The sequence below is a fragment of the Paenibacillus sabuli genome, from assembly GCF_014705605.1.
In the GTDB taxonomy this organism is placed as follows: Bacteria; Bacillota; Bacilli; order Paenibacillales; family Paenibacillaceae; genus Paenibacillus_D; species Paenibacillus_D sabuli.
In genome coordinates this window covers 169,627-227,297 of record NZ_JACXIZ010000012.1, presented here as the reverse complement: position 1 = coordinate 227,297, position 57,671 = coordinate 169,627, and the positions used below count along the sequence as shown (strand labels likewise).

41 protein-coding genes (2 of these 41 only partly in view) are annotated in these 57,671 nt (G+C 61.6%); 30 read left to right on the top strand and 11 right to left on the bottom strand.

Features of this window, described 5'->3' with window-relative positions; all coding sequences use genetic code 11:
- The 12 genes from IDH44_RS06745 to IDH44_RS06690 form a co-directional block, all read left to right on the top strand.
- Positions 1-391: the end of a DUF6612 family protein gene (locus IDH44_RS06745; protein ID WP_190915952.1), read on the top strand. Its footprint begins 581 nt before the window's first position; 391 of the gene's 972 nt are visible here — the last part of the coding sequence; its start codon lies beyond the left edge, outside the window; its stop codon occupies positions 389-391.
- Between the two features lie 444 nt (positions 392-835).
- On the top strand, positions 836-2,989 hold the full coding sequence (locus tag IDH44_RS06740) for a helix-turn-helix domain-containing protein (RefSeq protein WP_190915950.1): 2,154 nt from the start codon (positions 836-838) through the stop codon (positions 2,987-2,989).
- 276 nt (positions 2,990-3,265) lie between these two features.
- Positions 3,266-4,183 (top strand): ABC transporter permease, encoded by a 918-nt coding sequence (locus tag IDH44_RS06735; RefSeq protein WP_190915948.1) that lies wholly within the window; start codon positions 3,266-3,268, stop codon positions 4,181-4,183.
- A 26-nt stretch (positions 4,184-4,209) separates the two neighbouring features.
- A complete protein-coding gene (locus IDH44_RS06730; RefSeq protein WP_190915946.1) occupies positions 4,210-5,088 on the top strand; it encodes a carbohydrate ABC transporter permease in 879 nt (292 codons plus the stop codon).
- Between the two features lie 99 nt (positions 5,089-5,187).
- On the top strand, positions 5,188-6,762 hold the full coding sequence (locus IDH44_RS06725) for an extracellular solute-binding protein (RefSeq protein ID WP_190915944.1): 1,575 nt from the start codon (positions 5,188-5,190) through the stop codon (positions 6,760-6,762).
- A 145-nt stretch (positions 6,763-6,907) separates the two neighbouring features.
- The gene (locus IDH44_RS06720; RefSeq protein ID WP_190915942.1) at positions 6,908-9,211 is read left to right on the top strand and encodes a polysaccharide lyase 8 family protein; all 2,304 of its coding nucleotides are present in this window, start codon (positions 6,908-6,910) and stop codon (positions 9,209-9,211) included.
- Between the two features lie 23 nt (positions 9,212-9,234).
- On the top strand, positions 9,235-12,318 hold the full coding sequence (locus IDH44_RS06715; protein WP_190915940.1) for a sugar-binding protein: 3,084 nt from the start codon (positions 9,235-9,237) through the stop codon (positions 12,316-12,318).
- A 476-nt stretch (positions 12,319-12,794) separates the two neighbouring features.
- Entirely contained in the window at positions 12,795-13,172 is a 378-nt protein-coding gene (locus tag IDH44_RS06710) for a hypothetical protein (RefSeq protein WP_190915937.1), read from the top strand.
- Positions 13,169-13,858, top strand: a complete 690-nt coding sequence (locus IDH44_RS06705) for a PspA/IM30 family protein (protein WP_190915935.1) — start codon at positions 13,169-13,171, stop codon at positions 13,856-13,858. The genes IDH44_RS06710 and IDH44_RS06705 overlap by 4 nt, the downstream gene beginning before the upstream one ends.
- A 42-nt stretch (positions 13,859-13,900) precedes the next feature.
- Entirely contained in the window at positions 13,901-14,932 is a 1,032-nt protein-coding gene (locus tag IDH44_RS06700) for a TFIIB-type zinc ribbon-containing protein (RefSeq protein ID WP_190915933.1), read from the top strand.
- Complete coding sequence (locus tag IDH44_RS06695) at positions 14,929-15,750, top strand: TPM domain-containing protein (protein WP_190915931.1); 822 nt, start codon at positions 14,929-14,931, stop codon at positions 15,748-15,750. Before IDH44_RS06700 ends, IDH44_RS06695 begins: the two co-directional genes overlap by 4 nt.
- A 35-nt stretch (positions 15,751-15,785) precedes the next feature.
- Positions 15,786-16,787, top strand: coding sequence for an SPFH domain-containing protein (locus IDH44_RS06690; RefSeq protein ID WP_190915929.1), 1,002 nt, complete (start codon positions 15,786-15,788; stop codon positions 16,785-16,787).
- A 134-nt stretch (positions 16,788-16,921) separates the two neighbouring features.
- Here the strand turns inward: IDH44_RS06690 and IDH44_RS06685 are convergent, their stop codons facing one another.
- The gene (locus IDH44_RS06685) at positions 16,922-18,124 is read right to left on the bottom strand and encodes an Rpn family recombination-promoting nuclease/putative transposase (RefSeq protein ID WP_190915927.1); all 1,203 of its coding nucleotides are present in this window, start codon (positions 18,122-18,124) and stop codon (positions 16,922-16,924) included.
- A 185-nt stretch (positions 18,125-18,309) separates the two neighbouring features.
- Here IDH44_RS06685 and IDH44_RS06680 point away from each other — a divergent pair, with 185 nt between their 5' ends.
- Entirely contained in the window at positions 18,310-18,786 is a 477-nt protein-coding gene (locus tag IDH44_RS06680; RefSeq protein WP_190915925.1) for an RNA polymerase sigma factor, read from the top strand.
- A 2-nt stretch (positions 18,787-18,788) separates the two neighbouring features.
- On the top strand, positions 18,789-19,496 hold the full coding sequence (locus tag IDH44_RS06675) for a hypothetical protein (protein WP_190915923.1): 708 nt from the start codon (positions 18,789-18,791) through the stop codon (positions 19,494-19,496).
- Between the two features lie 408 nt (positions 19,497-19,904).
- On the opposite strand, the gene IDH44_RS06670 is transcribed toward IDH44_RS06675, so the two are convergent.
- Positions 19,905-22,211 carry a carbohydrate-binding domain-containing protein gene (locus tag IDH44_RS06670; protein ID WP_190915921.1) on the bottom strand — a complete coding sequence of 769 codons (2,307 nt, stop codon included), beginning with the start codon at positions 22,209-22,211 and terminating at the stop codon, positions 19,905-19,907.
- Between the two features lie 225 nt (positions 22,212-22,436).
- On the opposite strand from IDH44_RS06670, the gene IDH44_RS06665 reads away from it, so the two are divergent.
- From IDH44_RS06665 to IDH44_RS06630, 8 genes are all read left to right on the top strand, one after another.
- Positions 22,437-23,180, top strand: a complete 744-nt coding sequence (locus IDH44_RS06665; RefSeq protein ID WP_223869425.1) for a hypothetical protein — start codon at positions 22,437-22,439, stop codon at positions 23,178-23,180.
- 7 nt (positions 23,181-23,187) lie between these two features.
- Entirely contained in the window at positions 23,188-24,879 is a 1,692-nt protein-coding gene (locus tag IDH44_RS06660; protein ID WP_190915919.1) for a VWA domain-containing protein, read from the top strand.
- A gap of 75 nt (positions 24,880-24,954) precedes the next feature.
- Positions 24,955-26,094: a toxic anion resistance protein gene (locus tag IDH44_RS06655; protein ID WP_190915917.1), complete on the top strand. Its 1,140-nt coding sequence runs from the start codon at positions 24,955-24,957 to the stop codon at positions 26,092-26,094.
- Between the two features lie 247 nt (positions 26,095-26,341).
- Positions 26,342-27,298 carry an ABC transporter permease gene (locus tag IDH44_RS06650; protein WP_190915915.1) on the top strand — a complete coding sequence of 319 codons (957 nt, stop codon included), beginning with the start codon at positions 26,342-26,344 and terminating at the stop codon, positions 27,296-27,298.
- A 15-nt stretch (positions 27,299-27,313) separates the two neighbouring features.
- On the top strand, positions 27,314-28,189 hold the full coding sequence (locus tag IDH44_RS06645; RefSeq protein ID WP_190915913.1) for a carbohydrate ABC transporter permease: 876 nt from the start codon (positions 27,314-27,316) through the stop codon (positions 28,187-28,189).
- Positions 28,190-28,262: 73 nt separating this feature from the next.
- Positions 28,263-29,828, top strand: a complete 1,566-nt coding sequence (locus IDH44_RS06640) for an extracellular solute-binding protein (RefSeq protein WP_190915912.1) — start codon at positions 28,263-28,265, stop codon at positions 29,826-29,828.
- A gap of 129 nt (positions 29,829-29,957) precedes the next feature.
- Entirely contained in the window at positions 29,958-31,595 is a 1,638-nt protein-coding gene (locus IDH44_RS06635) for a response regulator (protein ID WP_190915910.1), read from the top strand.
- The gene (locus IDH44_RS06630) at positions 31,588-33,453 is read left to right on the top strand and encodes a cache domain-containing sensor histidine kinase (RefSeq protein ID WP_190915908.1); all 1,866 of its coding nucleotides are present in this window, start codon (positions 31,588-31,590) and stop codon (positions 33,451-33,453) included. Before IDH44_RS06635 ends, IDH44_RS06630 begins: the two co-directional genes overlap by 8 nt.
- Before the next feature lie 39 nt (positions 33,454-33,492).
- Here IDH44_RS06630 and IDH44_RS06625 read toward each other — a convergent pair whose 3' ends face one another.
- From IDH44_RS06625 to IDH44_RS06615, 3 genes are all read right to left on the bottom strand, one after another.
- Positions 33,493-34,311: an IucA/IucC family C-terminal-domain containing protein gene (locus tag IDH44_RS06625; RefSeq protein ID WP_190915983.1), complete on the bottom strand. Its 819-nt coding sequence runs from the start codon at positions 34,309-34,311 to the stop codon at positions 33,493-33,495.
- 30 nt (positions 34,312-34,341) lie between these two features.
- The gene (locus IDH44_RS06620; protein ID WP_190915906.1) at positions 34,342-35,442 is read right to left on the bottom strand and encodes an ABC transporter substrate-binding protein; all 1,101 of its coding nucleotides are present in this window, start codon (positions 35,440-35,442) and stop codon (positions 34,342-34,344) included.
- A 187-nt stretch (positions 35,443-35,629) separates the two neighbouring features.
- Positions 35,630-37,564 carry an AraC family transcriptional regulator gene (locus tag IDH44_RS06615; protein ID WP_190915904.1) on the bottom strand — a complete coding sequence of 645 codons (1,935 nt, stop codon included), beginning with the start codon at positions 37,562-37,564 and terminating at the stop codon, positions 35,630-35,632.
- 1,171 nt (positions 37,565-38,735) lie between these two features.
- Between IDH44_RS06615 and IDH44_RS06610 the strand changes: the two genes are divergently transcribed.
- Positions 38,736-39,230, top strand: coding sequence for a restriction endonuclease (locus IDH44_RS06610; protein WP_223869424.1), 495 nt, complete (start codon positions 38,736-38,738; stop codon positions 39,228-39,230).
- A 223-nt stretch (positions 39,231-39,453) separates the two neighbouring features.
- On the opposite strand, the gene IDH44_RS06605 is transcribed toward IDH44_RS06610, so the two are convergent.
- Positions 39,454-40,728 carry an FAD-dependent oxidoreductase gene (locus IDH44_RS06605; RefSeq protein WP_263364365.1) on the bottom strand — a complete coding sequence of 425 codons (1,275 nt, stop codon included), beginning with the start codon at positions 40,726-40,728 and terminating at the stop codon, positions 39,454-39,456.
- A gap of 434 nt (positions 40,729-41,162) precedes the next feature.
- Here IDH44_RS06605 and IDH44_RS06600 point away from each other — a divergent pair, with 434 nt between their 5' ends.
- The 4 genes from IDH44_RS06600 (at position 41,163) to IDH44_RS06585 (ending at position 49,137) form a co-directional block, all read left to right on the top strand.
- Complete coding sequence (locus IDH44_RS06600) at positions 41,163-42,215, top strand: substrate-binding domain-containing protein (protein WP_190915902.1); 1,053 nt, start codon at positions 41,163-41,165, stop codon at positions 42,213-42,215.
- 139 nt (positions 42,216-42,354) lie between these two features.
- Entirely contained in the window at positions 42,355-43,476 is a 1,122-nt protein-coding gene (locus IDH44_RS06595; RefSeq protein WP_190915901.1) for a hypothetical protein, read from the top strand.
- Positions 43,477-43,674: 198 nt separating this feature from the next.
- Positions 43,675-46,845, top strand: a complete 3,171-nt coding sequence (locus IDH44_RS06590) for a beta-xylosidase family glycoside hydrolase (RefSeq protein ID WP_190915899.1) — start codon at positions 43,675-43,677, stop codon at positions 46,843-46,845.
- 684 nt (positions 46,846-47,529) lie between these two features.
- Positions 47,530-49,137: a response regulator transcription factor gene (locus IDH44_RS06585; protein WP_190915897.1), complete on the top strand. Its 1,608-nt coding sequence runs from the start codon at positions 47,530-47,532 to the stop codon at positions 49,135-49,137.
- A gap of 115 nt (positions 49,138-49,252) precedes the next feature.
- Here the strand turns inward: IDH44_RS06585 and IDH44_RS06580 are convergent, their stop codons facing one another.
- Positions 49,253-49,843, bottom strand: coding sequence for a GbsR/MarR family transcriptional regulator (locus IDH44_RS06580; RefSeq protein WP_190915895.1), 591 nt, complete (start codon positions 49,841-49,843; stop codon positions 49,253-49,255).
- Between the two features lie 385 nt (positions 49,844-50,228).
- On the opposite strand from IDH44_RS06580, the gene IDH44_RS06575 reads away from it, so the two are divergent.
- The 3 genes from IDH44_RS06575 (at position 50,229) to IDH44_RS06565 (ending at position 53,294) form a co-directional block, all read left to right on the top strand.
- Positions 50,229-51,431: a quaternary amine ABC transporter ATP-binding protein gene (locus IDH44_RS06575; RefSeq protein ID WP_190915893.1), complete on the top strand. Its 1,203-nt coding sequence runs from the start codon at positions 50,229-50,231 to the stop codon at positions 51,429-51,431.
- Positions 51,428-52,264, top strand: a complete 837-nt coding sequence (locus tag IDH44_RS06570) for an ABC transporter permease (protein WP_190915891.1) — start codon at positions 51,428-51,430, stop codon at positions 52,262-52,264. Before IDH44_RS06575 ends, IDH44_RS06570 begins: the two co-directional genes overlap by 4 nt.
- 61 nt (positions 52,265-52,325) lie before the next feature.
- Complete coding sequence (locus IDH44_RS06565; protein ID WP_190915889.1) at positions 52,326-53,294, top strand: glycine betaine ABC transporter substrate-binding protein; 969 nt, start codon at positions 52,326-52,328, stop codon at positions 53,292-53,294.
- A gap of 79 nt (positions 53,295-53,373) precedes the next feature.
- Here IDH44_RS06565 and IDH44_RS06560 read toward each other — a convergent pair whose 3' ends face one another.
- The 4 genes from IDH44_RS06560 to IDH44_RS06545 all read right to left on the bottom strand — a co-directional run.
- Positions 53,374-54,405: an NAD(P)/FAD-dependent oxidoreductase gene (locus tag IDH44_RS06560; RefSeq protein WP_190915977.1), complete on the bottom strand. Its 1,032-nt coding sequence runs from the start codon at positions 54,403-54,405 to the stop codon at positions 53,374-53,376.
- Positions 54,406-54,422: 17 nt separating this feature from the next.
- Complete coding sequence (locus IDH44_RS06555) at positions 54,423-55,508, bottom strand: ABC transporter substrate-binding protein (RefSeq protein ID WP_190915887.1); 1,086 nt, start codon at positions 55,506-55,508, stop codon at positions 54,423-54,425.
- A 98-nt stretch (positions 55,509-55,606) separates the two neighbouring features.
- Positions 55,607-57,382 (bottom strand): helix-turn-helix domain-containing protein, encoded by a 1,776-nt coding sequence (locus IDH44_RS06550; RefSeq protein ID WP_190915885.1) that lies wholly within the window; start codon positions 57,380-57,382, stop codon positions 55,607-55,609.
- A gap of 87 nt (positions 57,383-57,469) precedes the next feature.
- A protein-coding gene (locus IDH44_RS06545; protein WP_190915883.1) for a cache domain-containing sensor histidine kinase crosses the window boundary here: on the bottom strand, positions 57,470-57,671 show its final stretch. It continues 1,568 nt past the right edge of the window; only the last 202 of its 1,770 coding nucleotides appear in the window; its start codon lies beyond the right edge, outside the window; the stop codon is at positions 57,470-57,472.

Here is a 57,671-nt window from a genome sequence, read left to right as displayed (position 1 = left end):
CGGCGGCGGGGGGATGAATCCGACCGAGGTGCTCGAGCAAATGAGCAATTATGCGGATGAGCTGTCGATTGAGGAAGAAGGCGATACGTACGTCATCGTCCTGAGCGCCAAGGATACGGATCTGAGCCAGATGCTGGGCGGAGGCGAAGCGGCAGGAGGCTCGATGAATATTCAGGACCTGCAGTATGAATTGGTGGTTGACAAGAAGACCCACTACCCGCTGCAAATGGACATCACGATGGCGATGACCATGGGCGAAGGAGAGAATCAGACCAAGACGACATCCAAGACGAGCGCCGTTTATTCCGAGCACAATGCCATTACCGGGCTCGACGTGCCGGCCGAGGTGCGCGAAGCAGAGACGATGACGATGCCCGGAACGGGGCAATAAGCGCACACGATCGTTTTCAATAGTATAGCATTATGCCCAAGAGCCTTCGCGGCCATGCATCGAGCCGGCGTAAAGGCTCTTGTTTCATTTTGGGCGGAGTTTTTCGTCTATCTTTCTCTTCGGAGGTCGCTGCAAGCTAATGATTATTGTGTGTTACACGCATTCCATGCTAGGGTAGAGACGATAAGGCGCCCCGGGCAGGGAGTCAAGGCAAATCGCGAGGCATTTGGAAACGCTTACGAAGTCGCCAGTAAAAACTGGCATGCTATAATGCGAACAGCGAAAGTATCAGTTGAGGATGTGGTGATCATCAGAGTTGGAGGTTATTTACGGCGATTAATCGGGTTCATGCTGTTGCTCAGCATGCTTCCGGTAGCGATACTCGGCATCTTTTCTTATATAAAGTCCTCATCCGATATTCAAGACAAGGTCAACGAAGGCAATATGATGCGACTGAAGCAGACGCAGATGACGGTGGAGCAAGCGCTGAAGACGGTCGAAAATGCGGCCGTCCGCTTTGCCTATTCCCCGCTCGTTAATGCGACGATCGAGGCGCGTCTGACGCCGCATGACTTCGCAATTGTGGATGATCTGATGAATGAGCTCGCAACCTTGTCCGGCGTGCAGCTCGAGTCCTTCGATCCGATTCTGCTCAGTCTGCGTGGCGATTGGGCCGTCAGCAACGACGGGCTTGGGGCGATTGCCGGACAGGTCGGGGACGCCGAGCTGCAGCATTATCTGGCGCAGCGGGAGCAGTCCTTCTGGGTCAGCGAGGCCGATGCGCCGTTTCGCGGCAGCGAGCCGGGCTACATCAACCTGGTCGTCAAGGTACCGCTCAATTACGGCGAGCCTTCCGGGCTGCTGATCATCCGCACCACGGCCAGGGACATTAGCCGGCAGATCTATACGGATCAGCGCGCGGGAAGCGTGGTGGTGCTCGACGACCATGAGCGTGTGCTCGCGGCGGATTCGGATCTGACTGTAGGCGAGGATATGGCCCCGGCGCCGTTCATGACAGCGATTCTGGAACAGAGCGCCTCCTCCGGATATATGGAAGGGGATGTGACCGGCGAGCGTTCCGGCATCAGCTATATTCGCTCCGCCTACAACGGCTGGTCATACTTGTCGGTCGTCTCACTCAAGGACGTGACCGCGGAATCCCGCGTCATCGGCTGGGTGACGCTGATGATGTGCGCCGCGACGCTGCTGTTGACCTCGCTGCTTTCGTTTTTCGGGTCGTTCCGCATGTACCGTCCGGTGCGCAGCCTGTACGATCTGTCTGCCCGCATTACGGGCGTCGCCGAGCCGCGCGGGCATGACAGCGACGAATTTCGCATTATTGGCGAGCGTATTCGCAATCTGGACACGAATCGGAGCCGGCTGACCGCGCAGCTCGACCAGCAGGTCGAACAGCTCAACGAATTTTTTGTGGTCAAGCTGCTGCGCGGCGAGATTCCACCGAAGGAAATCGACGAGCGACTGCGGCTGTTCGGGTACTCCGACGTGTGGACGGAGAAGTGTGTGCTGGCGCTCCAGATCGATACGCTGGAAGGCACCAGATATGAGGAGAAGGATCGGGATCTCATGCTGTTCGCCATAAAAAATATCGTTCATGAGCTGTCGCCGCCGGATCGGCTGCACACCTGCATCGTCACCGGACAGAGCGCAGTTGTCGTCTGGGGCGGGAATTGCGGGTCGGCGCAAGCGTATATGAAGGATGTGTACATGCGCGCAGAACGCATTCAAAAGGAGATCAAGCATTACCTGGAGCTAAAGGTCAGCATCGGGATCAGCAATGTCTGCGCATCGTATCAGCAGCTGCCGCAGGCCTACCGGGAAAGTGTCGAAGCGTTGAAATACCGTGTGAAGCTCGGCCACGAGTCGATTCTATTCATTGCGGATATGGCCAGCGGAGGCGGCCAGCCGTCCGCCTACCCCGAGCAATTGGAGAGCCGGCTCATAGATGCGGTGAAGGAGACGAACGCCGAGCAGGCTGCAGCTCTGCTGGAGGAATGGGTCGAGGATGTATTCAGAAGCGAGATGCGCTTCGATGAGTATCAGTTGTCCATGGTCCGCTTGCTGACGCAGATCATGCGCATCGTCAACGATTCGGGCGAACCGATCCGGTGGATGGAACTGGAGAACAGATCAGTAATCGACCACTTGTTCGAGCTGAATACGAAGCAGGACATCCGGGACTGGTTCCGGGAGAGCGTCATCGGGCCGGCCATCCGGCTGCTCGACGAGCGCAGAGGCGAGAAGTACAAGTCGATCTCGGCAGAGGTCATGCGCATCATCCATGAGGAGTACGATACGGATCTGACGCTGGAGGATTGCGCCGCCCGGCTGCACTATCATCCGAGCTACATCTGGCGCATCTTGCGCAAGGAAGAGGGGATCAGCTTCAGCGAATATCTGGCCCAGCACCGCCTCAAGGTGGCGAAGCATTGGCTGGAGGAGACCGAGATGACCATCACGGAAATCGCCGAACGGCTGCGCTACACCAATGCGCAGAACTTCATCCGCTACTTCAAAAAAATCGAGGGTGTGTCCCCCGGCAAATATCGAAAGCAGATTCACGATTCCAATGTCTCCTGACACCGCGGGGGACATTCTTTCTTCAGCGGGGCACCGTTCGTATAATCAGGGGCTTGCATCGCGCGCGCTCCTTGTCTGGATCCGGATTATTGCAAGGGCTGCAGACCCGAAAAACGCCAGTGTACCGGGCATCTTGAAGGCGGGGAGATGATTATATACGGTAACCGGGCCTGGTGGTACATTGGGAGCAACCGAAAGAGAAGGAGGCTCCTGCAGACCGACATGAAACCACTTGTTCCGAGCCCGGACACACCCAATGCCCCGCGTCCAAGACAAATGGAAAACAAGCGCAATCGGATGCTTCGGAAGGTCTTGAAAGATCGATGGCTCTATATCCTGTTGCTTCCCGGCCTGCTGTATTTTGTCGTCTTTAAATATTTTCCCATGTGGGGCATTGTAATTGCCTTTCAGGATTACAACCCGTTCCTAGGGTTCGTGGACAGTCCGTGGGTCGGCTGGACGCACTTCGAGCGTTTGTTCCGCGATCCGGATTTCTTCATGCTGCTGCGCAACACCGCTTTGATCGGACTATACAAGCTTGTCTTTTTCTTTCCCGCACCGATCATCATCGCGTTGATGCTCAATGAGATCCGCAAGCAAGTATTCAAGCGCTTCGTGCAGACGATGGTGTACATCCCCCACTTCATGTCCTGGGTCGTCGTCGTCGCCATCACGTATGTGCTGTTTACGACCGAAGGCGGCGTCATCAACGAGTGGATTAAAGCGATCGGCGGGGAGAAGATCAATTTCCTCATCAGCTCCGAATGGTTCCGCACGATGTTCATCGGGCAGATCATATGGAAGGAAACCGGCTGGGGCACGATCCTGTTCCTCGCCGCGCTGGCCGGTGTCGATACGGAGCAATACGAGGCCGCGACGATCGACGGCGCTAATCGCTGGCAGCAGACCTGGCATATTACATTCCCTGCGATCCGCAGCACCATTATTATTTTGCTGATTCTGCGACTGGGCGATTTCCTGGATACGGGCTTCGAGCATGTCTTCCTCTTGCTCAATCCGATGAACCGCGAGGTCGGCGAGGTGTTTGACACCTATGTCTATGCGGTCGGGCTGGCCCAGGGCCAATACAGCTACAGTACAGCGGTCGGATTGTTCAAGTCGGTGATCGGGCTCGCACTCGTGCTGCTTGCCAATCATGCCGCCAAGCGGGCGGGCCAGGAAAGCCTTTATTAGTCTCGAAGGAAGGAGGAGTGTCATTCATGTGGAGGAAGCGATCCATCGGCAGCATGGCGTTCGATGGCTTCAATTACACGTTTCTGACGATTTTTGCCCTGATTACGGTGCTGCCGTTCATTCACATCGTGGCCGTGTCGCTGTCGTCGTCGCAGGCATACGGCGCCAAGGAGTTCATCCTCTGGCCCCACGGCTTTACACTTGATGCGTACGATTACTTGTTTTCTACAGATACGCTTACGAGAAGCTTGCTGGTCACCGTATTCATTACTGTGGCGGGTACGCTCGTCAATCTGCTCTTTACGCTGACCATGGCCTACAGTCTGGCGAAAAAGGAGCTGCTCGGCAGACGCTCCATTATGCTGCTCGTTATTTTCTCGATGCTGTTCAGCGGGGGCATGATCCCGACCTATCTGGTCGTCAAGGAGCTGCATTTGCTGGACACCTACTGGGCGTTGATTTTGCCCGGCGCAATCAGCGCCTTCAATATGATTATCATCAAAAACTTCTTTCAACAGCTGCCCCCGGGCCTGGAGGAGTCGGCCAAGATCGACGGGGCCAGCGACATCGCCGTACTGGTGCGGATTGTCATTCCGTTGTCCATGCCCGTCATCGCCACATTTACGCTCTTCTATGCGGTCGGCCATTGGAACACGTTCTTTAACGCCATTATTTATCTCAACGATGCGGATAAGCGGCCGATTCAGGTGCTGTTGCGCCAGATCGTCATCCTGTCCGAGCAGCTAGGAAGCGGGGGCGAGTACGATGCTTCCGCGCTCGTCAGCCTGTCCCAATCGATCAAGATGGCTGTCATCGTTGCAGCGACACTTCCGATTTTGATGGTGTATCCGTTCCTGCAGAAGTATTTTGTAAAAGGCATTCTGCTGGGATCGATAAAAGGTTAAAGCAGCATTCGCGGCATGATCTGCCCGGCAGGACCAGCTTCGGACCTGCCGGGCGGTTGGCAAAATAGATCCACACACATAAAGGGAGGATGAACAAACATGTCGTCAAAAAGATTTAAAAAACTGCTGTTCCCGGTCTTGGCGCTGCTGATTACGCTGAGCCTGCTGGCCGGCTGTGCGGGTCAGAATGAAGAGGAGCCGCCAGCGCCGTCCGAGCCTGCGGCAAGCGAGGGCGCAGCGAACGGAGCAACAGCAGATACGCCTGCTGAACCGGCCGCAGAAGAGCCGTTCCCCATTTCGATGATGATCCTGACCAATAACCCGGAGACGCCGGAGAAGGACAACGCGATTCAGAAAGCGATTGAGGCGCACACGAATACGAAGCTAAATATTACGTGGGTGCCTTCGGATACGTATGACGAGAAAACGAATCTGATGATGGCCTCCGGCGAAATGCCGATGCTGATGTACGTGAAGAGTATGAAGTCATCGAGTATTTTGAATGCGGTCAAGGCAGGCGCGTTCTGGGAGATCGGGCCGCATTTGGCGAATTATCCGAACCTGAGTCAGGCCAGCGAGGGCATTCTGTACAATGCCAGCATCGACGGCAAAGTCTATGCGGTCTACAAGCATTCGGCGCCAGCGCAGGTCGGTGTCACCTATCGCAAAGACTGGCTGGATCAACTCGGGTTAACCGAGCCGACGACGCCGGATGAATATTACGACATGATGAAAGCGTTTAAAGAGCAGGATCCGGATCAAGACGGACAAGACAACACGTACGGCATGATCTACTGGAAAGAAGATTTTCTTGCGATGTTCCGTATCGCCGCGAACTGGTTCGGCAGCCCGAACATTTGGGGCGAGGACGAAAACGGCAATCTCGAGCCCGACTTCGTGACTGAAGCGTACATGGCAGCCCTGAATTTCATGAAAAAGCTGTACGACGAGCAGTTGATGAACCAGGACTTCGCGGTCGTCGCGGGCTCCAAAGCGAATGAAATGTATCTGGCAGGAGAAGGGGGATCGATGTTCAGCTCGCTGAACAATCCACCGGCGTGGGAGGCGGCCGGCAAGACGGAAGAAGGCGCGGTGCTCGACGTATTCAGTACGCTGGATGCCGGACACGGCGCGCGGGCGCGTGCAGGCACGGGCTACCTCGGCGTCTATATGATTCCGAAGAAATCCGTTCCGGAAGAAGCGGATTTCAAGCGGGTGATGAAGTTCCTGGATCAGTTGAACGATAAAGAAGTGCAGGATTTGCTGGAGTACGGAGTCGAGGGTACGCATTACAACATAGAAGACGGCAAGGCCATCATCGGGGACCGGGAAATGCTGCAAAAAGACTTGCTGGATTACAAGCAGTTGCAGTTGAAGGTGGTCTCCAATCTGACACCTGAAGGCGGACTCCCTCCGCTGCGCGAGAAAGTTGAAGCCTTGAAGCTATCCAATGAGGAAGTCGCGGTGTACAATCTGGCACAGCCGTTCGACTCCGATACGTACACGCGACAAGGTCAGCAGCTCGACAATATGCGCTACGATATGATGGTCAAGTACATCATGGGACATATCGATGCGGCGGGCTACCAGGCCGAGGTCGAGAAGTGGATGAACGCCGGCGGCAGCAAGGTGATCGAGGAACTGAACGCGCAGTACCAACAGGCGAAGTCCTGATTGCGCGTGCGCGGAGCTGCTCATTTCGACTTGTCGGGCTGCTCCGGACCACCCGCATCGGCACAAGCCATTGAGAGGAGTGCAAGCAGGATGACGAGCAACCGGGCGACCTTTTGCAAAGGGGCAGAATTTGGAACGGGTTGACATGTTTGACCGTCTCTTCGAACGTTGGAGGTCCGGATTGGTCGGCGGCTCGGGCATTGCCCTTGAGTCGTCCGACCCGGGCTGGCGCGTCAAGATCGATCGCGTGACGCAGACTGCTCGCGGCTACGCGCGCATGATCGATCCCAGTGGCGAGGAGGCGCTATGGCCGGATGTTCCGAAGCTCGGCCATGCGGGAGATTTACGTGAGAATTACCTTCGTCTGCTCGACATGGCGACTGCGTTGGCGACGCCCGGCTCCGCCCTATACGAGGATGCGGCAATGGCGCGGTCGATCGTCCAGGGCTTGGCATGGATGTACGAACGGCGTTACAACGAGCATGTGCGGGTGTACGGCAATTGGTGGCATTGGGAAATCGGCGCGCCGCTGCAGCTGCTGAACACGCTTTGTGTGATGCGGGGGCAGCTCGATGCCGCCGCGCTAGCTGCCTATGTGCGCGTATTGGACCGCTTCGTGCCGAATCCGGAGATGATGCGTCACTCGGTGCTGGCGGAGCCTTATCCGTCTACCGGTGCGAACCGGGTATGGAAGAGCCGGGCGTTTCTCCTCCTTTCCTTGCTCAAGCAAGACGCAGACGGGATCCGGGCGGCATCCGCCGCGTTGGCCCCGGTATTCGAGCTCGCGGACGCGGGCGACGGCTTCTACGCGGATGGCTCCTTCATCCAGCACAAAAAATTCGCGTACACCGGCGGGTATGGAAAGTCGCTGCTGAAGGAACTGGCGGAATTAGCCTACATGCTGCATGGCTCGCCGTGGGCGCTGCCCTCCGATCAAGTAAGTGTCATGGTCGGGTGGGTGAGGCACTCCTTCGAGCCGTTCCTGTATCGCGGTCAGATGATGGACCTGGTCAGGGGCAGGGAAATCTCGCGGCGTTACCCCGACAGCCACAGCGCCGGGCACGCCATGATCGGCGCAGCGCTGCAGCTGGCGGAAGTCGCGTCGCCGGGTGAAGCGGGATGGTTGAAGGGCAAGGCGAAGCAGTGGATGCAGCAAAATACGTATCGCAGTTATATGGAAGAAGCGTCCTTGCCGATGGCGGTCCTGGCGCGGCCAGTACTGCAAGACGACACGGTGCAGGGAGGCGAGGAAGCGGCGATTTGCAGGGTGTTTCCGCGAATGGACCGGGCGATGGCGCGCGGGACGGGCTATGCCGTTGGCATCAGCATGTTCTCGGAGAGAACGGGCAGCTATGAATCGATCAATGGGGAGAATAGGCAGGGCTGGTACACCGCGCATGGCATGATCTCGCTCTACAATGCCGACCTTGCCCACTATAGCGACGGCTTCTGGCCGACCGTCGATCCGTATCGCCTGCCGGGCACGACAGTCAGCAGCGTCCCCCGGGAGATCGGATTCGGGCTGGGAAGGAGGGAGGCCGGTGCCTTCGTCGGCGGTGTGGAATGCGGCGGCAAGTACGGTCTGGTCGGGATGGAACTGGTGGAACCGGGCGAATTCCGCGCGCGGAAATCATGGTTGCTGTGCGGGGATGTGGTGATGGCTCTGGGTACCGTGCTGGAAGGGGCGCAGGTGCCGGAAGTGGAGACAATCGTCGAGAATCGAATGCTGAGCCGTGATGGAAGCAACACACTGCTAATCGAAGCGGATGGCGCTTGCCGGGCGTTCACTGAGGCAGGGGTTGCAAAAACGGTGTCTCCGCGTTGGATGCATCTGTCGGGCACTGTTCCCGGCGCCGAGATCGGCTACGTCTTTCCCCGCCCGAAGCCGCTGCGACTCCTCCGGGAGGCGCGGAGGATGAGCTCGCATGAGATGGAGGAAAGGGAGGGGGCAGCGCAGCTGACGCGCGATTACATGACCGCATGGTTCGAGCACGATGCTCGCGCAGGCTCCGACCATTACGCGTACGTGCTGCTGCCGGGCCGATCCCCGGAAGAAGTAGCGGCGTATGCCGCCGATCCGGGTATGGCAATCGTGACGTGTACAAGCGATCGGCACGCAATTGAGGACCGGGAGAGTGGGTTGTTCGCCGTTCATTTCTGGGAAGACGGCATGAAGTCGGCCGGGCCCGTGAGCTGCAACAAGCGTGCTTCAATCGTGGTGCAAGAGCGAGCGGACCAGGTGGAGATGTGGATAGCCGATCCTGCGCAGGCCGACGAAGGGAGCATGGCAATCACGCTGCACCTGGCTGTGGAAGGTGTGGAATGCTGTGATGATCGGATTGCCGTCCAGCGCCTGCATCCGTCCGTCGCGATGTCGGTCAATCGAGGAGGTGCGAAGGGGAGTACCCTACGGATCGTGTTCCGCAAGTCTAAGCATAACGATTCATAATCCAGGATTGGGGGAAGATCGATATGTTCAAAAGAAATTTGAAAGCGATTTCTATTTTGTTAGTATTGTGCATGACGGTGGCCTTGTTCGCATCCGCAGGGGTGTCGGGGCCGATCGCGCATGCAGAGTTCAACCAGACGCTGTTTTTCGACGACTTTGAGGATGGGACCGCCGACGGGTGGAATCTCGCTTCCGGCTTCGGGGTATACGACGAGGGCGGCAACGACGCGCTCCGCTATACCTATAATGCGGGGAGCTCGACGCGGAAGTATGCAACTGCGGGCAGTGCGAGCTGGACGCAGTATGCGGTGGAAATGAAGGTCAAAAGTGCTGCGGACAGCAACAATATCGGGGTGTACGCGAGATATTCGGGCGAGAACAACAACTACCTGCTGCGGCTCGATACGGATACCGACACGGTCTCGCTGGTCAGCAAGGTAAGCGGCAATGCGACCCTGCTCGACTCGGCGCCAATCGTGCTCGATCTCAACACGTATTATACGCTGCGACTTGAGGTGAACGACGATCAGATCAGCGGCTCGGTAGACGGGGTGCCGCTGGTAACGGCGACGGATTCTTCCCATGTGTCGGGCAAGATCGCAGTCGGCGGGTACAGCAAGTCCAGCTACAGCATCGACGATGTCACCGTGACGGATCTGCGCGTGCCGACGCGGCTGGAAGTCCTGCCGGAGAGCGCGGTCCTGCTGGAGAATGAGGTGCGCCAGCTGACGGGTACGGTATTCGATCAGGGCGATCTGGCGATGGACGACGTCTCGGTCCTGTGGAGCAGCGATGATGCGGCTGTCGCATCCGTGAACGCAGATGGGTACGTGACGGGCGAGGGTGCCGGCTCCACGGTCATTCGGGCGGTCTACGCCAGTCTGACGGACAGCGCAGCCATTACCGTGGAGGAGCTCACGACGGAAGCGCCGCTCGAAATCAAGCGTACGCTGCAGCCGCTTGTGGTAGACGGCGCGCTGGATGAGAGCGTGTGGAGCCTGGATCGCACGGCCCGCAAGCCCGTCCTCGGCGTCAACGGGAACACGGTCAATTTCGGCACGCTGTGGGATGACGACTACTTGTACGTCGGCGTCGAGGTCTACGACGATCAGCTGTGGAACGATTCGACGGACGCCTATGACGACGATTCGGTGGAGGTCTTCATCGATGCCGACCACAATCACGGCTCGACCTACGATGTGCATGACTGGCACTTCCGCAAAGGATACAATGATTCCTCGCTCTACGAGCGCCTGAACGAGCGTGCCGGCGTGAAGCATGCCGCGGCGGCGATCCCGGGCGGATACGCCGTCGAGCTGGCCATTCCATGGATAAATCTAGGGTTGGAAGCCGCGCCGGGGCTGGACTTCGGCTTTGACCTGGCGGTCAACGACGATGATGACGGAGGCGCGCGCGAGGGCCAGCTCGTATGGAACGGCATTGCAGATAATTATCAAAATACGGTGGCATTCGGCGATGCGCAGTTATTGGCCGACACGGTAGGAACCGCGCCGCCGACGCCGACGCCGTCGCCGGTCGATCGCTACGTGACGCCGCAGGGCGCCGGTGCGATGGACGGCACGAGCTGGGCCAACGCGTTCGCCGGCGACCAGGTCGGAGGCATGCAGGCGGCGTGGGACGCGACGGGCGACGGCAATACGCTGCATGTCGGCAGCGGGACATATACGGTACCGCAGACGCTGGAGCTGACGCGGGGTGGCACGGACCACGAGAATTGGAAGCGGCTCGTCGGCATCGATACGGGCGCGGGCATGCCGGTGTTCCGCGGCGACTGGGAGCTGTCGGATCAGGTGCAGCGCAGCTTCATCGAGGTCCCGCTGGGCATCAGCTATTGGCAGATCCAGGACATCGTCATCGAGAACTATAACTACGGCATCTACGCGAACGGGCAGCATGCAGGCATTCGGATCCTCGACGTCGATATGCACAACATGAGCGACGGGGTGTACCTGTGGGGAAGAGCGACCCGCTCCAATCCGGCAGCAGGCTCCCACGACATCGTCATCAAGGGCGGCCACTATACAAACTATACGAAGAGTGCCGTGCGTTTCCGCAACGGCAACTACAACGCCAGCGTGATCGGCGTTACAGCCGATGCGGGCGGCGAGGCCAACTATGCGCCGGGCAACTTCCCGATGGGCTTTCGGATCGGCAACTCACCGGAATCGGAATACATTTTTGATCACGACATCGTCTTCCAGGATGTCGTCAGCCGCAATAGCTGGCATGAGAACGGCACCGGATACTGGAACGGGGACGGCTACGCGGCCGAGCGGCAGACGTACAACCTGACCTATGTGCGCAGCAAGGCGTTCGATAGCACCGACGGCGGCTGGGACGACAAGTCCAGGAACCCGGTGTTCATTGAGACGATCGCCTTTGGCAACAAGCGCAATTACCGGATATGGTCAGCGGAAAAGGCGGTATTCCTGCGGGCAATCGGCGCTTACTCGCACCACCGCGGCGGCAACGGCGACGCCCCGGGGCTGTGGGTCGGAAGCGGTGTCGGCAAGGCGGAGCTGTATTATAGCACGCTCTACAATAACGCGCAGACCGAGATCTCGCTTGAAGGCGCGTCCAATCAGGTGGACCTCTACGACTCGATCGTCGGCGACAGCAGCGGCGGCGCTCTGTATGCTCTCAATGGCGGGCAGCTCACCGCCACGCGTACGGAGGAATACAGTGCAGGTGTGCAGGGCACGGACCCGCAGCTGGTGAACGGTGCCAATTCGGACTGGGAAGGCGGCAGCAACGACTTCAACAGCCAACTGTACGGTGCTTCGAAGGGCTACCACGATCCGGGGCCGAGCACGACGCCGTACACGGTGCAGATCAGTGTCTCCTGCTTGACCTTGGATACGGGCGATGAAGCATCCCTAAGCGCACAAGTACTCGACGCCTCCAATCAACCGGTTGCTGATCCGGAGACTATCGTCTGGTACAGCGATGACGCGTATCTGGCGCGTCTGCTGCAATCGCGCGGTGCGGATGCAGTCGTAGAAGGCATGAACGCGGGTGCGACGGAGCTTGTGGCGATGTACAAAGGAGCCGAAGCACGAGTGAACGTCACCGTGACGGACATGTAGCGCCGGCAAGAAAACGGTAATCACTGGAGGAGCCGGATGCGTTTTACCCGCACGTCCGGATCTGTGAGAGGCCTATGCGTATCCGCATAGGCCTCCTCGATGTGTTTCAATATGAGACGAATTTCCGTGCCGCCCGGTCATCATGGCGGAGTGCCTGCGGACGCGCAATACAAGCGGCGGCGGTCATGATTGGCTCGCTGAAAGGCTGATCCGGACGCGAGAATACACCCGCGCGGAACGAAAGTACTCATTTTCCTGCTTGCTAGACACAAGGAACCTTCATGCCGCTTCATTCATCGGCATGAAGGTTCTTTTGCGCATGAATCGAAAATGCGGATGTGACGGACCCGGCAAGCATGATAAAATAACAGCATCGGGCCGACGGGCAAGACGGCCCCGAGGCGGCGGGCTTGGAACGCGTCGCGTTCTGCTGCGTAATGGTAGTAACATCCCTGGAAGCCGGGGTTGACACGACGATGAACAAAGCGACCCTGATGCATGACGATACGATGCCGGCTTATCCCAAGGCCGAGGCCCAGGCCGCACGCTACTGGGCGGACCTGCTGCAGCACTTGCAGGGCCGCAGTTACGCCTCGCGGCTGCAGGCGGATATCCGGGCACGGCGCATGCCCGCTCGGACTCGGGCGGCTGGCGTCGGTCGCGCGGCCGGTCCGCAGCTCGGCCGATCTGCGGCGGCTGGGCCGCCCCGGCGCACAGCGGGCCATGTGGGAGCACTATTGCTCCGGTGTGGAGGCGCTGGCCGGGCTGCCGCACGAGCTCGGGTTTTTGCGGCAGGCGGCGCATTATATCGTGTACCGGACGACATCATTGACGAAGGAGGTGGCGTGCGATGAGCATGCTGACGCGATTCAAGGCGGTCATGCTGAGCAATTGGAATGCGCTCGTGGACAGGGCTGACGATCCGGAGAAGATGGCGCGCTCGTACCTGAAAGGGCTGCAGGCCGATCTGGGCCGCGTCAAGGCGGAGACGGCGACGCTGCAGATGCAGGAGCAGCGGGCCAGACGCGCGCTCGCGGAATGCGACGAGGAGTCGGCGAAGCTGCAGCGCTACGCCGAGACATGCGTGCGCGAGGGCAAGGAGGCGGAGGCGCTGAAGTTCCTGACGCGCAAGCAAGAGACGGAGCAGCGCTGCGGCGATCTGCAGGCCGCGCTGGACCGGGCAGCGGCCAGCGCGCAGCGCATGCGGCAGATGGAGGACAAGCTGGCCGGCGATGTCCGCCAGCTGGAGGAGCGCCGCGATGCGCTGGCGGGCAAGCAGGATGCCGCCCGCGCGCAGCAGCGCATCCATGCGTCCGGCGGGGCGTCGGGATCGGCGAGCGGTGCGATGGCGGCGTGGGAGGAGCAGGTGAACCGGAACTACGACGAGGCGATGGCGCTGGCGGAGCTGCGCGCGCCGGCCGGCGACGATCTCGACGACGTGTTCGCCGAGTGGGAGCGCGAGCGCGCGGGCCGTGCGTCTGCGGAGCCGGCCGGTCCCGAGGACGAGCTGGCGGCGCTGCGGCGGCGTCTGCGCGACTAGAGCAGCGCTTATCATCATGAGAGAGAAACGAGGTGGCCGACGATGCCGGTGATTGAATACAAGTGTCCGAACTGCGGGAGCGGGATGGCGTTCGACGCCGAGACGGGTGCGCTGTCTTGTCCGAGCTGCGGCCGGGGGGACAACGTGGAGACGCTGCAGGATCCGCTGATGAAGCAGACCTTCACGGGCGACGAGGCGGTCGAGTACCACTGCACGAGCTGCGGCGCGGTCATCCTGAGCGAAGCGGAGACGACGGCGACAGTCTGCAGCTTTTGCGGCTCGGCCGTCGTGCTGGGCGACCGTCTGACCGGCAAGCTGGCTCCGGCGGTGGTCATTCCATTTGCGATCAGCAAGGAGGAGGCGCAGCGCGCCTTCAAGAAGTGGTGTCGGGGCGGGCGCCTCACGCCGGGCGGCTTCATGACCGCGGACCGGATCAAGAGCATTACCGGCATGTACGTGCCGTTCTGGCTCTACGAGCTGGACAACAATATCGAGGTGCGCGGCACGGCGACCAAGGTGCGCACCTACACGCGCGGCGATTACCGATACACCGAGACCCTGTACTACGACGTCTACCGCAAGATTCGCCTGGACTATACCAAGGTGCCGGTCGACGCCTCGGAAAAAATGAACGACGCGCTCATGGATAAGCTGGAGCCGTTCCCGTATCAGCAGCTCAAGAGCTTCAAAACGCCGTATCTGGCGGGCTATGTCGCCGAGAAATACAGCCATGACGAGCAGGAGCTGTTCCCGCGCGTCAAGGCCCGGATCGGCAGCTACATCGAATCCTATATTCGCTCGACGATGCCGGGCTACGCTTCGGTGAGCTATACGCAAAAGGACATCGACACCCGGCTCAAGCACGCCAGCTACGCGCTGCTACCGGTGTGGGTCGTGCACTACGATTATAATCGGCTGCAGTATACGTTCGCGATGAACGGCCAGACCGGCAAGGTGGTCGGCAAGCCGCCGATCAGCAAGGGCAAGGTGGCCGCCTGGTTCGGCGGCGTGGCGGGAATCGCGCTGATCGGCATGAAGTTTTTGTCGCTGGGGATGGGAGGCGGATTCTGGTGAGGAAATGGCCTGCCTTATGGATAGCGGCGCTGCTGCTGCTGACCGCGGTTGCCCTGTGGCCGTATGCGCCGGCCGGCGCACGAGCCGCGGCTTCCGAACAGTCGTCGTCCGAGCAAACGGCGCAAAAGCAGATGATCTTCGACGATGCGGAGCTATTGAGCCGGGCGGACTACGAGGCGCTGAATGCGCTGGCCAATATGTACGCGGCCGAGCGCGAGACGGATATGATCATCTACACGACCCCCAATCCCGAGGGCGCCGACGTCAAGCGAATCACACAGGATTATTATGACGCGCAGGGCTTCGGCTACGACAAATCGCACGGCAACACAGTGCTGCTGACGGTCGATATGAAGGGCAGGGAGATCTATCTGGCCGGGTTCTACAAGGGGGAGACCTACCTGGACGATCGTCGTCTCGACAAAATCCGCGATCGAATGACGCCGGCGATGAGCGAGGGCGACTATGCGGACGCCTTCCGGACGTACCTGGATACGGCCCATCGCTACATGGGCTTCGAGCCGGGCGTCAATCCCGACAACATCGTCTTTCGGCTGTGGTTCCAGCTTGCGGTCGCGGTCGCGCTCGGCGGCGCGGTTGTCGGGCTGATGGCGTATCGCTCCGGCGGGCGCGTCACGGTGACGCCGCAGACGTATCAGAATACCGCCACCTCCGGCGTGCTGGCTCATCATGACCGGTATATTCGCAAGACGACGACCAAGACCCGCATTCCGCGCAATAACAGCGGCGGCTCCGGCGGGGGCGGCGGGGTCACACGAGGCGGGCATTCGCATAGCGGCAGCCGGGGATCATTTTAAACGAAAATCGTCGAACAGAAGGGACGGAATCAGACATGTTTTTCAAAAATCAGTTCGCCAACGTCGTGGAGTGGGAAGAGTTCCGCGAGGATATGATCTTCTGGAAATGGCGCAATCGGGAAATCAAAAAGGGCAGCAAGCTGATCATTCGGCCCGGGCAGGATGCGATCTTCGTGGACAACGGCCGCATCGAAGGGGTATTCAAGGACGAGGGCGAGTACAGCATCGACTCGGAGATCATCCCGTTCCTCTCCACGCTCAAGGGCTTCAAGTTCGGCTTCAACAGCGGCATGCGGGTCGAGGTGCTGTTCGTCAATACGAAGGAATTCACCGTCCGCTGGGGCACGCAAAACCCGGTGCTCATTCCGACGCCGCAGCTGCCTGGCGGCATGCCAATCCGCGCCAACGGCACCTTCAACTTCAAGGTGGCCGACTATGTGACCCTGATCGACAAGATCGCCGGCATGCGCGACAGTTACCTCGTCGAGGATGTGAAGATCCGCATCACGTCGGTGCTCGACCAGCTGCTCATGAAGTGGATCAGCCGCGAAGGCAAAAACATGTTCAACCTGCAGGCCAACGCGCATGAAATCGCGGGCGGCATCCGCGACGATCTGGACATGCAGATTATGGATATCGGCATCTCCATTACTGGCTTCAACGTCATGAGTTTTAACTACCCGCCGGAAATTCAGGCGATGATCAACAAGACCGCCTCGCATGAGATGATCGGCGACCTGTCGAAGTACCAACAGGTGTCTATGACCGACGGAATGACCTCCGGCAAGATGCAGGGCGGGGGAGCAGCCTCGGATATGGCGGGCATGATGATGGGTATGAACATCGCCAAGGAAATGATGGACAACATGGGACAGGGCAAGGTCAACAAGCCGGACGCGCCCAAGGCGCCAACGGCCCCGGCAGCATCGCCGGCCGCTTCGGATGAAGGCGGCGCGAAGCCGAATTTCTGCCCGAATTGCGGCGCCAAAAACGCAGGCGCCAACTTTTGCCCGAATTGCGGCCACAAGCTGGCCTGATTCGGTGGCGCCCCGCGTTCGGGAGCACGGGTTCGCAGCGCGAGCACAGGTCCACAGCGCGTGCCAATAACCTTCAAGCCCTTGCCTGAGGCGGCTTTGCCGCAGGCAGGGCCTGGAGGTTCTTTGCGTTGCGTCTACCTCGCGTCATTCGACAGCTCGTCCTCCGGCAATCCCGTGATACGGGACACCTCTTCCGGGCTCATGCCGCTGCGCAGCATATTTTGGCCTGCTTGCAGCAGCTGGAGCTTCAGTCGCTCTTTTTCCGACTTGAGCTGGGCAGACTCAGACTTGAGCTGGGCAGACTCAGACTTGAGCTGAGCAGACTCAGACTTGAGCTGAGCAGTCTCGGATTGGAGCTTTGTTGTCTCCGTCTTGAGCTGCTTGCTTTCCGTTTCCAGACGCTGCCGGTCCTGTTCCAATTGCAGCCGGTCAGCTTCCCGGGCCGCCTCGTCCATCACTGCCATATGCCACAATTCATACTTTGCCCATACTTTTGGATCGCGGCTTAAACTTTCCCAACGTTCAAACGCCTCGAACAATTCCTCATCCGAGCGCATCGCAATCGCCTCCAATTGTTTAATGAGTCCGTCCTTTACGTCATCGCCTTGGACGGCGGCAAGCAACAGCAGCCAGCGAATTTCGCTGTCCTGCCATGGGTCGGCGTCTCCGGACGTAAAGGCGCGCAACAGCTTCTGCAGCTCGATCACATGGATGTCCAGCATGTCCGTCAGCCGAAATCGCTCTTGATCCTCATACAGTCCAAAACGGGTGTGGTAGCGCCCGGTCTGAGCCAACACATCCTCGTTTGAAATAAGAATGGTAATGGTTGGATTTAGTTTGTCGTAGGACTGCCCCTTCTTGAGCTGCTTGGTATATACCCTGCTCCAGTAGTACACAAGCCGGCTAATGAGATGCGGTTGATTGAGCAGTTGCAGCTCGATGTGTATAAATGTGCCCGAATCGGTCTGCGCGAGCAAATCCAGCAGCGCTTTTTTATCTTCGCTGTATTCGCGTTCCAGCTCCGGATTCAGCAGCTCGACCGAAACGATCGGCGGATGCTGCCGATCCGAAGCCAGCAAGGCGTTCAAAAAGGCAATCAGCACCTTCCTGCCGTCTCCCTGTCCAAACATACGCTTAAATGCAAAGTCTGCTTTTAAGTCGATATAGCGCCGGCTCGTATACGATTCGCCTTGTTCTTTCAGTATAATAGACTGCACAGTTAGCGTCATCTCCTTTTCGCAATGCGAAAATTTGTAAAACTGGACAATACAATTGGCAACGCTCTTTGGATTAAGGGCTTGGGCGAGTGGCCGAGCTTGCTTGACAAAGGGGGCCAATCCGGGGGAGGACTGCTCGGCATCCCTGTTTCAGGCAACTAAGTCATTTTACGAATTAGGAACGTATGTTCCTGTATCTCATTATACCGATTTTTGAAGCGTATTGCCAAAAAAACGAAAAGATTTCGCAGTCGTGAAAAAATGGACGGGCTTCAGTTGTATATAGAGGGAAGGGGGAATGAGCGGTGCGCGATTCATTCGAGCTCAATGAATCCGTTCGCCAAGCAGTGGTCGCCTACTCGGACGCCCTGATCCGAGTTGCCTTTGCTTATCTCAAAAACGTGGCCGACGCCGAAGAGATTGCGCAGGATGTTTTTCTGGCGTATCTTCAGTCCGCCCCTTCCTTTGAGAGCGGCGGGCACGAGAAGGCCTGGCTGATTCGAACGGCCATCAACAAGAGCAAAAACAAGCTGAAATCGGGATGGTTCCGCAGTCGGAACCCGCTGCCCGACAACTTGTCCGATCTCCCGCAGCAAGACAGGACCGTACTGCAGGCGGTGCTGTCCCTGGACCGGAAGTACCGGATTCCAATTCATCTGCATTATTACGAGGGCTATGCGCTGGAAGAAATTGCGGAGATGCTCCAGACCAAGCCGGCGACGGTTGGCACCTGGCTGGCGCGCGGGCGCAAGCTGCTCAAAGGCATTCTGGGAGGGGAGTAGGCATGGAGAAGCAAAAGCACGAGTACAAAGCCGCGATGTCCAGACTGAAGCGAAGCGAGGACTTCGAACAGCGCACGATTGAAAGGCTGGCGCAGGCACAGCGTCAGCAGTATCCGAGGCAGCAGCATCAAATGACACACGTGAATCAACCTATAGGAGGAACCGATATGCATTCTGAGAAAAAAGCAAGCCGTAATAAAGCCGTCGCATGGATTTCCGGCGTCGCCGCTTGCGGCGTCCTCGCCGTTGGCATCTACGCCATCAACGACGGAGGCGCGCCTGGCACCCCGGCACCGGATCCCGGTGCGACGGGGGGCGGCAACAGTCCCGGCATTGTGCAGAACGAGCCGAACACGCCAGACACATCGAACACACCCAACACGTCGAATACGCCTAATACGTCGAACACACCCAACACGCCGAATACGCCGCCGGCGACCTCTGCGCGGCATCTGGTCAACATCGACGGCTTCATCGACGAGGTCGCCGAGGATGGAAGCAGCTTCCGGATCGGCGAGCTGTGGGTGCAGGTGACCGAAGAGACCGAATACGGCATCAGCGGTCCGAATGCGCTCCCGATGTCGGAGCAGCTCGTCAGCGAACAATTCGAGGTCGGCAACGTCGTCTCCGGCTTCACGACTGACGAGGTAAGCAGCGGCAGCGTCACGGCGCAGAACATTTACAACAATTTCAAGCCGCCGGCGGAATAGCGACTACAATACAACGAGAGCTCCAAGCACGAAAAGGGCTACGACGCATTTGGCGCCGTAGCCCTTTTTATAGAGCGTATTTGTGGTGGCCGATAACCTGTCTAAATGTTATCGTCGGAACGAAGGTGTCATGCGACCCACACGACCTGCCCCCGCAAGCAGACCGCCCATGAGCGGATTCGCGAGGCCAGAGCAAGCTGGCTGGGCAAGCCGGCTGTAGTGGACATGGGAGACGCTTAGCGGGGATTATTGGCCGTGTAGGTGGTGGAAATGACCGCTAAGCGTCGCTAGTATCCGTTAGAGTCGTAAACACGTCAAAATGATGCGCTAAGCGTCGGTGGTGACCGTTACAGCGGTTCGCCCGTTCCGCACGTGCTGATTCGGTCACTTGAGGTCAACTGGTCACAGTCACTGCAGCTCGGGCAGCTCCAGCAGCGGGGCCAGCATGGACGCCAGCTCGGCGCGGGTCAGGTCCCTTCCGCCGCTCGAAGCGTCTTGCTCGCCGCTCGCATCATCGGCTGCAGAAGTCTGCCCGATCAGCTCGGCATAGCGGGTGAGGATCAGCGTCATATCCGCACGACTGATCGTCTGTTCCGGCATGAACGCTCCCGCGCCATCGCCGATCACGAGGCCGCTGTCGGCGGCCCAACCGACGTAGCCGCTGTACCAGGAGCTGCTGGCGACATCGTCGAAGCGGTCGGTATCCGTCTGCTCGACCCCGAGCAAGCGGCCCAGTACGGTGATCGCTGTGGCCCGGGTAACCGACGCTTGCGGAGAGAAGCGATCCGCAGATGTACCGATCATGACGCCGGCTTCATACAATTCCTCGACGGCCGTATAGTAAGGAGCGTCAGCGCGCACATCTGTGAAGGGCAGTCCACCAATTGTAAATAACCACTCTGATACGCCGGTGTATGTCTCGTTGCCGGCGGCGACCGCGATCGTCAGCCGGTACGTGCCGTCGGCGGTCGGCAGCGCCTCCTCCAGCGCGTCTGCTCCGTCGGAGAGCAGCCAGGTAACCGCATAGTCTTCGGAAGGCACATCGGTGATGGTAAGCTGCACCGCGTCCTCCGATACATCAGCGCTAGCGGCGATGTCGTCCAGCACGATCGCATCGCCGCTAGCGACGCTGGCGATGCCTTCGCCACCGTTGACGGTGAATGTCACGGCAGTCTTGCCTGTGCCGTCCGAGGCTTCGGCGACACCGGAGAAGCTGTGCACGTCATTGGTCAGCACGAAGGCTGTACTTGGCTCGCCCGTCTCTTCATCGTTCACGCCCTGCGAGCCTGGGAACTGCATGCCCTCCGGTGCTTCCATCCCATCCGGGAGCTGCGGCATTTCGCCATCCTCAGGAGGCGTCCAGCCTTCCGGAGGCTCAGGCATTTCGCCCGCGGCCGGGGGCTCGAAGCCCTCAGGAGGCGTCCAGCCTTCCGGCGGTTCGCCGCCCATCCCTCCGGGTCCGCCGAAGCCGCCGCCCATCATCATGCCGAAGGAATTGCCGGTATATTGCTGTTGCACGCCGTCGATGAAGACGTGGTATTCGGTGTTCATTGCCAGTTCCGAGGAAGAGAAGGTCAAGCTTTGGAACGCCTTGTCCGCCGTATGCTCCAGCAGGACAGCGCCGTTCGTGTCCTCGATCGTAATCGTGCTGCCCGCCGCTTGGGTTGCCGCGAAGGACAATTCAATGAAGGGCTGTTTGGAATCGTCGCTCGTGGCGTCGTTGCGAGTGCCCAGAGCGATGACTTCGCCGCCGTTGATTGTAATCGCGCTGTCGGCGTCGATGCCGCCGTCGGGACTGCGCTCATTGGCCATCGTCACGATTCGGCCGCCATTGATGGTCAGGTAGCCGTTGGAATCGATACCGTCGCCCTCGGCGCCCAGTCCGGCATTCACATACAGTTCTCCGCCGTTCATCGTAGTGACCGAGATGCCGTCTTCATTGGTATTGATGCCGTCATCTTGTGCTTCGATGGCAATATGGCCGCCGTTAATCGTCAGATGCAGTTCGGAGTCGAGCCCCTCATTGGCAGCGATAATCTGCAGTTCTCCGGTGCCTTCTGCTTCACCAGAAATTTGCATCGACATCTTGGAATAGAAGGCCCCGTCGTATTTGTGCAGCTTTTTCGTCGTACCCGGATCGTAGATACGCGCCACGTAGGCTCCGTCGACACGGTTAACCGACCCGTCGGCGAGTACGACCTGAGCGCCCGCATCGGAGAGATCGGTCACGCCGCCGGTGTCCTCGTCATCTTCATACGGCTCGTACACATTGTAGAAAATAACGCCTGGCGCCACGGTGGACGTAATGTCGACGCCGTCGAGGATCAGTGTCACCACGGCGGAAGGGTCGCTCTGCGCATCCTCGCCCAGATCAACTGCCAGCTGGCCAGCCAAGAGTGTGCCGCTCACTCGATATGTGCCGGGCTCGGTAATCGTCACGACGGTGTGGGCAGCGGCCTCCTCGGCGTCATGAGCATCGGCTGCCGAGCCCTCGCCATAATCATCGCCTTGATTGCTTTCATAATAGACGATATCCGCGCCTACATAGACGGCACTGCCGGGGTCGTCAGAGGCAGCCGCGCCGTCGACGAGCGTGCCGTTGTCTGCGAGCTCGATCGAGATCGCTTTCCCAGAAGCGTCATCCGCCGAAGCAGGCAGGCCGAAGGCTAGCGCCAAGGCAAGACTCATCGTAGCGGCGATCGGTTTTTTGAACATCTGCGTCACTTCCTTATATTAAGATAGGGTGTTGTTGTTTCGATTTTCATTGTAGGCGTCTAACCTTAAATCAATCTTAAGCTATTGTTTCAAATGTATTCTCAAGCGCTGGATAATCATGTATCATTTGAAATACATGCGTCCAATTCGCGGTACGTACGTATATAAGAAGAGGCTCGCCGATGAAGCGCATCGGCGGATTGTGAGCGCAGAGGAGGTGTTACGTTGCTAGGCGTACGATTGTTGAAGCTGACCGGACTTGTTTTTGGGATCGTGATGGTGAATGTCGTCGTCTTGTCGCCGGGGCTGCTCGGCATCCGCATCAGCGGCGGCAGCGCGCTGGAGACCGCCTCCGCCATCACGCTATTGGTCGTCAGTCTGCTGGTGGTGCTGTACGGCAGCTACAGCCTACTGTTCCGCACGACTGCCGTCACGCCGGTCAAGAACATTCAGACGCACGAGGATTACGTAGCGGCCCTGTATCGCTACCGTCACGTCAAAGGACTGCACAAGGATATCGCGCTCGCGCTCAACCAGCTCGACCGGATGCGCAAGCGCAGGCTGGCGCTCGACGAGGTGCTGGGCCAGCGCTTTCAGCCAACGGAGCTGAGCTATGCCAAGTTCAGCAAGGTCATTGATGAAGTCGAGAACCTGTTCTACGACCATATGCGCAGTATGCTGAACAAGCTGCGGGTGTTCGACGGAGGGGAGTTCGCCCGCTTCGTCGGCCGGCACCGGCCGGGGAGGACCTTGTCTGCGGTCGAGCAGGAGAAGGTCTCGCTGTACACGCAGTACTTCGAATATATGAGCGGGTACCTGCAGGCCAATGAGGAAATTCTGCTCAAGCTGGACAAATTGCTGCTGGAGGTGGCCGCGCTCGGCAGCACCAACTACAAGGAGATCGACGAGATGCCCGGCATGCAGGAGCTGGACGTCTTGATCAAGCAGACGAAGCTATACAAGCATTGAAAGGGGGATGCACGTGGGCAAGGGCAAAATATTCGCAGGGCTGATCGTCATCGCCGCGGTCGTCTTCGGTCTCGTCTACTACGGGATCAACCTCACCTCGGACCTGGGCAAGACCGCGGGCCAGATCTCGGAGGAGGATGCGGCGGAGCGGCTGACGAAGCTATACGGTGATATCCGGGTCACCGAGGCCGATCCGATCAAGGGTCAGATCGACCTCGATCCGGTCGATGTCGGCAGCGCCCTGCCGAGCATCGACAAGTTCGACATCTCGGTCGACCACACGACCAGCAGCTATGTCGAGATCTTCTCCTCCACGGAGAAGTCCGGCACCGGCACGGACGGCTGGCTCAATGAGGTGGCTGAGGCCTTCAACAACGCGGGGATCGAGGTGGACGGCTCGCCCGTCTCGGTGCGCATCCGCAATATCGCCTCCGGTACGGCGGCCGACTACATCAAGTCGGGCAAGTACGTCCCGGACGCGTATACCCCGTCCAACGCGCTGTGGGGCGATATGGTCGCCGCGGAGGGCGTCAAGGTCGAGGAGATCACCGATCGCCTCGTCGGCAACGTGGCGGGCATCGTCACCGACGAAGACAAGTACAACGAGCTGATCGAGAAGTACGGCGCGCTCAATCTCAAAACCGTGACCGACGCGATCGCGGCCAACGAGCTGGCGATGGGCTATACCGATCCGTTCGCGAGCTCGACCGGGCTCAACTTCCTGGTGACGGCGCTGATGACCTTCGACAGCGCGGATATGCTCGGCGATCAGGCGGTCGCGGGCTTCGAGCGCTTCCAGGCCAACGTGCCGTTCGTCGCCTCGACGACGCTGCAGATGCGCGACGCGGCCAAGTCCGGCATGCTGGACGCGTTCGTGCTGGAGTATCAGACCTTCGTCAACACGGCGGACCTGCAGAGCGGCTACGTCTTCACGCCGTTCGGCGTGCGGCACGACAGCCCGCTCTACGCGCTCGGCGACCTGCCGCAGACGAAGCGGGACATCATTCAGGCCTTCGCCGACTTCGTCCGCCAGGAGGACAATCAGGCGCTCGGCACGAAGAACGGCTTCAACGGCATGGACGACTACAAGGCAGAGGTCGCGCCGGCCGATCCGGGACTGCTCTCGGCGGCGCAGAAGCTGTGGAAGGAGAAGAAGGACGTCAACAAGCCGATCGCCGCGGTCTTCGTCGCCGACGTCTCGGGCAGCATGAACGGCGAGCCGCTCAATCGGCTCAAGGAATCGCTGCTGACCGGGCAGAAGTACCTGGGACGGGACAACAGCATCGGCTTCGTCTCCTACTCGAGCGACGTCACGATCGATCTGCCGATCGCCAAGTACGATACGAACCAGCAGTCGATGTTCGTCGGGGCGGTCAGCAGCCTGCAGGCCGACGGCGGCACAGCGACCTTCGACGGCATCGTCGTGGCGATGAAGATGCTGCAGGATGCGCGCGCGGAGGATCCGAGCATCCGGCCGCTGATCTTCGTGCTCAGCGACGGCGAGACCAACGAGGGGCACTCGCTCGATGAGATCCGCAGCCTGATCGAGACGTATCAGGTGCCGATCTATACGATCGGGTACAATGCCAACATTCAGGCCTTGCAGAGCATCTCCAGCATCAACGAAGCGGCCAGCATCAACGCCGACACCGACGATGTCGTGTACAAGATCGGCAATCTGCTCAACGTGCAGATGTAGGCGCGGCGTTCATATGGTTTATTGCGGGGGGGTTAGCGGCGCGAGCCGGTTTTATTACAGGAGGAGGGGTCCACGATGGCCTTTACGATGGAAGTAGTAGACGAAGCGAAGATCAAGTCGGCGATTGAAGAGCAGGTCCAGCCGGAGCCCGAGGAGGTGAAGGAGCTGCGCGAGCAGGCGGCGAGCAATGTCTCGACGATCCTTGCGGTCGATACGGAGTCGCTGGAGAAGCGGCGGGAGATCATGCAGTCGATCGATCAATTCGGGATGCGCACGATGCGCTCCTCCTCGGAGAAGAACAAGCTGCTGCAGGTGTCGGTGAACAACCTGTCCAAGAGCGGCGACGAAGGCGGTCAGGTCGCCAAGGACTTGATGGAGCTGAATCTGCAGCTCAAGGATCTGGACCCGAGCGTCGTCGATTTCGCCAAGAGCGGCTTCCTCGGCCGTCTCTTCAATCCGCTGCGCCGCTACTTCGCCAAGTACCAGAAGGCCGACAGCGTCATCTCCGACATCATCGTCTCGCTCGACAAGGGCAAGGTCGTGCTGCAGAACGACAACACGACGCTCGAGCTGGAGCAGCAGGCGATGCGCGAGCTGACGAAGCGGCTGGAGAAGGAGATCCAGCTCGGCATGCTGATGGATACGGAGATCGAGGCGCAGATCGAGGCCGCCAAGGCGCGGCAGGAAGCGGAGGACAAGGTGCGCTTCATCACCGAGGAGGTGCTGTTCCCGATGCGCCAGCGCGTCATGGACCTGCAGCAGATGATGGTCGTCAATCAGCAGGGCATCATGGCCAGCGAGGTCGTCATCCGCAACAACAAGGAGCTCATCCGCGGCGTCGACCGGGCCCGCACCGTCACCGTCACCGCGCTGCGGATCGCCGTCACCGTCGCCAGCGCGCTCTACAACCAGCGGATCGTCCTGCAGAAGATCGAGCTGCTCAACAAGACGACGGACAATCTGATCAGCGGCACCTCCCGCATGCTCAAGGAGCAGGGCGTCGCGATCCAGAAGCAGGCGTACGAGGCCAGCGTCTCCGTCGAGACGCTCAAGCAGGCGTTCGGCGACGTCATCTCGGCGCTCGATTCGATCAGCACGTACAAGCAAGAGGCGCTGCCCAAGATGCGGCAGACGATCACCGAGTTCCGCGAACTCGCCGATACCGGCGAGGAGCAGATCAAGCGGCTGGAGAAAGGCAAGGCGCTCGGCCTGTAGGCCGCGGCCGTTCGCGCTTGCGACGTCGCTGCCGTGCAGACACAATCGCATAGGCTGTGTACGTGTCCGGCTTAAGGCGGCCGCACGGATCGCCCCCCACTGTCCCATTTGCGGACGGCGGGGGCTTTTTTTATGTTTGGCTTGTACTTTTATCAAAAGTACCAGAAATGAACGTTTTGTCTCCTACTCGCGTCGCGGCTGCTTTTATAGAATAAAGGCACGACGAGAAAGAGAAGGTGATGGAGGTATGGCAAGCGGCACCAAGGCGGCGAATACCAAGGTGGCGGACATCAAGGTCAAACGAAACCGCTGGAAGCTGTTCCGCAGCAATCTGGACATGTACCTGCTGCTGGTTCCCGGACTTGCATTTTTGCTGTTGTTCAAATACACGCCGATGTACGGCATTATCATCGCATTTCAGGAGTTCAACATCTTTACCGGCCTCTCGGGCAGCGAGTGGGTCGGGCTGGAGCAGTTCAACAAGCTGCTGCATTCGGAGGAATTCCTGCAGGTGCTGATCAACACCTTGCTGATCAGCCTGTACAAGATCGTCATCTTGTTCCCGCTGCCGATCTTCATCGCGCTGATCCTCAACGAAGTGCGGCGGATGTTTTTCAAGCGCGCCATCCAGACGGTCATTTATTTGCCGCATTTCCTGTCCTGGGTCATCATCTCCGGCTTGTTCCTGAACATCCTGTCGCCGTCGGGCGGCATCGTCAACGAGATCATTCGCTCGTTCGGCGGCGCGCCGATCTCGTTCATGACCGACAGCGACATGTTCCGCAGCGTGGTCGTCTTCACGGCAGGGTGGAAGGAGTCGGGCTGGAGCGCCATCGTCTTCATCGCCGCGATCGCCGGCATCGAGCAGGAGCAGTACGAGGCGGCCGCGATCGACGGCGCCGGACGCATCCGCCAGATGTTCTCGATCTCGCTGCCGGGCATGCTGCCGATCATCGTGCTCATGTTCATCCTGCGCATCGGCAACCTGCTGGAGGCCGGCACCGAGCAGATCCTGACGATGTACAATCCGCTCGTCTACGCGACCGGAGACGTCATCGGCACCTTCGTGTACCGCATGGGGCTCGGCCAGCAGGATTACAGCTTCAGTACGGCAGTCGGCTTGTTCAATTCCCTGGTGGGCTTCCTGCTCATCATTCTCGGCAATACGCTTAGTCGCAAATTTCTGCAACGCAGCATCTGGTAAGGAGGCCTGAAGCTTATGCGCAGCAAAAGCGCCGGCGATTATGTGCTGGATACCAGCATCTATCTTATGCTCACGCTCATGGGGGTCATTACGCTGCTCCCGTTCGCCAACGTGTTGTCCAAGGCCGTCAGCGAGGAATGGGCGATCGTCTCGGGCAAGGTCGGGATCTTCCCGGTCGGCTTTCAGCTCGATACGATGAAGTTCGTCGTCACGTCCTCGCAGTTCCTGCAGGCGCTGTGGATCTCGGTCCTGGTGGCCGTCATCGGTACGCTGCTGTCGCTGCTGTTGACGGCGCTGACCGCCTATCCGCTGTCGAAGCGGCAGCTGCCGGGCATCGGCGTCATCATCGTCCTGTTCATCTTCACGATGATGTTCAACGGCGGCATCATTCCGAACTACCTGCTCATCCGCGAGCTCGGCCTGATCGACTCGCTCGGCGCGCTCATCTACCCGGCGCTGATCAGCGTGTTCAACCTGCTCGTCATCAAGAGCTACTTCGAGACGCTGCCGGAGAGCCTGGAGGAATCGGCCAAGCTGGAGGGCGCGGGCAACCTGACGATCCTGTTCCGCATCATCCTGCCGCTCAGCGGCCCGGTGCTGGCGACGATCGGCCTGTTCTACGCCGTCTACTTCTGGAACGATTACTTCAATCCGCTGTTGTACATCAACAGCACCGACCTGCGGCCATTGCCGCTGTATCTGCAGGACATCGTCATGAATGCCAATGCGTCCTCCGCGCTCGACCGGACGGCCGACCAGCTCATGAACGTGCCGGCCGAGGGCGTGCGGTCCGCGACCGTCATCGCCTCGACAGTGCCGATCCTGCTCGTCTACCCGTACTTGCAGAAGTACTTCATCAAGGGCGTGCTGATCGGCTCCGTCAAGGGCTGAAAAATTTCAATCCAATACATTGTCTTTTCCTTAGGAAAAGTAATGATAAAATGAATTTCAGGAGGGTCTATCCATGAAAAACAACCAGAAACGCAAACGGCTGCAGCCGCTGCTGCTCGTCTTGACGGCGCTGCTGCTCGTGCTCTCGGCATGCTCGTCCGGCGGGTCGGACGGCGAAGGCAACAACGCGCCGGCAAACGGCAATGGCAATGGCAATACGGCGGCAGAGGGTACAAATGCAAACGCGGATGCCGACAAGCCGGAGCTGAAGCGGCTGAGCGTCTGGCAAGGCGAGGACTACAACACGTACCCGGTAGCGGCGCTGCTGGAGGAGAAGACCGGCTATCCGGTCAAGTACGACATGCTGCCCCAGGACAAGTGGCAGGAGAAGCTGAATCTGCTGCTCGGCTCGGGCGAGCCGTACGACGCCGTCACGATCTACGCCGACAAGGCGCTCTACTCCGACTTCGCCCAGAAGGGCGCGCTCGTCGACCTGATGCCGCTGATCGAAGAATACGGTCCGAACATCCAGGCCGCGCTCACCCCGGAGATGATGGAAGCGGTTAAAGTCAACGACAAGCTGTATGCGATTCCGGATGCGGTCACCTATAAGGTGAACAGCAGCATCCTGATCCGCACCGACTGGCTGGAGCAGGTCGGTCTGGAGAAGCCGACGACGCTGGAGGAGCTGACCGCGGCGCTGCAGGCGTTCAAGGAGCAGGATCCGGGCGGCAACGGCAACAAGAACGTGCCGCTGACCATTCACGGCAATCAGCCGATGCTGGAAAATATCGTCGGCGCGTTCGGCATGCCGAACGCCTGGAACGAGGTCGACGGCGAGCTGCTGCCGCGCATCCTCGATCCGTCGTATGCCGACTATGTGACGTATGTGTCGGACCTGTACGAGCAGGGGCTGCTCGATTCGGAATTCGTCGCCAACAAGGACGCCACCGCCAAGGAGAAATTCTCCAGCGGTCAGGCCGGCGCGATCATCGTCCACTGGGCGGACATCCCGGCGCTGGCGGAGACGCTGGCGCAGACGCATCCGGACGCAGCCTTCGAATTCATCGGCGCGCTGACCGGCCCTTCGGGCGAGGCGGGCTTCTCGGCCAATTCCGGCTTCGACCGGCTGACCTTCATCCCCAAGTCCTCCAATCATCCGGAGGAAGCGATCAAGTGGATCAACGCGACGCTGGAGGAAGAGACGTTCAAGAGCCTGGCGATCGGCGAGGAAGGCACGCACTACAAGGTCGAAGACGGAGCCTACGTGCCGATCCAGCCGATCTTCACCGACGAGCGCAATCTGGCGAATAACTACATGTCGGGCGTGACGGAGCACTACCCGCAGTACTGGCAAGCGCGCGTGCGCAAAAATCCGGTCATGTACGAGGCATTCAGCTTCTTGAACAACGAGCAGCCGGAGGAGATCCAGATCACGAATGTGCTCGGTCTGTCGCCCTTCATGCCGACGTACTCGAAAAACAACCAGCAGCTCGAGACGATGGTCGGGGACTACACCATCAAGCTCATTGCGGGCGCCGAATCGCTGGACGGCCTGGAGGAGTTCCGGGCGAAGTACAATGCCGCCGGCGGCGAGGCGAGCGTAAACGAAGTCAACGAATGGTATGCGAATCGGTAACGAAGCAGCCATGCGAAGCGAATCAGACGGCAAGTGCGAGCAGGGCTCGCGCTTGCCGTTTGGCGCTGGTCGGCGTCCGTCGTGATACAATGAGACCAAGCCGAATGACCCCGGAGAGGAGAGCGAGCGATGTACAAGATGCTGATTGTCGACGACGAGCCCGCGGTACGGGCCGGGCTGCGCCGCTATGTGGACTGGACGGCCTATGGCATCGAATGGGCGGGCGAGGCCGATGACGGCGACGTCGCGCTGGAGATGATCGCACAGCAGCCGCCGGACCTCGTGCTGACCGACATCCGCATGCCGAGCATGGACGGCATCACGATGGCGCGGCGGATCGCCCAGTCGCATCCGCAGTGCAAGATCGTGTTCATCAGCGGGCATGACGACGCCGATTACCTCAAGTCCGCGCTGAAGATCAACGCCACCGATTATATCTTCAAGCCCGTCAATCGCAAGGAGCTGGAGGCGGTCGTGCGGCGGGTCGTGGATGAGCTGGATGCGCAGCGCCGGGAGCAGCAGCAGCGCCGTCAATTGATGGAGCAGCTCAAGGAAGGCTTGCCGCTGCTGCGCGAGCGGCTGCTGCTGGCACTGATGACGAGCGGCGCGCCGCGGCGGGGCTTGGACGAGCGCATCGCCTTCCTGGGGCTCGATCTGCCGGTGACGTCCGCCTATTGGGTCATCGTGGTCGAGATCGACGACCTGAGCGAGGTCACGGCGTCGCGCTCGGAGCGGGACGCCCAGCTGCTCTGGTACGCCGTGCTCAATATCGTGCAGGAGCTGGTGGACACCTACTTCCGCGGCTACGTCATCGCGCATCAGCACGGCGAATTCGTCGGCCTGCTGCAGACGCTCGAGGGCGGCGAGTCGCCCGACGGCGCGGAGGCGCTGCTCGCGCTCGCGGCCGATATCCGCAGCAGCCTGGAGCGCTACCTGCGGCTCGGCGTGACGATCGGCATCAGCGACCGGGCGGAGGGGCTGGCGCGGGTCGCCGGGGCCTACCGGCAGGCCCGCGAGGCGGCCGATCACCGCTGGTACCTGGGCAAGAACCGGATCATCACGATGGACAGCCTGCATCATGCCGAGCGCGGCGGCGAGCCGGCGCTGCACCGCGTCGATGCCGAGCAATTGGAGCCGCTCTTCTCCGCGCTCAAGGGCGATGAGTCGGACCGGCTGGATGCGGCGCTGGACGAGGTGTTCCAGGTGCTGAGCCGCAATCGCGGCGACGGGCTCAAGTACGGCCAGAGCGTCTGCCTGCAGATCGTGCTGGCGGTGCGCCAGCTGCTGCTGGAGATGGAGCTGCATACGCCGGAGCTGGAGGCGGCGGAGACGGCGCTGTGGCATGCGCTGCTCGCGCGCGAGACGCTGGGCGAGATGCGGGAGGAGCTGGCGGCGTACCTGGGCGAGGTCGGGGGGCGCATCCGCGAGCGGCGCTCCGGCAAGGTCGCCAATCTGGTCGAGCGCGTGCGGACGGTCATCGAGCGCCAATACGGCGACAGCCAGCTGACCGTCGCCGAGATCGCCAAGACGGTCTATCTCTCGCCGACGTATGTCAGCCTGTTATTCAAGCAGGAGACCGGCCAGACGATCAACGAATACCTGACCCAGGTGCGGATCGAGCGGGCCAAGGCGCTGCTGCGCGAGCCGCAGCACAAGTTCTACGACATCTGCTATGCGATCGGCTACAACGACCCGAGCTACTTCACCCGCCTCTTCAAAAAAGCGACGGGTCTGACGCCGAGCGCCTATCGCGAGCATCATGGCTAAGCTGCGCGCGGCGATGCTGCGCCTCTCGGCCTGGAGCGGCGGCCTGCTGCACCGGTTCACGATCCCGCGGCCGTGGCTGCTCGCCTATCTGCTGCTGATCGTGCTGCCGGCGGCGGTCTTCCTCTACGGGTACTACGCCCGCTCCTCGGCGATTCTCAAGAGCGAGGTGCTGCGCACGATGCAGCAGGCGCTCAAGCAGGCCGGCAGCAACCTGTCGTACCGCCTGGAGCATATCGCCAATATCAGCGATGCCGCCTTCATGAATGCCAAGCTGCACGAATATCTGGCCGTCCGCCCCGACGACCGCTCGATCGCGACGCAGATCGAGGTGATCCGGGATCTGCGCTATCTCGTGGACACGATCCAGACCAATCCGGATGTCTTCCACATGCGGCTGTTCGTGGACAGCTCCAAGCTGTACGCCGAGGAGCGGGTCAACTTCTTTACGCTCGACAGTCTGCGAGGCGAGCCGTGGTACGAGGCGATCCTGGCGGACAATGGAGGCATCGTGTGGCGCGGCGCATACGGGGAGGAATTCCTGGGCAGCGGCGAAGCCCGCATCTTCTCGGCGGCGCGCATGCTGCGCGATCCCGCCAATTACGACCGGGTATCTGGGGTGCTGATGATCGACGTGCGCGAGTCGATGCTCGCGCAGATCGTGTCCGAGCTGCAGTTCGCGCCCTCCACCGAGGTATATATTGCGGATGCGGACGGGCGCATCGTCTACCATCCGGACCGGCCGCGGATCGGCACGGCCGTGCCCGAGGCGGTGCGCGCCGCGCTGGGGGGCACGGACGGCCTCCGCACCGTCAGCCTGGACGGCCAGCCCTACGAGGTGATGCACACCCGACTGGAGCAGGCCGGCTGGCACCTGATCGCCCAGGGGACCGAGGCGCAGCTCTCGCCGCAGTCGGTGCGGCTGACGCGCCAGGCGGAATGGACGTCGCTGATCGCCTATGTCGCCCTGTTCCTCATCCTGCCGTTCCTGCTGCTGGCGATCATCGTGCGCGGCATGAACCGCCGGGTCCATCATGTCATCACCGCGATCCGCCGGGAGGGCAAGGACGGCCGCGACGGGCTGCGCGAGCTGCCGCAGGTGAACGGCGACTTCCAGATGCTCGAGCGCAGCGTCGACCATCTCATCCTGCGCGTGCGCACCCTGGTCGAGGAGAAGTATGCCGCACAGCTGCATGAGCGCGAGGCGCAGCTGCAGGCGCTGCAGGCGCAGATCAACCCGCACTTCCTGTACAATACGCTCGATACGATCAACTGGATCGCGATCGGCCGCGGCGCGGACGACATCAGCCAGATGATCGACAGCCTGGCCAAGTACTTCCGGCTCAGTCTGAACAAGGGGCGCAGCATCGTGACGGTCGAGGACGAGCTCCAGCTCGTGGAGGTGTATCTGGCGATCCAGCAGAGCCGCTTCCAGGGGACCTTCGAATACGTCATCGACGCCGAGCCCGGGCTGGAGGAGCGCGTGATGCCGAAGCTGATCCTGCAGCCGATCGTCGAGAATGCGCTGCTGCACGGCATCCGCAAGGCCAAGGACCGGCAGGGTCGCATCGTCGTCGCCGCGCGCCGCGCGCAGGGTGATCTGCTGCTGACCGTGACGGACAACGGGATCGGCATGGACGAGGCCCAGACGCGCCGGCTGCTGACCGCAGCGCCGGACGGCGGGGCCGCTCCGACCAGCGGCGGCAGCTCGTACGGGCTGTACAATGTCAATGCGCGCATTCGGCTCTATGCCGGGGAAGGGTACGGCCTGTCCGTCGTCTCGGAGCCGGGGAGCGGCACGACGGTGACGGTGCGATTGAAGGCCGACGTGCCGGGGGACACGGGGTCGGCGGAGTCATAGCTGGCCTCTGGCGCTTTTTAGGATCGGCTATCCGACGGCTTACAATTTGGGGCAGCTTGTACAGTACTCTTCCACCGGAGACACTTCGTAATAGAAGCAGCAGGTTTTTCGGATGCGCGTCGGCGTACCGGACGGCGCGTCGCAGTCGGGCGCGAGGGAGGCTGCCGGCGCGGCGTCGCCATAGAATCGGAGGAGCGGGTTGCGCGCTTCTCCGAAGAGGGCGCCGGGCGCTTGGTGCAGCATATAGGCATAATCTTCGCGGCCGCGCGCCCGCACCGCTTCATCCTCCGAAGCGGCGAGCCGTTTTTCGTACAGCGAGTAGACGCGCACCGCGGCATTTTCCCACAGCATCGGCTTGGGCGCGCGGGCGATCTCGGCCAGCATGTGAATGATCGGCCCCATATTCTCGGCGAAGAGGGCATGCAGGAGCGCCTCGCGCCAGGCGTGACGGCCGCCGGGTGCGGGGGAGCCTGCCTGGTCGTCGGCCAGGCGGATATGCGTCAGCCAGCGGTCCGGCGTTGCTTCGAGGAGGCAATGTTCCGCGCGTGCGTGCAGTCCCTTGTCGTACGCCGTCATCGCGTACAGCACAGGGACGGCGGCGACAAAGGCGTAGCGCTTGACGAACTGCGAGGCGGCCGTCATCCGTGAAGGCGCCCTGAGCCGCTCGGTCAATCGGTCCAGATAGGCCGAGCCGCGCTCCGGATCAAGCAAATGCGAGGCCGGCATCGCAAGGGCGGAGGCGCCGGCGCCAATGCTGACGTCGGGGATGGCGCCTGGGCCGGCTGTGCGCCTGCACAGGCCGAATTGCGCACGCAGGTCCGCCCATTCCTGCTGTGATATTCTCGATTGGCCGCTCATGGGGCCTCCTCTCGCTGTGCTGACGTCATCTTACTCCAATGCCTCGGCGATCTGATCGACGATCAGGTCGATGGCGATCGGCCCATAGTACCCGACCCATTGCGCCGTATTTTGCTCGTAGACGTGATTCGCCTGCACAGCTTTCAGGTTTTCCCATATACTCGTGTTTTGCAGCTCCTGGGTCAGGGCGGCATTCGTGTCGTCCTGCAGCAGGAACATGTGCTCCGCCTCCAGCTCCGGCAGGACCTCGAGCGAGATCATCGTGCTCGTGTCCGCGTCGTTGACCGCCATTTCGGGCGGCGTCAGACCCAGGTCGTCGTACAGAATCTGCGAGGTGCGATGCGAGGTCGTTTGCAGCCGAATCAGGCCGTCCCTCGGGCGCACCAGGGCCACGATTTGCCCGCTCATTTTTTCGGCGAGGCTTGCTTTCAGCGTGCTGATTTTCTGATCGTATGCCGCGATCCAGTCCTGCGCTTCCTGCTGCTTGTTCAGGATCTGTCCCATCTTCGCCAGCACCGTCTGCCAGTCCTCGTTGCGCTCGAGCATCAGCGTCGGCGCGATCTTGAGCAGATCCTCATAGATGTCCTCGTGGAATTCCGTCGCGAGAATCAGATCCGGCGAGGCCGCGAGGACGCCCTCCAGATTCGGCTCGACATACGTGCCGAGCAGCGGGATATCGTCCATCTGATCGCCCAGATAGGGCGGCAGTCCGCCGTCGGTGCCGGCGATGACGCTGCCCGCGGGCCGCTCGCCCAGCGCCAGCATCTGGTCCGCGTACTGCACGTCCAGCACGACGATCCGCTCTGGCACCTGCTCCAGCGTGATCTCGCCCTTCAGCGTCGGGATGGTGACCGGGGTGTCGAGCTCGGCAGCCGTTTCGGAAGAAGGGTCTGCGCTCTCGTCTGCCTCTTCCGCAGCGTTGCCTGCTTCCGCGTCCGTGCCAGCTGACGTGCCCTCGGCCGGGCCGCCCGCATCCGTATTACCCGTTTGCGATTCGTCTGACGTTGCCGCTCCGGTGCCGGGGTCGGCCTGGTCGTCATTGTTGGCGCAAGCGCCCAACAGCATCATCAACGTGACAAGTAGCATCAAGCTCCACGAGAGCTTGCGTTTCGAATACATGGATCGTACCATTGCTCATACCGCTCCTTCGTTCTAGTTGATAATAATTTTCATCCTCACTTAGACCACTATAAGCATGACGGCCGCTCTGTGCAATGGATATCTGCGCCAATCGCGCATGGACAATGGCGACACGACAAAGAGCCGTCGACGGGCGCGGCCAACGCCGCATCGACAGCCTGGGGCAAAAAAGGGCGAGCTATCTTGCCTTCAAAAATGCCGCCGCGACCTGATCGACGACCTGATTCATGGCGATCGGACCGTAATACGCAATCCAGAGGCTCGAGGAGGCCGGGTAGATGTGCTGCTCGCGCACGGCCCGAAGATTCCGCCAGACGGCCGAATGCTGAAGGTCTCGGGTCCAGCGCGGGCAGGTGTCGTCAGTCAGGACAAAATAATGATCGGTATCCAGTTCGGGCAGCGTGTCCAGCGCGATCGCCGAGCTGGTGCGCTTGCGATACATGGCTTGCTCCGGCGGACGCAGGCCGAGATCCTTGTAAAGGATCGAAGCGGTACGATGCGCGCTCGTATGCAGCCGGATCGCATTATGGCGCGGCCGGATCATCGTGACCGACTGCGCATGGAGCCGCTCGCTCAGCCTGGAGCGGAGCTCGCTCGTCTTGTGCCGATAGCGCTGCAGGATGCGCTCCGCCTCCTGGCGCCGGTCCGTGATTCGCCCGAGCGTGCGGAGCGTCTCCCGCCAATCGCGGTTGCGCGGTAGCATCGCGGTCGGCGCGATCGTCGCCAGGCTCGGGTAGAGAGGCGCCTGCAATTCCGTGCAGATGATCAGGTCCGGAGCCAGCTCGCACAGCGCATCGAGCCGAGGAGAGGCCAGCGTGCCCAGAGGCTCGATCGCGCCCGCCGGGGAGGCTGTCATGCAGGTCGGAAAGCCGCCGTCCCCGGGCACCGTGACGCTGCCGGCCGGCGGCGTGTCCAGCGCCAGCAGATGATCCAGGAACTGCGGGTCCAGCACGGCGATCCGCCGGGGCCGGCGATGTAGGGATAGCTCGCCTCGCAGATGCACGACCGTGGGCAGCGCCCGCCGGACGGCCGCCTGCAGCGGATCGGTCGCCTGCGCGCCGCCGCGGCTGTCCGCGTCCTCCGCGGCGCAGCGGATCGACGGATCGGGGCATGCTCCTTCCTCCGCGGCGCGCGCCTGCTCCATCGCCGTCCGATATTCGCTGGGCGACACCCCTGCGTACCGCTTGAACAGGCGGCTGAAGTAGTAGCTGTCCGCGTACCCGACCGCCTCGGCGATTGCCTTGAGCGGGGCGCGAGTGCTCTGCAGCAGCGTCTTGGCGCGGTCGATGCGCAGTTGCATCAGATAGTCGATCGGGCCGAGCGCCAGCCGCTTGCCGAACAGGCGCTGCAGCGTCCGCGGACTGCAATTCAGCCGCGCGGCGAGCGCCTCCGCGGTGATCGGCTCGGCGTAGTGCTCGTCCATGTAGCGGGCGGCCTGACGCACCAGGTCCGGTGTCGGAGCAGGAGGCTGCGACTGCTGCGCCGGCGTCAGTGCAGACGTCGGAGGCAGCTGCATCGGCCTCAGTATGGGCGCCGCCTGCCACGTCTGAGTCGTCTGCGGCGCCGGGAGCGCCTCGTGCAGCTGCGTCATCAGCTCGCAGACGAATTGATAGAAGAGCGCCTTGGTCTGCAACTGGGCCAATGATCCTGCGCGAGCCCAAGTCGTCTCGAGCTGAGCGAGCAGGCGATCCAGCGCCGCGGCGCGGACGGTCTGGACGCCGTACGACTGTGCGAACGCCTCGGTGTGGGCAAGCGCGTGCTGCGCTTCCTCGCCGAGCGGCGGTCCGGTATCGGCCTGGTAGTGCAGCAAGTAACCGTGCAGCGGCTCGGTCACGTCTGCGACGGTCAGCACGGCCCCCTGACCGGCATGACAGGCATAGCCGCGCACCAGCCGGTGCGGCGCAGCTGCGTTCAGGTCGAGGCCTGCGCCGCCGCAAGCCGCCGCTGCGTCAAGATCGAGCCGCGCGCTGCCGTGCGTAATATACAGGAAGGCGCTGGAGGCGAGCCGGTACGTCTGCGGCGGCCCATGCGTATCCAGCGCCAGGCGCTCGATGCCAGTGATGTGCACCGTGGCCGCGTTCCAATGGCGAAGCTGCTCTTCGATATTCATCATGCGGCGTCAACTCCCGTTTTTATCGCGCCGCCGAAGGAGGGCGCTGCAAGTTGTAATCTGTAACGGACGGAAATGACCGTTACAACGTCGATTGTGGCTCATGCGAGTTGTAACGGACACTTTTGACCGTTAGCATGCTCTGGCGCCCGCATTCAAGCCGAATTCATAGTCTGACGGACAAAAATGTCCGTAAGGTGCTGGATCAAGCGGTAAGCTGTCCTCCGCGCCGTCAAAGGACAGCGCAAGAGACCGGCCGTTTCCTCTTGAATAGATTATAAGTTCCACGCTTATAAACGGCTCTATCTATTCTCGGAACGTAACTTGTGTCGCCGCGAAAGGCCCGCGCTAGCCGTTTCGCCTTGAAAGATAAGAGGTATAAGCTGATCGCTCATACCGGTCTTATCTTTCTCGGAACGAAACTTATTCGGCTATAAAAAACCAGCCTCACCGTTTCGCCTTGAAAGATAAGAGGTATAAGCTGATCGCTCATACCGGTCTTCTCTTTCTCGGAACGAAACTGACTCGGCCATAAAAAGCCGGCCTCACCGTTTCGCCTTGAAAGATAAGAGGTATAAGCTGATCGCTCATACCGGTCTTATCTTTCTCGGAACGAAACTTATTCGGCTATAAAAAACCAGCCTCACCGTTTCGCCTTGAATAGATAGAATTTATAAGTTCCACACTTATAAATGGCTCTATCTATTCTCGGAACGTAACTTGTGTCGCCGCCAAAGGCCGGCGCCAGCCGTTTCGCCTTGATGATAACCATTATCAATTATAACGCAAAAAAGGGTGGAGGGGGAGGCTTTTATGCGAAGAGGGTTGTCAATCGTTAGGTGAGATGTAAAAGTAAGGGGAGGAAAAAAGTCCTAGTATGTCGAATATTTAAGTAAAATATCGAAGGGAGTCTGGGAATAGATGGCCAAAACCTATCATGCGGAAGGAAGGCAGCTCGCAAATGCCTTGCGCGGGTTATTTATCCTCGCCGGGACGGCAGTTTTAAAATCATAGAAAGTATAAGACGTGCCCTATACTTGTCTAGATTTCTCGGAACGTAACTTGTGTCGCCGCCAGAGGCCGGCGCCAGCCGTTTCGCCTTGCTAATTTACACTGGGGTTTTTTCGTAGGTATTATTTTGGTTGGAATGGTCGTCTCTGAGGTGCTGGGGACGATGTGGACCGCCCGGAGACGCTCGGCCAAAAAGAACTCGAAAAAATCCGCTGCTCCTTCCAGAACCGAGAAACACGCCAAACCGTCTACCTCAAAAAAACTGTCTGACCAAAGCTTAATTCGAGCGGATGTGCAATCCTTATCCGGCACTGATTTCGAGCGATTAATGGAGATGTACTACATCGATCAAGGCTACCGCGTTAACCGAGTAGGCGGGGCAGGCGACCATGAGGTGGATTTAATTCTGCAAGGGAAAGAAGGGTACAAAATAGCCGTGCAATGCAAGCGTTGGAAGCGGGATGTCGGGAACGATATTGTGCTGCGCCTCAAGGCGGGCAAACAAGTGCACGGCTGCTATGACGCATGGATTGTCACCACTAGCCACTTTACCAAATCCGCAAGAGAGGCGGCAGAACGGCTTAATATCAAATTAATCAACGGTGCAGCGCTCCAAGATAAGTTAATGCGGTGGCGCAAGGGGAAGCGTGTGGGATGAAGTACCATTGAGGCGCTAGTGCATCATTTTCAACTGACTGGCCACGTACGAAGAAAAGAAAATCGACCAGGACTACTTCTTGGAAGACAATGTCCTGTAAATTACACCAAAACGTGCCGACTGATCGCCGGCACGTTTTTGGCTTACTCCTTCTTCCGATCGAAAACGCTGCATCTCATCCGCGCAGCGTGTGTCAGTTCAGCAGCAGGACTAGGCCCTGACTTCACCGCCCTTCCCCGCTCTTCACCGGCTTCTGAAACACGACTCCTTGCTCGGCGAGCCGCTCGTGCAGGAGCGGAATCGAGACGTCGGCCAGCGCGCTGCCGGATTCGATGGCGAGCGCGGCGGCGATCCCGGCCGCCTGGCCGAGCGCGTAGCAGGTCGCCTGCACGCGCATCGAGGACATCGCCACATGACTGGCGGAGATGCTGCGTCCGGCGACGATCAGCCCCTCGATCTCGGCGGGCAGCAAGCAGCGGTACGGGATGTCGTAGCCGTCCAGCTTGCGCTCGTCGGTATTGGCCTGGCCGGTCGGATTGTGAATGTCGATCTCGTAGTTCGTCTGCGCGACGACGTCCTCGAAGCGGCGCCCGCTCGTCAGATCTTCCTCGGTCAGCGTGTAGCGACCCTCGATCTGATTCGTCTCGCGCACGCCGATCTGCCCGGGCACGTGGGAGAGGATGTGATTCGGATGGTTCGTGCGCTGCAGGTAATTGGCAATCGACAGCACCTGGCGCAGGCCTTCCTTCTCTGCGTAATTGATGTCCTCGATCTTGGCGCCGTTGCCCTTGACCCGCGACATGTTGACCAGCAGCGTGCCGTCGCCCATGCCGCCCCAGTACAGGTGGCGGCCCTGTGGCAGCTCCTCGACCGATTCGTAGCGGTAGCCGTCCTCGGGCAGCGACTGGGCGACCGGCTTGCCGGTATCCTGCATCATGAACATCAGCGTCATCGGCTGGGTCAAGCCGTCCTCCTCGCGGCCGGCATGGGTCGGTACGCCGGCGTCGACCGCCACCCGGGCATCGCCGGTGCAATCGATGACGACCGCCCCCGCGAACGCCTTCAGTCCCTCCCGCGTATTGGCGAAGACGCCGCTCACCCGCTTGCCCTCCAGCATCGCCGAGACGAAGCTGGTGTGGTAATAGACGTACACGCCCTCCTTCTCCAGCTTCTGATTCAGATAGTGGCGCAGCTCGAACGGCGAGTATTGCGGCCAGATCGACTCGTGGTGCGAGTCGGGCAGCGCGGCCGGCAGGAACTCCGAGATGATCTCGCGATAGATGCCGGTGACGTTGCCGATGCCCATGAAGACGCTCACGTTGCCGAGCGTGCCCATCCCGCCGAGCTGGGCGGAATGCTCCAGCAGGATCGTGCGCTTGCCGCTGCGGGCGGCGCTGATGGCTGCGGCCGTACCGGCCGGTCCGCCTCCGACGACGATCACATCGGCCGTATCATGCACGGATACCGTGCGCTTCATTTCCACTTCGTTTTGGGACATGATGATGCTCCTTTCCGCATGCGATGGGATTTGACTTTCATTTTAGGAGAGAAATGCCTCAAATTATAGTTCCATTTTTGTTACAATTAAAACAACGGCAACTGTAATGGACACCACCGAAACACCACCGACGCTTAGCGATTCGGACGAGTGCACGGCTCTAACGGACATCACGGGCGCTTAGCGCATCAATTGGACGCGTGCGCGGCTCTAACGGACACTACGGGCGCTTAGCGGTCATTTCAGCCGCCTACACGGCCCATAATCCTCTCTAGGCGTCTCCCATGACCGTTACATGTGAAAGGTAGCCAAAAAACGGCGCTAAGCGGCTCTCATGTCCATTAGAGCTGGCTTTCGCCCACATCGTGGCGCGAATGGCGAACGGTATGCTCGGGTAAGACAATCAGAGGTTCATGAAAAAGGGGGACATCGACATGCCGCGCAGAAAGGCTGTCACGCTGCAAACGATCGCCGACGAGCTCGGCCTCACCATCCACACCGTCTCCAAGGCGCTGCGCGGGCTGCCGGGGATGGCGGAATCGACGCGCAAGCTGGTCATCGACCGGGCCCGCGCGCTCGGCTACCGCACCAAGGAGCAGGAGGCCGGCATCGCCGCCGAGCGCATCCCGTGGGCGCAGACGCGGCCGCGCCGCTTCGCCATGCTGATCGGCGATTCGGCCTTTCACCGCCTGCAGATGGAGGGCGTGCGGCTGAGGCTGAACGAGCTCGGCCACTCGCTGGCGCCGCTGCTCGTGCCCTACGAGCTGGCGGGCGAGCGCGAGCTGGAGGAGTGGCTGGCGCGCAACGAGCTGTTTTTTGCCGATGGGCTGTTCCTGACGGCGGCGCTGCCGGAATGGATGGAGGCGGCGCTGCTGCGGCTGGAGCTGCCCAAGGTGCTGCTCAACTATCCGCCCGATCTGGCGGAGGTCGACAGCGTCATCTGGGACGTGGAATACGCGGTGCAGCGCGCCGTGCAGGAGCTGCAGCGGCACGGCCACCGGCGCATCCTGTACGTTGGGGATATCGCGTCGCTGCGGGGCTTTCGGTTGCGCTGGGAGGCCTTCCTGCGCAGCGCGAGGCAGCCGGCGCTGCAGGAGACGCCGACATCGCCGGAGGCGCATGTCACGACCTCGACGGCGGATCGCGCCGTCTGGATGGAGCAGATCCGGCAGCGGCTGAGCGAGGGCGGCTATACGGCCGTGCTGAGCACGATCCCCGACCGCGCGGAGTGGGTCGGTGTGGCGGCGGACTTCCTCGGCCTGGCGCGGCCTCGCGATCTCTCGCTGATCGCCATGGAGAACGAAGCCAATCCGCACATCGCCCACGTGTCGCGGCCGCTGCTGCTCGTGCGCGAGGCGGGGGAGCGCGCCGCCGAGCTCATGCTGCGGCGCCTCGCCAATCCGCTACTGCCGTACGAGCATGTGCGGCTGCGGGGCGGCTTCCATGCCGGCAGCACGCTCGGCCCGCCGCGCTCGGACGCGGATTGAGGTTGAGGTCCTCAAAAAAGTCATCGGAGTCCTGCAACAAGTCATCGCAGTCGCTAACGCCGCGGCCCCGCATCCGGTTACGATGGACGTGGGAGGGCCGCATGGGCGCTCCGAGACCAAGTAGCGGGGAGGAGGTACGATGAATCGTCGCAGACGCTGGATACTCGCGGCGGTCGCGACCGTCGCGCTTGCCGGAATCGGACTGGCTGCGCTGCTCGGCGGCCTGCGCATGGGCGGCGCCTCTGGCGGTGTAGCGGACGACGAGGTGGTCGCGCGGCTGGACGGCGGGCCGATCACAGCGGCGGAGCTGCGGCGCACGCTGGACCGGCAGCACGCGCTCGTCGCCGGCCAGGCCCGGCGGACGGCCGGCGCCGCGGGCGGCGTGGACGACTGGGCGACGGCCGGCGCGGACGGTGTCACGCCCGCCGAGACGGCCAAACGGCTCGCGCTGGAGGCGGCCGTGCGGCTGCGGGTGCAGCTGCGCCTGGCGCGGACGGAAGGGCTGATCGCAACGGATACGTACGCGGCGCTGCAGGAGGAGCGGGCCCGCGAGAATGCGCGGCGCGCAGCGGCGCTGGCGGCGGGGCAGCCGGTGTACGGTCCCGAGCGCTTCGAGGCGCGCGCCTTCGCGGACTTCTACGTCGGGCGGCTGAACGCGGCGCTGCTGGAGCGGCTGGCTGCGCGCGAGCCCGCCGGCGAGGCCCAGCTGCGCGCGCACTACGAGCGGATCAAGGAGCCGCTCTTCCGGCGCGAGGGCGAGGTGCGCTTCACGGCGTATCGGCTCTCGTACCGCGAGGGCGGCCGCGAGACGGACGCGCGCCGGCGGCAGGCCGAGGCGGCGATGCAGACGCTACGGCAGCAGCTCGAGTCCGGCGCGCCGGCCGCGGCGGCGCTGGAGGCGGCCATGGGCGAAGCGCCGGCCGATGCGCCGCGCGTCCTGGCGACGGAGGAGCAATTCGACGATCGCACGGCGCGCACGTATTACAAGGCGCTGCCGCAGCTCTACGAGCTGCTGACCGACGCCCCCGAGGCCGGGCAGGTGCTGCCGGTCGTCGACGATCCGCAGCAGGGCGCCTATGTGCTGGCGGTCGTGGACGAGGCGCTGCCCGGCGGCTACGACAGCTTCGAGGCGCAGCGAGACAACGTGCGCCAGCATTACTGGCAGACCCGTCTGGAGGCACTTTGGGAACAGATGGCCGCGGATGCGGACGTCTCGACCAACGAGGCCTATGCGCGGCTGGACGCGGACGGCGGCGCTTGAGGCAGGGCAAGACACGCGTCCCGCCGGCGCGCACGGCCGAAGCAGACGCCAGCACGCGAGGTCCGGCAGCGTGACGGCGCTCGAACGCTTATGCGCGAACGATCATACTCAAACGACCATATGCGAAAGAATTTGCAGGCCTTGCTTCTAATGTAAGCGATACCATCTACCATCACGAACGACCAAGGGAGGATCATCATGAGACCACGATACACGACAGCCTGGCTGGGCGCGCTGCTCGCCTGCGTACTGCTCGCGGCTACGGCGCTGCCGGCCGCGCCGGCGGCGGCGCAGCAGCCGGAAGAGCCGCCAGCCGAAGCGCTGACGATCAGCGGCACGGCCTATTATGTCGACAGCGCGGAGGGCGACGACGCCAATGCGGGCACGAGCCCGGCTGCGGCCTGGCAGACGCTGGACAAGGTGAACCAGGCCACGTTTGCCCCTGGGGACGCGATCCTGTTCAAGGCGGGCGACGCCTGGTCTGGCTCGCTGCAGCCGCAGGGCTCGGGCAGCGACGGCGCGCCGATTCAGATCGACCGCTACGGCGACGGGCCCAAGCCGCTGATCGCCGGCGACGGCGCGGATGCGGCCATTTACTTCTACAATCAGGAGTACTGGGAAGTGCGCAATCTGGAGATCACCAATAACGCCGCGATCCCCGGCCAGCGCCGCGGCATCCACGTCTCCGGCGACAGCGGCGACGACTGGACCGACATGCGCGAGTACAAGCACTTCGTCTTCGAGGAGCTGGAGATCCATAGCGTCAAGGGCCAGCAGGGCGGCGGCTGGCACAGCGGCGGCATCATCGTCTGGAGCCCGGGCTGGAACTATGTCGTCTCCGACGTCACCGTGCGCAACAACCGGATCTACTCGCTGGACAGTGTCGGCGTGTACCTCAACGGGGCGACGCGCAACTTCTCCTCGAACAATCGCATCGAGAACAACATGATCTACGACATCTCCGCGGACGGGGCGGTCCTGCTCAATACGACGGACGGCGTGATCGCGCACAATGTCGCCTTCGACACGCACAAGCGGGCGGGCGGCTACCATGTGCCGCTCTGGACGTGGGCGACGCAGGACGCGGTGATCGAGTACAATGAGGTGTTCAACACCTATCCGGGCGGCGACGCGATGGCGTACGACTCGGACTTCAACAGCGACGGCACGATTATTCAATACAATTACAGCCACAACAACGCCGGCGGCTTCGTGCTGACGATCAACGACGGCACGAACCCGAGCAACTTCAACACGGATACGATCATCCGCTACAACATCAGCCAGAACGACCGGCACACGGTGTTCACCTTCGCCGGACCGGTGGAGAATACGCTGGTGCACAACAACACGGTGTATCTGCCCGAGCAATCGACGGCGCGTGTCGTCGGCAGCGGCACGTGGGGCGGCTACGCGACGGATACGTACTTCTACAACAATATCCTCATCAATCACGGCTCGGGCGGCTATGAGATGGGCCAGAGCACGAACAATGTGTTCGACAGCAATCTGTTCTACGGCAATCACCCGGCGAGCATCCTGGCGCTGGATGCGAACAAGGTAACGGCCGATCCCGAGCTCGCCGCGCCCGGCACGGCCACGATCGGCCGCGACACGGTCACCGGCTACCAGTTGCTGCAGGGCTCGCCGGCGATCGGCGCGGGACGCGTCATCCCGAATAACGGCGGCCTCGACTACTGGGGCAATGCGGTGTCCGCGACCGCAGCGCCGAACATCGGCGCCTACGAAGGCGCAGGGCTGGACCCGGCGCAGCTGCCGGCGCTGCCGCCGACCCCGGAAGAAGCGAATCTGCTGGTCAATCCGGACCTGGAGAGCGGCGACTTCACCGGCTGGGGCTATGCCTACAACGGCGCAGCCGTCGTCGATCACGACCAGCGCTCGGGCGACTACGCGCTCGAGCTGACCGCCGCGGCCTCCGGGGCGGAGCAGAAGGTGACCGGGCTGCAGCCCAATACGATGTACCGACTCTCCGGCTATGGCAAGGGCACGGGCGGCGGCGCCGGCGTGCTCGGCGTCAAGAACTACGGCGGCACCTTCAAGGACACGTCGATGAACGGGCTGAACTATACGTGGAAGGATGTCGTCTTCATCACCGGGCCGACCGACACGAGCGCGACCGTCTATGTGTACAAGAACGGCGGCACCGGCGCGGTGTACTTCGACGACATGGTGCTGTACGCGTATGGCGAGGTGCCGCAGGCCGCGAGCAATCAGACGCCGCCGCCGGCCTTCACCGAAGGCGACAGCGACGAATTCAATAGCGCGACCCTGGACCCGCAGTGGACATGGGTGCGGGAGAATGATCAGAACTGGTCCCTGACGGCGCAGCCGGGTCAGATGCGCATCGTCAGCGAGGCGGGCGACATCGTCGACGGCGGCGCGACCGCACGCAATATTCTGCTCACCGGCGCGCCGGAGGGCGACTGGACGATCGAGACCAAGATGGACGGCAAGCCGTCCTCGCAATGGTCGCAGGGCGGCCTGATCGTGTACGAGAGCGATCAGACGTACTTCCGGATGACGCGGCTGTACGGCAGCGGCAATCAGTTCCAGTTCACCAAGCAGATCGACGCCGACCGCACGCACGTCGAGGTGCCGGACACGATCGCCTCCACCGTCTCGTATATGCGCATCGTCAAGGAAGGCAACACGTACAGCGGGTATTACTCCGCCGGCGGCGAGACGTATACCCAGGTCTGGACGACGCAGACGGCCGACCTGGTCGAGCCCAAGATCGGGCTGATCGTCTGCGCGGGCACCGGCCTGACGGCGGACTTCGATTACTTCCGCCTGATTCAGGAGGACACCCCGCCGTCGTGGGACGTGATCGAGGACGACATGGACGACTATGCCGCCACCGGCTGGAGTGCGACGGGCTCGAGCGGCTCGGTCGTGCAGGAGGACGGCTATGCGACCGTCACCGACGGTGCGACGGGCTACCAGTTCCTCACCAAGAACGGCTTCGCGCCGCCGAGCGGGGCGTTCACGTTCGAGGTGCGGGCCAAGGCCAACGCGCCGGGCACGACCAATGAGATCAGCGTGCGCGGCGGGTCCTATAACATCGGCCTGTTCCTCACCTACGGCACATCGGGCCAGGTGCAGGACCGCGAGAGTAATCCGCAGCACACTGCGACGATCGACACGACCGTGTATCACACGTACCGCGTCGTCGTGCATCCCGGCGCGAGCTATGATGTGTATGTCGACGGCAACCTGGCCTGGAGCGGCGCGACGAGCAGCGGCACGGGCAGCGCCATCTTCAAGCTCGGCGGCAGCGGCACGAGCGGCATCACCGCCGACATGGACATCGATGAGGTGCGGATGGGCCACGGCATCATGCTGCCTTAGCGTGTGCATGCGAGGCCCAGCCAGCGAGCGTAGATGACGCTATCGTAGCGCGCAGATATGATGCTGGGTGGAAGGTACGCAAAATGTTGCGGCAGCAGGCTCGTATGAAGCTGTGGAAGCATACGAGCAGGAAGTGTGCAGCGTGCGAGCAAGATGCTGCTGCAGCATGTGTGCAGGAAGTGTAGTCGTGTGCACCTGCGCACCGGAGCTGCACACCGCACGCGGAGTCGGCAAGTCGCCCGAATACAGGACACCTGCAAGACGCCTTCCCAGCGCCAAGCGCTGCGCGGAAGGCGTCTTTGCGTCTGTGTTTTTGGTTGTCCGGCACTTGCCGCCACTCCCGCCGCTTTCCCGCACGAGCTAACGGTTGTCAGCGCGCTTATTTGGCTGATAATCAGCGTTTTTTAGAGCTAACGGTTGTGAGCGAGCTTATTTGGTCAAAATCTTTTCATTTTCGCCAAATTTGATAAATTAGCGTCTGTGAGAACCGTTAGCTTTTAAAAGCAGTCAATTTGACTAAAATAACGCCTGTGAGAACCGTTAGCCGCCGCGCAGGAACGTCTTCCGCCGCGCAGGAACGCCTTCCTCCGTATTTGAAACCAATTTAGCACTATCCGCGCGGAGCGGGCGACCATAAAATAAGAGGACAAGGCGCTGTCGGGGCCGCCGGGGGAGGGAGCGGGCATGATGAAGCTGATGATTGTCGAGGACGATCCGCGTATTTTGCACAGTCTGTCAAGCGGGATCCCGTGGGCTCGGCACGGCATTCGTGTAAGCGCTATTGCGGAGGATGGCACGGAGGCGCTCGCGCTGGCGGAGCGCGAGACGCCGGATCTGATGCTGCTGGATATCGGGTTGCCCGGCATGGACGGGCTGTCCCTGGCCTCTGCGGTGCTGCAGCGTGCGCCGCTGGCGCGGATCGCCGTGCTGAGCGGACACGACGAGATTCGATACGCGCAGCAGGCGATGGAGCTGGGCATCATGAAGTACTTGCTCAAGCCGGCCAACCGGCACACGATCCTGCAGGCCATGCTGGCGCTGGCGGAGGAGACGCGGCGCGCGCGCGCCGCAGCGGAGCGCCAGGCGGAGCTGCAGCGACTGTGGCGCAGCCGGCTCCCGCAGCTGCGCCAGGATTTCCTTCGCGACTGGATGGCCGGACGCTATGCGGCCTGGGAGCTGGTCCGGCACGCCCGGGAGCTGGGCCTGGCGCTGCTGGAGGACGCCCGCTATGTCGCCGGCGCCTGCCGGATAGATCCGTTGCCGGACACGCAGGCCCGCTTCGGGGCGGGCGATCGCCCGCTGCTGCACGCCATGCTGCTGAGCATCGCCAAGGAATGCCTGGCGCAGGACGACTGCCACGTCTTCGACACGGACGAGGAGACGACGGTCGTGCTGTTCGCCGGCCTGCCGGGCGAAACGGACGCGGCGCTTCAGGAGCGGATGGGCCTCGCGATTCGGCGGCTGTTGGCCGCCGTCCGCGCTTGTCTCAAGCTGACGGCGAGCGCCGGGCTGGGGACGGCGCAGCCGCTGACGGCAGCCCCGCATTCGTATCGGGACGCCTGCCGGGCGCTGCAGGAGCGGACGGTATGCGGGCAAGGCGCGACGATCGCCTATCGCCGCCGGGCCACGCCGCCGACCGGCGGGCTCGTCCCCTGCGATCCAGCCTTCGAGCGGCGGTTGGAGATCGCCGTCTACAGGGCGGATGCCGCAGCGGCGCATGCGCTGCTGGACGGCTACGTGGCGCGGGCCTTCGCGCAGGCCGATTGCGCGGAGCTAGCCTATGAGCAGGTGCTGTTTTTGAGCGGCGTGTTTACGCGCCTGCTTCAGTCGCAGGGCTGGTCCGTGCAGCAGGTGCTGGCGGAGGATTACGCCTACTTCCTGGCGCTGGAGACGCTCGTCTCGCAAGCGCAGATCGCCCAGTGGGCCAGCCGCGTCACCGCGCGCATCGTGGAGCATGCCGGCCGGACCCGCGCGTCCGGCGGCCATCGCATGGTCGGCCGGCTGCTCGAGATGATCGAGCGCACGCCGGGCGCCGATCTGAGTCTGCATGCGCTCGCCGCCCGTCTGTATGTGAACGCGTCGTACTTGAGCCGGCTGTTCAAAAAAGAAGTCGGGCAGCCCTTCTCGGATTACGTGCTGGCCCGCCGCATGGAGCGCGCCAAGGAGCTGCTGCTGGGCGAAGCCAAGGTGAACGACGTCGCCTCCGCCGTCGGCTACCGCGACATCAGCTACTTTGCCAAGGCGTTCCGCAAATATTGGGGCGTCGCGCCGAGCGCGCTGCGCCACAAGTGACGCCCTGTATCGCGGCTGCCTATGCACCGCCTTCCGAACCTGGTCACACGCGCCGATCACGTGCCTACCGAATTATGCGCCCACTCACGTGTCTCCCCACACAGCAAAGCCCGGGCTACCCGCCCGGGCTTTGCTGTTCGTCTTCTTTTTCGTCTTCTTTGGGAATCCACTTGAAGATCTCGCCGCTCTCGAGCGCATCGATGAACCGGCTCAGCCATTTGTAATACTGCACCGCATGCTGCATGCGGGCCAGGTCGAAATCGGTCTGCGCGATCAGCGCCTCGTTGTCCGGATCGGCAGCGCGCAGCTTGTGAATGTCCGCAGTCGATTTATTGAGCGAGGCGATGTTGACCTCCATCGATTTGCGCCATTTGATGACGAAGTAATCGACGAAATTTTGATGCCAGTCCGTCTCCACCTCGTACAGGTCCTTGCGCGAGCCTTTTTCCCATACCTTGTTGACCATCTTCAGATCGATCAAGGTCCGCATGCCGGTGCTCATGCTCGTCTTGCTCATTCCCATGACCTCGCGCATCTCGTCGAGCGTGACCGGGCCGTCGTGAAAATAAATATTACCGTACAGATGGCCGATCGATAGCGTCACGCCGTACAGATCCATATTGTTGCCGATCGAATCCATCACCCGGCGCCGCGATTTGCGGATGACCTCGATCTGTTCCGCTGTCAGCCCTTCGAATGCATCCACTAGCGCCCACCCCAATCCGCCCGGTTATCCGGGCCATCCGTCTGTCTTGCTGATGCGCCGCTGCGCGCAGTCGTGCCTGCGCTGGGCTTCTTGCCTGCGGCTTTTTATCCGCTCGGAAGGAGACGTGCCGGGCCGCAGCCGGGCGGCACAGGCCGTTTCCATTTTTGCTTTGTCGCTAGTTCTCATTGTAAAAAAACGACTTTTAAAAGTAAAGGGCGTTAAAACGGTGGAAATGTAAGCAAACAAGAGCATAAACCAAATAAAGTTTGTAAAGTAAAAACTGTACGTTCAAAATAAACTTATTTTACTTTTGACCAATGGCGGATAAACCTCTAGACTTAGGCGAGTGACAACAGAGCGATACGGATGTGGAAGGGGGAGCAAGGTGGCGCTAATCGAAGTCAACGCACTGACCAAGGTGTTCGGCCACGATCCGAAGCGGGCGCTGGGGCTGCTGGAGCAAGGCTGGTCCAAGGAGCGGATCGCCAAGGAAACCAAGCTGACGGTCGGCGTGAATCGGGTCAGCTTCGCAATCGAGCCGGGCGAGATCTTCGTCATCATGGGGCTGTCGGGCAGCGGCAAGTCGACGCTCGTGCGCCTGCTCAATCGGCTGATCGAGCCGACGGCGGGCCAGGTGCTGATCAAGGGGAAGGACATCGTGAAGCTGCGCGCCGAGGAGCTGCGGCGGGTGCGGCGCGAGACGATCAGCATGGTGTTCCAGAAGTTCGCGCTGTTCCCGCACCGCTCGGTGCTCGCCAACGTGGAGTACGGCCTCGAGGTGCAGGGCGTGCCCCGGGCGGAGCGCCGGGAGAAGGCGCAGCGCACGCTCGAGCTGGTCGGACTGGGCGGCGTCGCCGGCAGCCGTCCCGACGAGCTGAGCGGCGGCATGCAGCAGCGTGTCGGCCTGGCGCGCGGTCTGGCGAATGATCCGGACGTGCTGCTGATGGACGAGGCTTTCAGCGCGCTCGATCCGCTCATCCGCAAGGACATGCAGGACGAGCTGCTGGAGCTGCAGGCATCGATGCAGAAGACGATCGTCTTCATCACGCACGACCTGGACGAGGCGCTGCGCATCGGCGACCGGATCGCCCTGATGAAGGACGGCGCGGTCGTGCAGATCGGTACGCCGGAGGAGATCCTGACCAATCCAGCCAACGACTACGTCGAGCGCTTCGTCGAGGACGTCGACCTGTCCAAGGTGCTGACCGCCTCGCATGTCATGGTGCGCGCGGAGACTGTGGCAATGGATCGCGGCCCGCGCGTGGCGCTGCAGATGATGCGCGAGCGCGGCATCTCCAATCTGTACGTCGTCGACAAGGCGCGGCAGCTGCTCGGCGTCGTGACCGCAGAGGCGGCGGCCGAGGCGGCGAGCGCCGGGCGCAGCCTGGCGGACATCGTGCAGCGCGAGCTGCCGACGGTGGCGCCGGATACGCTGCTTGCCGAGCTGTTCGATCTGGTCGGCGGGGCCAAGGTGCCGCCGGCGGTCGTGGACGAGCGCGGGCGGCTGCTCGGCATTATCATTCGCGGCGCCGTGCTGGGTGCATTGAGCGGACAGACGCCGCCTCGAGAGGCGGGTGACGCGGGATGAATCTGCCGAAAATACCGATCGGGACTTGGATCGAAGCGGCCGAGGACTGGCTCAAGGCGTACGGCGGACCGGTGTTCGGCGGCATCAAGACGGGCATCGGCTCGACGGTCGACGGGCTGGCCGACACCTTTAATTACTTGCCGCCGCTCGCCATGATCGTCATCTTTACGCTGCTGGCCTTCGCCATCGGGCGTTGGCGCATCGCGCTGTTCACGCTGCTGGGCCTGCTGCTCGTCGACAACCTCGGTTATTGGGAGCATACGATGGAGACGCTGGCGCTCGTGCTGACCGCGGCGATCATCTCGGTCGTGCTCGGCGTACCGCTCGGGATCGCCGCCGCCCGCAGCAACCGGCTGCAGGCGCTGCTGCTGCCGGTGCTCGACTTCATGCAGACGATGCCGGCCTTCGTCTATCTGCTGCCGGCGGTCGCCTTCTTCTCGCTCGGCGTCGTGCCCGGCGTGATCGCCTCGGTCATCTTCGCCATCCCGCCGACGATCCGGCTGACCAATCTCGGCATTCGCCAGGTGCCGGAGGATCTGGTGGAAGCGGCGGATGCCTTCGGCTCGACCCCGATGCAAAAGCTCGTCAAGCTGCAGCTGCCGATCGCGGTGCCGACCATCATGGCCGGCGTCAACCAGACGATCATGCTGTCGCTGTCGATGGTCGTCATCGCCTCGATGATCGGCGCCCAGGGCGTCGGAGCGGACGTGTACCGCGCCGTGACGCAGACCAAGACAGGGGTAGGCTTCGAAGCAGGTCTGGCTGTCGTCATTCTGGCCATTATCCTGGACAGGCTGACGCAGCATCTGGTCAAAGCTAAAAAGAAACGCTGAGTGCTACAAAATCAAGAAAAAAAGAAATTAAATGAAGAAAATGGGAAGGTTGGATTCACGCATGAAAAAACAAACGATGACGCTCGTCGCCGTAGTCCTGATGCTCGCACTGGTACTGGCCGGCTGCTCCGGCAACAACGGAGGCGCGGACACGAGTAACGCAGGGAATGCCAATAACGCCGGGACGAACAATGCCGGCAATTCAAATAAAGGTAATGCCGGCGGCGCAGCCGAAGACAAGGAAATCACGCTGGCCTACGTGGCGTGGGACTCGGAAATCGCCAGCACGAACGTCGTGCGCGAAGTGCTCGAGAGCAAGCTCGGCTACACGGTCGAGATGCTGCAGGTCGACGCCGGTCCGATGTACGTCGGCATCTCCGACGGCAGCGCGGATGCGATGGTCGCCGCCTGGCTGCCGAGCACGCACGGCGAGAACTACTACGAGCCGAACAAGGACAAGTTCGAGGACCTCGGTCCGAACCTGGAAGGCACGAAGACGGGACTCGTCGTCCCGGCCTACATGGATATCGCCTCGATCGAGGACCTGCAGGGTGCGGAAGTCGGCGAAACGGTCGATTACACGATCACCGGCATCGAGCCGGGCGCGGGCATCATGTCCGCGACGGCTACAGCTATCGAAGCGTATGACCTGAGCGATTGGAATCTGCTGGAAAGCTCTTCGGCGGCGATGGCAACCGTGCTGAAAGATGCCTATGCAAACGAAGATCCGGTCATCGTGACGGGATGGACGCCGCACTGGATGTTCGCCGAGATGGATCTGAAGTACCTGGACGATCCGCAAGAGGTATTCGGCGGCGAGGAGCACATCAACACGCTCGTGCGTCTCGGCCTTCAGGACGACCATCCGGACGCCTACACGTTCCTGGACCAGTTCGCCTGGGAGGCATCCGACATGGAAGCGGTCATGATCGACATCCTGAACGGCGCCTCCGAGGAGGAAGCGGCCGCGAAGTGGGTCGAGGCCAATTCGGACAAGGTCGATGCGTGGCTGGAAGGCATTGAGCTGTAATCCGGATTCATCGCAATGCAGTGCATAGGCGGCGGAAACCTTCGCAGCCGAAGAAAAAAAGACCGCTTTGACGTTGATGTCAAAGCGGTCTTTTTAGCCGTTTGTTCATCTCCCGGAACTTCTCGTTGTGGGAGGAGACGTAGGCCATGCCAGGGGCCTCGGCATCGATGTGGCGCATCGCGCTGTTGACGGCGAGCACGGCATCGGTGAAGGCGCCCGCGATCAGCTTGACCTTGTTCGCATAGGTCGCGCAGTCGCCGGCGGCGAAGATGCCGGGCAGATTGGTCGCGGTCTGGTCGCTGACGCGCACGCCGTGCTGCCCGATCTCCAGCCCCCAAGCGAGCAGATCGCCGTAGCTGCGTGTGTAGCCGTGGCTGACGACGACGGCGTCGACGTCGATCCGTTCGATGCCCGTGCCCTCTTCCTCGTCATCGGCGTGTCCGATCGTCACGGCGCGGATGGCGTCGCCCGAGCCGTGCAGCTCCCGCAGCACGTACGGCGTGCGCACATCGGCCATCTCCAGCATCCGGGCGACGCTGCGCTCCATCGCTCCGAATTCCGGGCGTCGGTGCACCACGATCACCTCGCGGGCGATGCCGACCAGCTCGTTCGCCCAGTCGACAGCCGAATTGCCGCCGCCGGAGATCAGTACGCGCTTGCCGCGGTAGGACTCCGGATTTTGCACCGTGTAGTGCAGATTGGTCAGCTCGTAGCGGTCCGCGCCGCGGATATCGAGCTTGGTCATCTCGGTAATGCCGCGTCCTACCGCCACCAGGATCGTCCGCGTGTCATGGCTCTGCCCGTCGTCGGTACGGAGCCGGTAGGCGCCGCGCTCCAGGCGCTCGAGCGTATCGACGCGGCGGCCGAGCAGGATCGTCGGGTCGAAGGTCCGCGCCTGAGCCGACAGCCGTTCAATCAATTGCTCGCAGCGCAGCGGCGGAATGCCGCCGACGTCCCAGATCGTCTTCTCCGCGTAGTGGTGCAGGAAGCCGCCCAGCACCTCCTTGCCCTCGATCAGCTTGACCTTCATGTCCCGCATACCGGCATAGAAGGCGGCGTACAGTCCCGCCGGCCCGCCGCCGACAATCGTCAGATCGTACAGCTCCGACATTTCTGCGTCCTGCCTGCTCACGGCTTGACCATTTCCCGGATCTCCGCCATGCCTGCAGTGAAGGCGATCGGACCGCCGCGCTCCCACGGATAGCTGGACACCATGTACACCTGGCCTTTTTGAATGGCCGGGACATTCTGGTACAGATTGCTGCTCAGCAGCTCCTCGACCAGCGCCTGATCGTCCTCATTTTCCTGCACGAACAAGAAGAGATGCTCCGCTTCCGATGCCGTGAACGCCTCCAGCGAGTATACCTCGCCCCACGTCTCGGTCGTGGCATCCTGCACGGGCGTCAGGCCGAGCAGATTGTACAGGATGAACGAGGCGGAGGCGGCGGCGCTGATGTCGGGCGCCCCATACAGCTCCAGTTGATTCTGGCGGACGCGGATGAAGGCGACCGGCTCGTCGCCGATGATCTCGGCCAGGTGCGCCCTGGTCGTCTCCGTCTCCGCATTGAAGGCGTCGACATTCGCTTGCGCCTGCGCCTCAAGGCCGAGCGCGCGTCCCATCTCCAGATGGGTGTCGCGCCAGTCGACCTTCCATTCGAAGTAGACCGTCGGCGCGATCTTCTCCAGCTCCTCCAGCACCTCCCGATGGTGGTAGCCGGCCACGATCAGATCCGGCTCGGCGGAGAGGATCGGCTCGAAGTCGGTCGAGAGGGGGAAGGTCTGCACGCCCTGCAGCTCTTCGGCCAGATACGGCAGATAGCCGTCGATGTTGTCCGTGCGCTGGTATTCCGGTACGGCGACGGGCTTCAGGCCCAGCGCCATGAAGTGGTCGACATCGTCGTCGTACGTCAGCACGATCCGCTCCGGCTGCGCCGGAATGTCGGTGGTGCGACCGGCTGTGGTGACCGTGCGGGTGGCTCCTTCCGTCTCCTCCGCATCGGCTTCTCCGTCTGGCGCAGCGTCATCGCTGTCGTCAGAGGATGAGGCTTCCGCGCCGTTCGTCGCGCCGGCTGTATCGCCATCGGCCGCGGCAGGTTGCCCGTTTGCCGCCCCGTTGTTCGTTTCGGATGAATCATTGCCGCCACAGCCCGCCAGCAGTCCGATCGCCAGCATCGCCATCGCCAGTACAAGTCCTAATTTGTGCAGTGGTTTCACACGTCTCGCTCCTTGTTGATCAGTATTGATAATGAGAATTCTTATCAATACGAGGGTAACGCATTTCCGATGCGAACGCCATGCACGATTTCCACGATTTATTTGTGGAGTTTTGCAAAGAGGGTCAACATCAGCCGCACACCCTGTGTGTAGGCCAGAGGACCGCCCTTGCCCCACGGGTAACGCGGCAGCTCGATGACGCGGCTCCGGCGACGGCGGATGCCCGGCTCGCGCAGCAGCGCGTCGTGTACGCCGAGCGCGCCGCTGCGCTGTCCGACGAACACATAATCGGCGTCGATGGCGGCCGCTTCCTCCGGCGCGACAATATGCGTCCAGCCGTTGACGCTGACGATCGGAGCCGGAGGCAGACCGAGCAGCTGGTAGAGCAGCCAGCCGCCATTGCTCATATAAGGACTGACCCGCACGCCCTCCCTCGTCGATTCCAGGAAGACGAATGTCCGGCCGGCGCAGGCGGGGAGCATGCGGTCGCGGGCGACCCGCACGAGTTGGTCGAACTGCGCAATGTTCTGCTCGGCGCGCGCTTCCTGCCCGAGCACCTCGGCGAGCTGCCGATGCACATTGCGCCAGTCCATCTCCCACCGGTAGGCGTGGGTCGGCGCGATGTCGGTCAATCGCGTGACGCCCCAGTGCTGCATATACGTACAGGCGATGATCAGCTCGGGATGCAGCTTGCGGAGCAGCTCGAGGTCGATCGACTGCTCGCAGCCGATATGCGGCAGATGGGCAATATACGGCTTCAGGTACGGGATCGTCGTCTCGCGTCCGTCCGGCAGATGATCGGCCGGTACGGCGGCGGGCAGCAGGCCGAGGGCAATCAGATGGTCGACCTCGTCGACATACGTGACCGCGACGTTGACCGGCTGCAGGACGCGTCCGTTCCGCTGCCGGTCTTGCGCCTGGGAGCCGGCAGTCCGGGTATAGACAGACGGAGAGACGCCGGCGACTTTTTTGAACATGCGGCTGAAGTAGTATTCATCGCAGAAGCCGACCCGCCGCGCCACCTCGCGCAAGGGGCCGGAGCCCGGGAGGAGCAGCTTGGCGGCCTCGATCCGCACATGAATCACATACTCGCTGGGCAGCATGCCGATCGTCTGCTTGAAATGACGCGAGAAGGTACTCGGATGCAAGCCGCACCAGGCTGCGAGTCCGTCGATCCGGATCGGCTCGGTGTAATGCTGGTCGATGTAGGCCGCGCAGCGGCGAATGGCGTCTTCGGCGGAGGGCTGGCGTCGCTGTGTCAGCTGTTCCGCCGTGATCGTATAGAGCAGCTCAGCCAGAAGCGTCTGGCGCTTCCAGCGCAGCATGCCGTCGTCCGGACCGCCGTCCTCGCACAGCCGTTCGATCAGCCGCTCGACTGCAGGCAGATCGCTCGCTTGCAGCTCGCCGCCATGCGGAAAGGGAGGACGGTCGAAGGCCTCCAGCGCCCAGCCGCCGCCAGCGCGAACCGGGCGCAGCAGCTTGAAGGCAATATAATAGACGTCCCAATCGGCCTGCGCGTCGGCCTGTTCGATGACATGCATGCCCGGAAAAAACAAAAACAGCTGCCGACCGTTTACGGCGATTGACCGATTGTTGACGATCAGTTCGCCGCGCCCTCGCTTGATGTAGAGCAGCGCAAAGGCGTGCACGCGTCTTCTTTTCGGCGCAGCGGCCCGTCTGCCGCTGTAATGGAGCGCGCGCCGCACCATGGCCAGCGGCTGCCCGCCGCCTGCCAGAGGCCGCTCGCCCGGACCGGGCGGGAGGCCGAGTCGCGGCGCGTCCGTGCGCCGATAGTCGGAGGCGTGCGCGTAGTGCGGCGGCTCCGGCCCGGCCGGCCTCGCAATTGCCTGATGGGTAGCGATAGGATTGCGCATGGATCGTCGCTCCTTGTTGTACGAGTCTTGTGTCTATTATCGCGCAGATATGCCGGACAATCCAGTATCGCGAGCCATTGTCCTCGGCTATTGCGGAATGAGCAGCGACACCACCGTGCCCATGCCGCGCTTGCTCTGCACGCGCACGCCGTCCTGCAGGCCATAGGTCAGCTTGAGCCGCCGGCTCGTATTGGCGAGCCCGATGTGCTCCCCGGCCTCGCCGTCTTGCCCCAGCAAGCCCCGCACCTCGGCCAGCCGCTGCGGCGTCATGCCGACACCGTTGTCGATG

Excerpts from the sequence above, each read along its gene's own strand:
- IDH44_RS06740 (WP_190915950.1), top strand. The coding sequence starts at position 836 with ATGATGCGACTGAAGCAGACGCAGATGACGGTGGAGCAAGCGCTGAAG.
- IDH44_RS06735 (WP_190915948.1), top strand. The coding sequence starts at position 3,266 with ATGGAAAACAAGCGCAATCGGATGCTTCGGAAGGTCTTGAAAGATCGA.
- IDH44_RS06730 (WP_190915946.1), top strand. The coding sequence starts at position 4,210 with ATGTGGAGGAAGCGATCCATCGGCAGCATGGCGTTCGATGGCTTCAAT.
- IDH44_RS06725 (WP_190915944.1), top strand. The coding sequence starts at position 5,188 with ATGTCGTCAAAAAGATTTAAAAAACTGCTGTTCCCGGTCTTGGCGCTG.
- IDH44_RS06720 (WP_190915942.1), top strand. The coding sequence starts at position 6,908 with ATGTTTGACCGTCTCTTCGAACGTTGGAGGTCCGGATTGGTCGGCGGC.
- IDH44_RS06715 (WP_190915940.1), top strand. The coding sequence starts at position 9,235 with ATGTTCAAAAGAAATTTGAAAGCGATTTCTATTTTGTTAGTATTGTGC.
- IDH44_RS06710 (WP_190915937.1), top strand. The coding sequence starts at position 12,795 with ATGAACAAAGCGACCCTGATGCATGACGATACGATGCCGGCTTATCCC.
- IDH44_RS06705 (WP_190915935.1), top strand. The coding sequence starts at position 13,169 with ATGAGCATGCTGACGCGATTCAAGGCGGTCATGCTGAGCAATTGGAAT.
- IDH44_RS06700 (WP_190915933.1), top strand. The coding sequence starts at position 13,901 with ATGCCGGTGATTGAATACAAGTGTCCGAACTGCGGGAGCGGGATGGCG.
- IDH44_RS06690 (WP_190915929.1), top strand. The coding sequence starts at position 15,786 with ATGTTTTTCAAAAATCAGTTCGCCAACGTCGTGGAGTGGGAAGAGTTC.
- IDH44_RS06675 (WP_190915923.1), top strand. The coding sequence starts at position 18,789 with ATGGAGAAGCAAAAGCACGAGTACAAAGCCGCGATGTCCAGACTGAAG.
- IDH44_RS06670 (WP_190915921.1), bottom strand. The coding sequence starts at position 22,211 with ATGTTCAAAAAACCGATCGCCGCTACGATGAGTCTTGCCTTGGCGCTA.
- IDH44_RS06660 (WP_190915919.1), top strand. The coding sequence starts at position 23,188 with ATGCACGTGGGCAAGGGCAAAATATTCGCAGGGCTGATCGTCATCGCC.
- IDH44_RS06655 (WP_190915917.1), top strand. The coding sequence starts at position 24,955 with ATGGCCTTTACGATGGAAGTAGTAGACGAAGCGAAGATCAAGTCGGCG.
- IDH44_RS06650 (WP_190915915.1), top strand. The coding sequence starts at position 26,342 with ATGGCAAGCGGCACCAAGGCGGCGAATACCAAGGTGGCGGACATCAAG.
- IDH44_RS06645 (WP_190915913.1), top strand. The coding sequence starts at position 27,314 with ATGCGCAGCAAAAGCGCCGGCGATTATGTGCTGGATACCAGCATCTAT.
- IDH44_RS06640 (WP_190915912.1), top strand. The coding sequence starts at position 28,263 with ATGAAAAACAACCAGAAACGCAAACGGCTGCAGCCGCTGCTGCTCGTC.
- IDH44_RS06635 (WP_190915910.1), top strand. The coding sequence starts at position 29,958 with ATGTACAAGATGCTGATTGTCGACGACGAGCCCGCGGTACGGGCCGGG.
- IDH44_RS06630 (WP_190915908.1), top strand. The coding sequence starts at position 31,588 with ATGGCTAAGCTGCGCGCGGCGATGCTGCGCCTCTCGGCCTGGAGCGGC.
- IDH44_RS06625 (WP_190915983.1), bottom strand. The coding sequence starts at position 34,311 with ATGAGCGGCCAATCGAGAATATCACAGCAGGAATGGGCGGACCTGCGT.
- IDH44_RS06620 (WP_190915906.1), bottom strand. The coding sequence starts at position 35,442 with ATGGTACGATCCATGTATTCGAAACGCAAGCTCTCGTGGAGCTTGATG.
- IDH44_RS06615 (WP_190915904.1), bottom strand. The coding sequence starts at position 37,564 with ATGATGAATATCGAAGAGCAGCTTCGCCATTGGAACGCGGCCACGGTG.
- IDH44_RS06610 (WP_223869424.1), top strand. The coding sequence starts at position 38,736 with ATGTGGACCGCCCGGAGACGCTCGGCCAAAAAGAACTCGAAAAAATCC.
- IDH44_RS06605 (WP_263364365.1), bottom strand. The coding sequence starts at position 40,728 with ATGTCCCAAAACGAAGTGGAAATGAAGCGCACGGTATCCGTGCATGAT.
- IDH44_RS06600 (WP_190915902.1), top strand. The coding sequence starts at position 41,163 with ATGCCGCGCAGAAAGGCTGTCACGCTGCAAACGATCGCCGACGAGCTC.
- IDH44_RS06595 (WP_190915901.1), top strand. The coding sequence starts at position 42,355 with ATGAATCGTCGCAGACGCTGGATACTCGCGGCGGTCGCGACCGTCGCG.
- IDH44_RS06590 (WP_190915899.1), top strand. The coding sequence starts at position 43,675 with ATGAGACCACGATACACGACAGCCTGGCTGGGCGCGCTGCTCGCCTGC.
- IDH44_RS06585 (WP_190915897.1), top strand. The coding sequence starts at position 47,530 with ATGATGAAGCTGATGATTGTCGAGGACGATCCGCGTATTTTGCACAGT.
- IDH44_RS06570 (WP_190915891.1), top strand. The coding sequence starts at position 51,428 with ATGAATCTGCCGAAAATACCGATCGGGACTTGGATCGAAGCGGCCGAG.
- IDH44_RS06565 (WP_190915889.1), top strand. The coding sequence starts at position 52,326 with ATGAAAAAACAAACGATGACGCTCGTCGCCGTAGTCCTGATGCTCGCA.
- IDH44_RS06560 (WP_190915977.1), bottom strand. The coding sequence starts at position 54,405 with ATGTCGGAGCTGTACGATCTGACGATTGTCGGCGGCGGGCCGGCGGGA.
- IDH44_RS06550 (WP_190915885.1), bottom strand. The coding sequence starts at position 57,382 with ATGCGCAATCCTATCGCTACCCATCAGGCAATTGCGAGGCCGGCCGGG.